The 57,671-nt window shown below is 35.3% G+C and carries 34 protein-coding genes and 2 pseudogenes (1 of these 36 running past the window's edge); 18 read left to right on the top strand and 18 right to left on the bottom strand.

The features are described from left to right. The 8 genes from hemF to ACODSB_RS15675 all read left to right on the top strand — a co-directional run. Positions 1-251 carry the final stretch of an oxygen-dependent coproporphyrinogen oxidase gene (gene hemF, locus ACODSB_RS15710; protein ID WP_488937736.1) on the top strand. It extends 652 nt beyond the left edge of the window, so only the last 251 of its 903 coding nucleotides appear in the window; the start codon falls outside the window, past its left edge; its stop codon occupies positions 249-251. Positions 252-253: 2 nt separating this feature from the next. Then, entirely contained in the window at positions 254-1,180 is a 927-nt protein-coding gene (locus ACODSB_RS15705; protein ID WP_488937735.1) for a DUF4421 family protein, read from the top strand. A 23-nt stretch (positions 1,181-1,203) separates the two neighbouring features. Further along, the gene (locus ACODSB_RS15700; protein ID WP_488937734.1) at positions 1,204-2,100 is read left to right on the top strand and encodes a fructose bisphosphate aldolase; all 897 of its coding nucleotides are present in this window, start codon (positions 1,204-1,206) and stop codon (positions 2,098-2,100) included. A gap of 119 nt (positions 2,101-2,219) precedes the next feature. After that, positions 2,220-3,212, top strand: a complete 993-nt coding sequence (hemB, locus tag ACODSB_RS15695) for a porphobilinogen synthase (RefSeq protein ID WP_053473151.1) — start codon at positions 2,220-2,222, stop codon at positions 3,210-3,212. A 1-nt stretch (position 3,213) separates the two neighbouring features. After that, entirely contained in the window at positions 3,214-3,612 is a 399-nt protein-coding gene (locus ACODSB_RS15690) for a c-type cytochrome (RefSeq protein WP_488937733.1), read from the top strand. Positions 3,613-3,850: 238 nt separating this feature from the next. Further along, positions 3,851-5,350, top strand: a complete 1,500-nt coding sequence (locus tag ACODSB_RS15685) for a hypothetical protein (RefSeq protein WP_488937732.1) — start codon at positions 3,851-3,853, stop codon at positions 5,348-5,350. A gap of 4 nt (positions 5,351-5,354) precedes the next feature. After that, the gene (locus tag ACODSB_RS15680) at positions 5,355-5,996 is read left to right on the top strand and encodes a hypothetical protein (protein WP_488937731.1); all 642 of its coding nucleotides are present in this window, start codon (positions 5,355-5,357) and stop codon (positions 5,994-5,996) included. A 70-nt stretch (positions 5,997-6,066) separates the two neighbouring features. Further along, entirely contained in the window at positions 6,067-6,516 is a 450-nt protein-coding gene (locus ACODSB_RS15675) for a GyrI-like domain-containing protein (protein ID WP_488937730.1), read from the top strand. 52 nt (positions 6,517-6,568) lie between these two features. Here the strand turns inward: ACODSB_RS15675 and ACODSB_RS15670 are convergent, their stop codons facing one another. Further along, positions 6,569-8,629, bottom strand: a complete 2,061-nt coding sequence (locus ACODSB_RS15670; RefSeq protein WP_488937729.1) for a M13 family metallopeptidase — start codon at positions 8,627-8,629, stop codon at positions 6,569-6,571. Positions 8,630-8,831: 202 nt separating this feature from the next. Between ACODSB_RS15670 and ACODSB_RS15665 the strand changes: the two are divergent. The 6 genes and pseudogenes from ACODSB_RS15665 to ACODSB_RS15640 all read left to right on the top strand — a co-directional run. Further along, a pseudogene (locus tag ACODSB_RS15665) lies at positions 8,832-9,266 on the top strand (DMT family transporter); the annotation flags it as partial. Continuing rightward, positions 9,243-9,755 carry a DMT family transporter gene (locus ACODSB_RS15660; protein WP_488937758.1) on the top strand — a complete coding sequence of 171 codons (513 nt, stop codon included), beginning with the start codon at positions 9,243-9,245 and terminating at the stop codon, positions 9,753-9,755. The pseudogene ACODSB_RS15665 and the gene ACODSB_RS15660, both read left to right, overlap by 24 nt. Before the next feature lie 204 nt (positions 9,756-9,959). Further along, a complete protein-coding gene (locus tag ACODSB_RS15655; RefSeq protein ID WP_488937728.1) occupies positions 9,960-10,625 on the top strand; it encodes an SCO family protein in 666 nt (221 codons plus the stop codon). Between the two features lie 104 nt (positions 10,626-10,729). Further along, complete coding sequence (locus ACODSB_RS15650) at positions 10,730-10,969, top strand: FeoA family protein (protein ID WP_053473157.1); 240 nt, start codon at positions 10,730-10,732, stop codon at positions 10,967-10,969. Then, complete coding sequence (gene feoB, locus ACODSB_RS15645; protein WP_488937727.1) at positions 10,969-13,068, top strand: ferrous iron transport protein B; 2,100 nt, start codon at positions 10,969-10,971, stop codon at positions 13,066-13,068. Before ACODSB_RS15650 ends, feoB begins: the two co-directional genes overlap by 1 nt. 6 nt (positions 13,069-13,074) lie before the next feature. After that, on the top strand, positions 13,075-13,197 hold the full coding sequence (locus ACODSB_RS15640) for a FeoB-associated Cys-rich membrane protein (protein ID WP_073486019.1): 123 nt from the start codon (positions 13,075-13,077) through the stop codon (positions 13,195-13,197). Positions 13,198-13,624: 427 nt separating this feature from the next. Here the strand turns inward: ACODSB_RS15640 and ACODSB_RS15635 are convergent, their stop codons facing one another. The 3 genes from ACODSB_RS15635 to ACODSB_RS15625 form a co-directional block, all read right to left on the bottom strand. Next, positions 13,625-14,278 carry an HD domain-containing protein gene (locus ACODSB_RS15635; protein WP_488937726.1) on the bottom strand — a complete coding sequence of 218 codons (654 nt, stop codon included), beginning with the start codon at positions 14,276-14,278 and terminating at the stop codon, positions 13,625-13,627. Positions 14,279-14,485: 207 nt separating this feature from the next. Next, a complete protein-coding gene (locus tag ACODSB_RS15630) occupies positions 14,486-15,478 on the bottom strand; it encodes an acyl-ACP desaturase (protein ID WP_180856214.1) in 993 nt (330 codons plus the stop codon). 45 nt (positions 15,479-15,523) lie between these two features. Continuing rightward, complete coding sequence (locus ACODSB_RS15625) at positions 15,524-16,270, bottom strand: lysophospholipid acyltransferase family protein (RefSeq protein ID WP_053473161.1); 747 nt, start codon at positions 16,268-16,270, stop codon at positions 15,524-15,526. 126 nt (positions 16,271-16,396) lie between these two features. Between ACODSB_RS15625 and rnpA the strand changes: the two genes are divergently transcribed. The 4 genes from rnpA to ACODSB_RS15605 all read left to right on the top strand — a co-directional run bounded on the left by rnpA (position 16,397) and on the right by ACODSB_RS15605 (position 20,154). After that, complete coding sequence (gene rnpA / locus ACODSB_RS15620) at positions 16,397-16,801, top strand: ribonuclease P protein component (RefSeq protein ID WP_053473162.1); 405 nt, start codon at positions 16,397-16,399, stop codon at positions 16,799-16,801. Between the two features lie 80 nt (positions 16,802-16,881). Further along, on the top strand, positions 16,882-17,706 hold the full coding sequence (locus ACODSB_RS15615; protein WP_488937725.1) for a DUF4349 domain-containing protein: 825 nt from the start codon (positions 16,882-16,884) through the stop codon (positions 17,704-17,706). Positions 17,707-17,708: 2 nt separating this feature from the next. Next, positions 17,709-19,346 (top strand): S41 family peptidase, encoded by a 1,638-nt coding sequence (locus ACODSB_RS15610; RefSeq protein WP_488937724.1) that lies wholly within the window; start codon positions 17,709-17,711, stop codon positions 19,344-19,346. A 4-nt stretch (positions 19,347-19,350) separates the two neighbouring features. Further along, positions 19,351-20,154, top strand: coding sequence for an OmpA family protein (locus ACODSB_RS15605; protein WP_488937723.1), 804 nt, complete (start codon positions 19,351-19,353; stop codon positions 20,152-20,154). 152 nt (positions 20,155-20,306) lie between these two features. Here ACODSB_RS15605 and ACODSB_RS15600 read toward each other — a convergent pair whose 3' ends face one another. The 14 genes and pseudogenes from ACODSB_RS15600 to ACODSB_RS15535 form a co-directional block, all read right to left on the bottom strand. Then, a complete protein-coding gene (locus ACODSB_RS15600) occupies positions 20,307-20,753 on the bottom strand; it encodes a GNAT family N-acetyltransferase (RefSeq protein WP_488937722.1) in 447 nt (148 codons plus the stop codon). A 225-nt stretch (positions 20,754-20,978) separates the two neighbouring features. Further along, entirely contained in the window at positions 20,979-21,620 is a 642-nt protein-coding gene (locus ACODSB_RS15595; RefSeq protein WP_488937721.1) for a DUF1579 domain-containing protein, read from the bottom strand. Positions 21,621-21,859: 239 nt separating this feature from the next. Next, on the bottom strand, positions 21,860-22,828 hold the full coding sequence (locus ACODSB_RS15590) for a DUF4837 family protein (protein WP_180856232.1): 969 nt from the start codon (positions 22,826-22,828) through the stop codon (positions 21,860-21,862). A 46-nt stretch (positions 22,829-22,874) separates the two neighbouring features. Next, positions 22,875-24,728 carry a LysM peptidoglycan-binding domain-containing protein gene (locus ACODSB_RS15585; protein WP_488937720.1) on the bottom strand — a complete coding sequence of 618 codons (1,854 nt, stop codon included), beginning with the start codon at positions 24,726-24,728 and terminating at the stop codon, positions 22,875-22,877. Positions 24,729-24,838: 110 nt separating this feature from the next. Then, positions 24,839-26,026, bottom strand: coding sequence for a phosphoglycerate kinase (locus ACODSB_RS15580; protein WP_488937719.1), 1,188 nt, complete (start codon positions 26,024-26,026; stop codon positions 24,839-24,841). A gap of 276 nt (positions 26,027-26,302) precedes the next feature. Then, positions 26,303-26,704 (bottom strand): XRE family transcriptional regulator, encoded by a 402-nt coding sequence (locus ACODSB_RS15575; protein ID WP_488937718.1) that lies wholly within the window; start codon positions 26,702-26,704, stop codon positions 26,303-26,305. Positions 26,705-26,879: 175 nt separating this feature from the next. Beyond that, a complete protein-coding gene (locus ACODSB_RS15570; RefSeq protein WP_488937717.1) occupies positions 26,880-27,386 on the bottom strand; it encodes a hypothetical protein in 507 nt (168 codons plus the stop codon). Then, positions 27,387-28,085 (bottom strand): pirin family protein, encoded by a 699-nt coding sequence (locus ACODSB_RS15565; RefSeq protein ID WP_488937716.1) that lies wholly within the window; start codon positions 28,083-28,085, stop codon positions 27,387-27,389. An 18-nt stretch (positions 28,086-28,103) separates the two neighbouring features. Continuing rightward, positions 28,104-28,856, bottom strand: a complete 753-nt coding sequence (locus tag ACODSB_RS15560; RefSeq protein WP_488937715.1) for a dioxygenase family protein — start codon at positions 28,854-28,856, stop codon at positions 28,104-28,106. A gap of 168 nt (positions 28,857-29,024) precedes the next feature. Further along, positions 29,025-29,714, bottom strand: coding sequence for a LytR/AlgR family response regulator transcription factor (locus ACODSB_RS15555; protein ID WP_488937714.1), 690 nt, complete (start codon positions 29,712-29,714; stop codon positions 29,025-29,027). Next, positions 29,711-30,799: a sensor histidine kinase gene (locus ACODSB_RS15550; RefSeq protein ID WP_488937713.1), complete on the bottom strand. Its 1,089-nt coding sequence runs from the start codon at positions 30,797-30,799 to the stop codon at positions 29,711-29,713. Before ACODSB_RS15550 ends, ACODSB_RS15555 begins: the two co-directional genes overlap by 4 nt. A gap of 164 nt (positions 30,800-30,963) precedes the next feature. Continuing rightward, a complete protein-coding gene (locus ACODSB_RS15545) occupies positions 30,964-31,938 on the bottom strand; it encodes a PorP/SprF family type IX secretion system membrane protein (RefSeq protein WP_053474376.1) in 975 nt (324 codons plus the stop codon). Positions 31,939-31,981: 43 nt separating this feature from the next. Then, positions 31,982-56,407, bottom strand: coding sequence for a T9SS type B sorting domain-containing protein (locus ACODSB_RS15540; protein WP_488937712.1), 24,426 nt, complete (start codon positions 56,405-56,407; stop codon positions 31,982-31,984). Positions 56,408-56,535: 128 nt separating this feature from the next. Then, a pseudogene (locus ACODSB_RS15535) lies at positions 56,536-57,671 on the bottom strand (PorP/SprF family type IX secretion system membrane protein); the annotation flags it as partial.

Genomic DNA, 57,671 nt, shown 5'->3' with positions numbered 1-57,671 from the left:
AAAGAAGAAAAAACTTAGCATATACTCCAGAAAACAAAACCTGGCAGGAAATACGCCGAGGCCGTTATGTCGAGTTCAATTTGGTTCATGATAAAGGAACCTTATTCGGTTTAAAAACAAACGGACGAATTGAGAGTATTTTGATGAGTCTTCCTCCGCATGTACAATGGGTTTATGATCATCATGCAGAAGCCGGAAGCGAAGAAGAAAAACTAGTAAATGTTTTAGAAAATCAGCGAGAATGGATCTAAAAATGATTTATATAACGTTTTTTGTCAGCGTTTTTGGGTGTTTTGCCCAGAATGATTCGCTGCGAAATCCGTATTTTAAATCATATAATGACAAAATTACCACCAGTATTTATTATTTAGATACTTCTAATAGTTTTCAAATTGCTTCAGATGCTCAGGAGCCTAAAACCTATCTTAATCTTATTCCGAATCGGAGAGAGCAGATTGGTTTTAATTTAAATTACAAGATCATTGATATTTCGGTTGGTTTTGCGCCCAAATTTCTAGAAGGCAATAAAGGCGATTCTCATTCCAAGCATTTTAATTTTAATACCCGTTTTTACTATAAAAAATGGATGCAGTCGTTTACTTTCATCAATCAAAAAGGATTTTATGTTAGTGATGACAATGTAACGGCACAACTGCCAAGAATGCGTACCACGAAAATTGGCGGAACAACGTCATATGTTTTTAATGATAAATTCTCTTTTAAAACATTGATAAGCCAAAATGAATGGCAGACTAAAAGTTCTGGAAGTTTTATCCCCACTTTCTCCTTTTATTACACTAACATAGACTTAAATGCTCCCGACACAACGCCGGGCGACATATATGTATTTACAGTGGCACCGTCCTACTTTTATAATTTTGTAATTAGTGACCGTATTTTGATTGGTGCAGGAGTCGCTTTGGGGGCGGGAATTAATGATGTTGACGGAGATACCTCAGCTTTATATCAGGCAGATTTAAATTTAAAACTGGCTTATAATAATGACCGTTTCTTTGGTTATGCAACCCTTAATTCGGTAAGTTTTTCTCAGGATGATAAAGTTGATCCGCGACTAAACGATAATATTGCCACTTTAAAACTTTCTTTGGGTTATCGATTTGATCCTCCAAAAGAAGTGAAAAAGGTTTATGATAAAGTAAATGATAAAATAGGTTTGTAATGTTTAATCTAAAATAAGAAATTATGGAAAAGGTAAACGTAGAACAGTTAAACCGCATGAATTCCGGAAAGGGATTTATTGCAGCACTAGATCAAAGCGGCGGCAGCACACCAAAGGCATTATCGCAATATGGTGTTGAAGAAAGCAGTTATACAAATGATGAAGAAATGTACACGCTTGTACATGAAATGAGAACCAGAATTATTAAAAGTCCGGCTTTTGACAGCCAATATATTCTAGGTGCTATTTTGTTTGAAAACACAATGGACCGCAAAATAGACGGAGAATGGACTGCTGATTATTTGTGGAAGAGAAAAAACATAGTTCCTTTTTTAAAAGTCGACAAAGGACTTGCTGATCTTGCAAACGGAGTTCAGTTAATGAAACCAATTTCAAATCTGGATGAATTGTTGGATCGAGCTGTAGAACGAAATGTTTTTGGTACTAAAATGCGTTCTGTTATTAAAGAAGCAAATCCATCAGGAATTAGTGAAGTTGTAAAACAGCAATTTGAAGTTGGGAAACAAATCTTTGCAAAAGGACTTATCCCAATTATAGAACCTGAAGTTGATATTTACAGCGCAGACAAAGAAAAGTCAGAACAGATTCTTAAAGAAGAAATTAAAAAACAACTTAATGCATTAGATGAAGATGTAAAAGTGATGCTGAAATTATCTATTCCAACGGTAAATGACTTTTACAGCGAATTAATATCTGATCCACATGTTGTGAGAGTTGTCGCTCTTTCTGGCGGATATGGTCAGGAAGAAGCCAATGAAAAGCTTTCGCAAAACCACGGATTGATTGCCAGTTTCTCCCGCGCATTGTCTGAAGGACTTTTTGCCAATCAGTCTGATGCTATTTTTAATACCAAATTAGAGAAGACCATTAAAGGAATTTATGACGCTTCGATAACATAAATTATGTCAAAAGTTTAAAGTCGTAAAGTCAAAAGTATTGACATCAATTAATAAAAATCTAAAAATAAGATTGCAGAAAAATCTAAAATCTGCATTCTAAAATCTAAAATTCAAAAACAATGTTCCCATTACAAAGAAACCGCCGTTTAAGAACCAACGAATCAATTCGTTCTTTAGTTCGTGAAACTAGCTTAAGTCCACAAGATTTTATGCTTCCAATGTTTGTTGCCGAAGGAAAAGACATAAAATCTGCTATTCCGTCAATGCCTGGAATTTATCGCCATTCATTAGACAACACAATTAAAGAAGTAAAAGAAGCCTGGGATTTAGGAATTAAAGCGGTAAACATCTACGTAAAAGTAAGCGATAACTTAAAAGACAACAAAGGTACAGAAGCCTGGAATAAAGACGGTTTAATGCAGCAAACTATCCGAGCGATAAAAGATGCTGTTCCAGAAATGATTGTAATGCCAGATGTGGCTTTAGATCCCTATTCTATTTATGGTCATGACGGAATTATCGAAAACGGTCAATTAATCAACGATGCGACGGTTGATGCTTTAACTCGTATGAGTTTAAGTCATGCAGAAGCTGGAGCTGATTTCGTTGCGCCAAGCGACATGATGGATGGACGCGTTTTGGCGATAAGAAAAGCATTGGAAGAAAACGGACATCACAATGTTGGAATCATGAGTTATAGTGCAAAATATGCTTCGGCATTTTATGGACCATTTCGTGATGCGTTAGATTCTGCTCCTGTTGATTCGCAAAATATTCCAAAAGATAAAAAGACGTATCAAATGGATTATGCTAACCGAATTGAAGGAATTCGTGAAGCTTTATTAGATGTTGAAGAAGGTGCAGATATTGTTATGGTAAAACCGGGAATTGCGTATTTGGATATTGTTCGTGAGGTAAAAAATGCCGTTCATGTGCCAGTTGCAGTTTACCAAGTATCTGGTGAGTACGCTATGGTAAAGGCCGCAGCAGAAAGAGGATGGTTAGATCACGACAAAATCATGATAGAGCAACTTTATTGCATTAAGCGTGCGGGTGCGAGTATTATCTCGACTTATTTTGCAAAAGAAGCTTCAATACTTTTAAATAAATAAAATGAAAAAAGTATTATTCTTATCTGCCGTTTTAGCATTTGCTTCATGCAAAAAAGAAGTTTCAGAAAGTACAGACCAAACCACAGAAGCATATTCTGAAGGAGAATCGGCGAAAGCTAAAACACCTGAAGCTTTAGGAAAAGAAATTTTTGAAGGAAGAGGAAATTGTACTTCATGTCATCAGCCGGATCAAAAAGTTATTGGACCGAGCATTAAGGAAATTGCCAAAATCTACAAAGATAAAAAAGGTGATATTCCTACATTCTTAAAAGGAAATGCAGATCCAATTGTTGATCCGAGTCAGTTTTCGGTAATGCAGACAAATTTTGGAGTAACCAAAGCAATGTCTGACGAAGAATTAAAAGCAATTGAGACTTATATTTATAGTCATTTGCAATAATTTAGTTAATTCTAAAATAGACAAAAACCGCCTCAATATAAAGTTTGAGGCGGTTTTTGTCTTTATAAAATCATTTATATCAATCTTCTTTTTCTAAAGATTTTTTAAGATTTGACTCGCTTTCAAATTAACCTTATTTTAATACAAATAGAACTTATTGTGGTTTGTTGATTGTTTTTTAGACCTCTACTTTATGTAAACATAAAAAGCCGAATTAACCCATCAAACCAGGATAAAAATGAAGAAAAATAAATTTGTTACCACAATTTGTTCTTTAACTGTACTGTTAGCCGGAACTTTTATATTTTCAAATTGCGAAAATAATCCTGAAAAACAAATTCAAGATTCACCTTTTACTATAACTATGGCAAAGGATTGGTATCATTATAAATTCAAAGAATCTGCTGAATGGAAAGAAAATAATGAAAGTGAAAATATGATTCCAGACTGGAATAATCCAATATTTCGTAAATTAGACGGATTAGAAGTTATAGAAGTCCCTTTACTTCAAAAAGATTCTAAAATTAACACTTCTAGTAAGACCGAATTAAATACTTCTCTTTTAAAAATTGGATTTATGAAGATAAACAACGACAGTATAATAGCTCGTAAATTATATTATATTCCTGAATTGAATTACCTCAATAAAAGTCCTTATGACGAAACCAAAATAGATCTGAGTAAATACAATAACAATTTCATCGGTTTATTAATTACAAAGAAATGGAATAATGAAACCTTGTCTTATAAAAAAATAGGCAAAAACACTATAAACGAATTGGCTATACCAGATGATCTTGGCAAAAGCAACAAAAACAATAAATTGACAAGTGGAACACCAACAACAGAAAATCCTTCTTGGTTTATAGAGCTGAATAGTGTCACTATAATGGGCGGACAAAGACGATACTATTATTATATTAATCCATTTTCAACTAAAACAGATCTTTATAAAGAATCTTATTTCAATAATAACACCTATCAATATAACGGATATTATTATCCTTTAACAAGTGGCAGCAGAGTTGCTTTGGCAGTAACTACAGCTCAATCTATCGAGAATACCACAATTTACTCAACATTTAGTAATTGCAAGAAAGCTATATTGGAAAAACTAAAAAATTCCACGGACATTGATATAGCAAATCTATTTACGGCATTAGGCGCAGATAATAAAATTAAAGTGACATTAATTGACGACTATCCTGTTAATGACAAAGGCACTCCAACAGGAGCTGTTGCATCAACAACTAGAACAAACATTAAAATTCCTTTTGATTATACTATCAGAATAAATCCAGATTACACTCATAACAATCTATCTTTAGCTGTTACAATGTTACACGAATTAGTACATGCTTATTTTATGAGCCTCACCGATAATATGTCTAAAGATAATGGTTTAGTTTCAAACAATTATCCCCTTTTATTTCAAGCATACTGTGATAAGTTCTATCCTGGTAGGTCAGACATTCATCATGAAGAAATGGCAAACAAATATGTAATAGCGATGGCAAGGGCTTTACAGGAATTTCAAACGGGTGTACCGGCTGTTAATGGTGTTCCAGATAAATTATATCTTGACTTAGCTTGGGGAGGATTACACGATACTCCGGTTTATGAAAAAAACTTCCCTTTAGGTAGTGTAGAAAGAAATAGAATTGATAGTGAGTTTCAGGCAGAGCTTAGAAATGGTTATGTAGGAGGATATTACCCAATTGGTGCAAAATGTAATTAGAAATATGAAAAAAGAGCTAATCATAATATTAATTAATATGTGTTTGTTTTCGAGCTGTGCTCCTACTAAAACGGACAAATACAACGCGCTAAATGATTATTTAGACTCAGTTGTTAATGACACCGAAGAAATAATCATTATAAAAGAAAAAGAATCACCAGATCTTGCTATAATAATGTTTTACGGAAATGACTTTTATTCTCAGTTTCCCGACACTACAGTAGTAATAAGAGAGAATGGTATACAAGGTCTTGTATATAATAATGACAAGCATTCTAATTTATTTACCCAAAAAGACTGGTTAAAAATGAAAAAAAAGTATGGCGGTACAAAAAGTAATACTTTAGCAAATAGCGGATATTGGGATATTAATGATTTTAGACATAGGAACATAGTATTTAAGAACCAAGATGCGTTTTTAAAAGATACTATCTCTTTTAAAAATTTTGATATATCCAATTCGCAAAAAAAAGTGTTTAATTTATCGTATCCAATATCATACAAGAAAAAGTACTTGGTTTTTAGTGTCGTGGTAAAAACAACGAGATCGATAGGTCGTGCCATTATTGACAATACGGTAGTCATGGAAAAAATTAATAACAAATGGATTGTTATAGACCGAGCCTATGCACAATGCTGTGATTAATGTTTACTGCTGACATACTGTTGTCACTACTTGATTATAGATTTGAACTTCAAATCAAAATTTAAGTAAAATGGATATTCAGAAGTTTAACATTATTGGAATTTCAGTTAGAACCACTAACGAAAATGGGCAGTCAAGGCAAGATATTCCGGCGCTTTGGAACCAATTTTTTTCAGAAGGAATTCCTGAAAAAATTGCGAATAAGTCAAGTAACGATATTATTTGTGTTTACACAGATTACGAAAAGGATCATACAAAACCTTATACAACCCTTTTAGGTTTTGCAGTAGAAAATTTAGATTCAATTCCCGAAGGCTTGACTGGCAAAACAATTGAAGGTCAACATTATGAAAAATTTACTGCCAAAGGAAATCTTGCAAATGGTGTTGTTTATGATGAATGGCTGAAAATTTGGAATTCGGGTTTAAACCGAATCTTTACTTCTGATTTTGAAGTTTATGGAGAAAAAAGCCTAGATCGTGAAAATGCAGAAGTAGACATTTTCATTGCTATTCAATAATAGAAATAAAAAAACGGCGCTGATTTCAGCGCCGTTTTCTATTTATGAGTTTTTACCAGATTTTTACTCGTTTCTCTGGACTTACAAACATTTTGTCTCCATTTTTAATACCGAAAGCTTCATAAAAAGCATCAACATTTTGAATTGGAACATAAGCTCTGTACATTCCCGGCGAATGCGGATCTGTTTTTACTTGGTTTTTAATCGCTTCATCTCTAGACTTGGTTCTCCAAACAGTTGCCCAAGAAATAAAGAAACGCTGCTCTGGAGTAAATCCGTCAATTAATCCCGGATTTCCATGTGCTTTCAAATATAATTGCAAACCATCGTAAGCCGCATTGATTCCGCCTAAGTCTCCAATATTTTCACCTAAAGTAAATTTACCATCTACATGAATTCCCGGTAACGGCTCTAAAGCACTGTATTGATCTGCCAATTCAGAACCTAATTTGGTAAATTGCTCTAAATCCTGCGGCGTCCACCAGTCAACAAGATTTCCTTCTGCGTTATAACGCGCACCAGAATCATCAAAACCATGAGAGATTTCATGACCAATTACCGCTCCAATTCCACCGTAATTTACAGCTTCATCAGCTTGGTAATTGTAAAATGGCGGCTGTAAGATCGCAGCTGGAAATACAATTTCATTATAAGATGGATTGTAATAAGCATTTACCGTTTGCGGAGACATTCCCCACTCTGTTTTATCAACCGGTTTGCTCAATTTTGCAATACCTTTTTTAAAATTCCATATTGACAAACTTTTCGAATTCTCAAAATAACTTCCGCCATCAGCAACGTTTTTAATTTGAAGTGCCGAATAATCTTTCCATTTATCAGGATAACCAACTTTTATGGTTATTTTATTTAGTTTTTCAATCGCTTTTGCCTTTGTGTCTTTAGACATCCAGCTTAAGTTGTTAATACGGTTTTGGTAAGCCGTAATAACATTATGAATCATATCAACAGCTTTGGCTTTTGCTTCAGCAGGAAATACTTTTTCTACATACAACTTACCAAGTGCTTCACCAATTCCGCGGTTTACAACTTGCAGGGCTTTCTCTTCTCTTGGCAATTGTTTTACAGCTCCTCTTAACGTTTTACTGTAAAAATCAAAGTTAGCCGTTTCAATATCCGTTGATAATTTTGTAGAAGAAGAATTTAATAAATCCCATTTCAGGTACTCTTTCCACTGTGCTACTTTATTCTCAGTAAATACAGTTTGTAAAGCTTTCATGTATTTTGGCTCAATAACAACAACAGTATCTAATTTCGCCAAACCAATTCCTGCAAAATAAGCATCCCATTTTATAGCCGGAGTTAATTTTTGAAGTTCAGCAACCGTCATTGGGTTATACTGCAAACGACTGTCTCTGCTTTCAACACGATTTAATCTTGGTTTTGACAATTCAGTTTCAAAAGCCAGAATTTCTTTAGCGCTTTGTTTTGCTTTCTCTGGAGTTTCTCCAATAAACTGAAGCATTCTCGCTACGTGAAGTTCATATTTCTCACGTTTTTCTTTAGAATCTTTATCTTCTGAAGTGTAATAATCTTTATCAGGAAGTCCTAATTGGCTTACTGCAAGACTTACTGAATTTTTAGAACTGTTTTTTTCATCGGCTCCAATATAAATTCCGAAGAATCCAGAACCGCCTTCTGGTTCCATTTCAACCAAAAATTTTTGAAGATCTGCCACATTTTTAATGGCATCAATCTTTTTCAAATACGGTTTCAAAGGATTAATTCCTGCTTTGTTTCTTCCAACAGTATCTAAAACAGTCAGGAATAAGTTAACAGCTTTTCCCTGATCAGTGTCTGATTTATACTTTGGATTTTTTGATGCATCTTTTAAAATAGACATTACATCTTTGTCTGTCTTTTTAATCAATTCATTAAAACTTCCCCAAGTGGTACGATCGCTTGGAATTTCTGTCTGGCTTAACCAGGTTCCGTTTACATATTGGAAAAAATCCTGGCTCGGACTAATTTTGGTATTCATGTATGATACATTGATACCAGGTTCTTTTGCTGCAGTGGTTTGCGCTTCGATTGCTGTAAAAGAAAGCATTGCAGAAAAAGCACAAAACAAAGGTTTAGTAAGTTGTTTTTTCATTTATAAATGTGTTTCGAGTGTATACACAAACATATCGTTAAAATTTGTAACTCTATGTTAAAATTTATGCAATAATAATGTGTAAGTATTCTTCCATAACATTTTAATGGAAACCATCGATTATTTTCATGAATTAAAACCTTGTTTTTCACGGATTATTGAAATTGTTTTTGGAATATTTGTTTAAAGATTTAAAGTCAAAATGAGAGCAAAAATTCAGAATGCCGTTTCAGGAAAAATTGAAGCTATTGGTTTACCCATTATGGCTTTATGCTGGGTAAGTTTTTTTTGGGGAACAACATGGTTAGCTTCAAAAGAGGGTGTTAAGCATATGCCGGCATTGCAATTGGCAACAATTCGTCAGTTTTTGGGCGGACTAATTTATGTGGGTTATTTTTTGCTGAAAAAACAGCCTTGACCAAAAGGAAAACAATGGCGGACGATTCTTGTTTTGAGTTTTTTAAATTTTGTTTGCAGCAACGGTTTGAGTACTTGGGGCGTGAAATATATGACAAGCGGATTGGGTGCCATCATCAGTGCTCTTTTCCCAATCTGGATTATTATCATTAATTTTTTTAATGGGGAACGTATTGCAAAAATGGCTTTGTTTGGAATTCTAATCAGCTTTGGGGGAATTTGTATTATTTTCATCGATTATATTGCCGACTTCTTAAGGCCGGATTTTCAATTTGGAATTATTTTAATGACGGCTTCAACGATTACGTGGGCATTTGGAATTTTACAAACCAAGAAAAAAGCAGCCAGTTTTAATCCGTATTTTAGTTTGGGACTGCAAATGCTTATTTCAAGTGTGTTTCTTTTTGGAATTACAGAAACGACCGGAGTTAATATTCCATTAAGCGAAATTCCTTCAGAGTCGTGGTGGGCAATTGGTTACTTGGTAATTATTGGTTCTGTTTTAACTTTCATTGCTTTTATTTATACGCTGCAACATCTTCCAACAGAAATCAGCAGTATTTATGTTTACATTAATCCAATTGTTGCGATGATTTTGGGTTCGATTATTTTTGGCGAAACGCTTACACAGGCTATTGCCATTGGTTCGGCTGTAACTTTAACCGGATTATATATGGTCAATAAATCTATTCGAAAGCCTAAAAATTAATCTCGCAAAGCCGCAGAGGCGCAAAGTTTTTATTTAAGTTTAAAGATCGTTGATCTTTAATACGCTTGGCAAACTTAAAACGTAAAGCTTAAAAAATTTAACTCTGCGCCTCTGCGGCTTTGCGAGATTAAAAAAACCTGTTAAAAAGCGTCATAATTATCCCTTTTAAAATGCTCTTTCGTATTTTTGCGCCAAATTATTTTTATGAAATCGCTTCTTTATAAATACCGCAAATTCTTCATTGTATTAATTGTATTTTCTGTAGTCACTATATCTTTATTTTATTCGGCTTTAAAGCCACAAAAAACACTTCCAATTTATAATCCTGCCGATGTAAATCCGGAATTGGTTGACAGTACGATTCAATACAAAAGTAAATACCACACCATTGCTGATTTTTCATTTATCAACCAAAACGGGGATACCATTACTCAGAAAAATTACGAAGGAAAAATTTATGTTGCCGATTTCTTCTTTACCACCTGCGGATCAATCTGCCCAAAAATGTCAACCAATCTTGTTGAAGTTCAAAAGGCGGTTCTGAACAATTCGAAAGTAATGCTGCTTTCTCATACTGTTTTTCCAGAAGTTGACAGTGTTTCAGTTTTAAAAGCTTATGCGGTAAAATACGGAGTTGTAGACAGCAAGTGGAATCTGGTAACCGGAGATAAAAAAGAGATTTACACTATGGCCAGAAAATCTTACCTGGCTGTAAAACTGGGTCGCCCAGATCAGTTGTATGATATGGTTCATACCGAGAATTTTGTTTTGGTAGATCAAAAAAGACGTGTTCGCGGATTTTATGACGGAACAAAAAAGGAAGATATCACACGATTATTAGAAGACATAGATTTCTTATCAAAAGAGTAAAATACCTTATTTTTAGAAAGATTTAGCATTTTCAAACCTTATTATTACCATGGGGTAAAGATTTATTGCCTATTTTTGCAATCTAAATTCAATCTAAATAAGCTTTGCAAAATACTATCCATACCTTGAAAAAAGGCGATAAAGCCATTATCAAAGATTTTGATATCGATTTGATTCCTTTAAAATTACTTGAGATGGGTTGTTTGCCGGGCAGCATGGTCGAATTACTTCAAATTGCTCCTTTTGGAGATCCTTTATATTTAGATATTAATGGTTCGCATGTTGCTATTCGTGTTGAAACTGCTCGTGAAATTGAAGTTGAACTTTTACAAAACAATTTATAATGAGCGTTCAGAATATCAATGTTGCCCTTATTGGAAATCCTAACGTAGGTAAAACTTCTGTTTTTAATCAGCTTACGGGTTTAAATCAACAAGTTGGGAATTATCCCGGAATCACGGTTGAGAAAAAAATCGGGTTTTGTAAATTGCCTCATAACGTAAAAGCCAATATCCTGGATTTACCCGGAACGTATAGTTTGAACGCAAGTTCGATGGACGAAAGCGTGGTAATTGAACTTTTGCTAAATAAAAACGACAAATTATATCCTGACGTTGCTGTTGTGGTAACCGATGTTGAAAATCTAAAGAGAAACTTACTGATTTTTACACAGATAAAAGATCTTGAAATTCCAACGATCTTGGTTATCAATATGTCTGACCGCATGGCGAGCAAAGGAATTTCTTTGGATATTCCGCTTTTAGAAGAAAAACTAAAAACTAAAATTGCTTTAGTAAGTTCCCGTAAAGGTTTAGGAATTGAAGAATTAAAGGAGTTAATTGTTTCTTATAAAACGGTTCCGCACGAACCTTGTTTAAATGCATCAGTAATTGATCCTGACTATTTTCAAAAACTGCAGCATGCATTTCCGAATCAGTTAATGTACAAATTGTGGCTTGTAATTACGCAGGATGTCAATTTCTCGAATTTAGACCGAAATGAAATCCGAAATACTTTTACCAAATCGCATTCAGAATTAAAACGCTTGCAGCAAAAGGAAACCATCAAAAGATATCAGTTTATAAATGATGTTTTAAAAGAAGGTTTAAAAATTGATACTGAAGCTGCGACAGATTTCAGAGCCAGACTGGATCGTGTTTTAACGCACAAGTTTTGGGGTTATGCTATTTTCCTTGGCATTTTATTTATCATTTTTCAGTCTATTTTCAGCTGGTCAACCATTCCGATGGATTTTATTGACGCGACTTTTGCTTCGTTTAGCAGCTGGACTGCAAAAGAATTACCAAGCGGTATTTTAACCGATTTACTTTCGCAGGGAATTATTCCGGGAATTGGCGGCGTTATTATTTTTATTCCGCAAATTGCTTTCTTGTTTTTATTTATTTCTATTCTTGAAGAAAGCGGTTATATGAGCCGTGTTGTTTTCCTGATGGATAAAATCATGCGCAAATTTGGGCTTTCGGGAAAAAGCGTTGTGCCTTTAATTTCAGGAACTGCGTGTGCGATTCCGGCTATTATGGCGACACGAAATATCGAAAACTGGAAAGAACGCCTTATTACGATCTTAGTAACGCCATTCACGACTTGTTCTGCAAGATTACCGGTTTATGCGATTATGATTTCATTAGTGATTCCGAATAAACGAGTTCTGGGATTTTTAAATCTGCAAGGCCTTTCGTTGATGTTATTGTATTTATTGGGATTTGTAACGGCAATAATCTCGGCTTATATTTTAAATAAAGTTTTAAAACTGGATTCAAAAACGTATTTCGTTGTTGAAATGCCAAGTTATAAATTACCGCTTTTCAAGAATGTTGGAATCAACGTTGTCGAAAAAACCAAAGCTTTTGTTTTGGGCGCGGGTAAAATCATCTTAGCGATATCGGTTATTTTATGGTTTTTGGCTTCTTTCGGACCTGGAAAAGAATTTAACGATGCAGAAAACATCGTAAAAGAAAGATTTGCCAATACAACTTTAAATCAAGTTCAGTTTGAAAATGAAGTGGCTTCTCAAAAAATAGAGAATTCTTATATCGGGATTATGGGTAAAACTATTGAGCCTGTAATTTCTCCACTTGGTTACGATTGGAAAATCGGTATTGCGATTATCAGCTCGTTTGCTGCCCGTGAAGTTTTAGTGGGAACACTGGCTACTATTTACAGTGTTGGAGACAGCGATAACGAATCGACAATTAAGAGTAAAATGCAGAAAGAGGTAAATCCTGAAACGGGGGAAAAAATCTTTAATTTTGCTTCTGGAATTTCATTGTTATTATTTTATGCTTTTGCAATGCAGTGTGCCAGTACATTAGCGATTACAAAAAAAGAAACCAATTCATGGAAGTGGCCCGTAATGCAGCTTTTCTTTATGACTGGTCTTGCTTATATTACCGCGCTTTTAGCGTATCAATTTTTAAAGTAAAACGTTATGATCCAAGAAATTATAGCTTTTGTTATATTATTTATCGCCGTTGGCTTTTTGATTAGAAAATTCTTTTGGAAATCTAAAAAGAAAAAAGACTGTGGTGATGGCAATTGTGGATGTTCTTAGTTTAAGTTACTAAGTTGCTGAGATTCTAAGATGCTAAGTTTTCTTATTTCACAGAGTTTCACTCAAATAAACAGAAAGCTTCACAGAGATTTTAAAATCTTTGTGAAGCTTTTTTATGCTCTACAAGTCTTCTGACAAGGAAAATACCCTTTTTTGATGTTTAAAAAACTTTTATGGCTTAGCTAACGATACAGCACAAATTAATTTTGCAAAATAAAATTCAAATAAAATGACAAAGTTCGAAAAAAATGAAATCGTGAGAGATAATAGAGTTACCAGATTATTATGGTTTTCTTTTGGATTTTTGTGTGCTTTCGGAATAATGTGCCTTTTAAAATCTAAAATCTAAAACAGTATAAAAAGTTTTCAGTATTCAGTCACAGTTTTCAGTTTATATGAATGTAAACTGCGACTGAGAACTGTAAACTCACTTAATCCCCTCCCATTCTGCATAAAACTGCGACAGGAATAATTCCATAAAATGATGTCTTTCGGCGGCGATTTGTTTTCCTTTTTCGGTATTCATTTTATCTTTTAGGAGCAAAAGCTTTTCGTAAAAGTGATTTATCGTTGGCGCATTGTTCTTTTTATATTCCTCTTTTGTCATATTCGTTACCGGAGCAATTTCAGGATTATATAAGGCTCTGTTTTTAAATCCACCATAATTGAATGCTCTTGCAACTCCAATTGCGCCAATTGCATCTAAACGATCGGCATCCTGAACAATATCTAATTCTACAGAAGAAAACTTCTTTTCGAAATTTCCGCCTTTATAAGATATGTTTTCGATAATGTTTACCACATGTTGAATAATCTCTTCTGAAACGTTATGTGATTCTAAAAACAAACGGGCAGTTTTGGGTCCAATTGTTTCGTCTCCATCATGAAATTTGCTATCGGCAATATCATGAAGCAGCGCTCCTAATTCTACAACAGTTTTATCACAGTCGGTATCTTTTGCAATTAAAAGGGCATTTTTATAAACTCGTTCGATATGAAACCAGTCGTGGCCGCCTTCTGCATCGTTAAGTTTCTCTTTTACAAAAGCAATGGTTTTATTTATAAGTTCAGGATTACTCATATTGTATTTTGGTTTGTGATGAAATGGCGCGCTGATTTTACTTATTCAACGGATTTGCGCTGGTGTTTTTTATAGTTTAAATAAAAAATGTTGATTGCTAAAGGTTTTAAACTTCAACAATCAACAATATATTTTAAATGTCAATGTCAAAAATCAATTGCAATTACAATATCAATCTAAAATCTACATTCTTAAATCTAAAATTTTTTACAATCTAGCCGGTTCAACCCACTTAAAGATGTGTGATTCTTGTGGAATTACAATTCTTTCAGAGATTCTCGCCATACGGGCTGGTAATTTCATTAAGTAATCACGTGCTTTTTCAGCTTCATCTGTTAAGTTCGTGATTTTATCGATTTCCCATTTGTTGATTAACTTCTGCATAATATCAACGTAGTCATTTGCTGTGTAAACTCCAATACGTTGTGCAGAGTCAGAAAACTGTTCGAAAGCAGTGCTAATCTTTTGCCCTGATTCTCTTAAGAAATGAGCCGGCATAACGATTTTTTGTTTCATCATGTATTGAAACGCCAACATCATTTCACTTGGATCAACCTGAAAAATTCTGGTAACAAATTCGCTGTATGCATGGTGATGACGCATTTCGTCACCTGCAATCATTTTACACATTTTAGACAATTTATTATCACCAAATTTTTTCGCAATCTGTGCTACTCTATTGTGTGAAACATAAGTTGCTAATTCCTGAAAACTAGTGTATACAAAGTTTTTGTACGGATCAGTTCCAGTTCCAATATCAAAACCGTCGTTAATTAAATGCTGTGTTGTCATTTCGATTTCACGCATATTAACACGACCAGACAAATACAAGTATTTATTTAAAAGATCTCCGTGACGGTTTTCTTCACCAGTCCATTGTCTGATCCATTTCGACCAGCCATTACCGCCGTTCTCCACCTGATCTACTCCTTCTACATCCATTAACCAGGACTCATATGTTGGAAGCGCTTCTTCGGTAATTGTATCACCTACAAGCGTTACCCAGAAATCGTATGGCAATTCTTTAGCAATTTCACGTAGTTCCTTTACCTCCTCAAAGAAATTTTCTCCTTCAGAATTAGGCAGGAAATCTGACGGCTGCCAAATTTTTTCCACTGGAATTAAATACTGTTCAACGAAGCTGTCAACGTTTTTTTCCAAAAACTGCATCACTTCTAATCTAATGTTTTTTATAGACATTACTTATTTTAAATTTGGGATTTATATTTTAGCTCGGACTAAAACTTAATCCTGTTTATACTCGTTTACTCCTTCAACTACCGCTTTTTCTGTTAATGCCATTAATTCGGCAAAATCATAATCTTTTACTGCCATCGCTTTGTGTGCCGTAAAAGTTAAGTGGTTTCCTAAACCAACCGGAAACATACCGTAACGAACCATCTTCCATGAATTATTAATACTTACCGGAACAACGTATGCAGATGGTGCATATTTACATAGAATTTTTAAACCGCTTTGGGCAAATTCTTTAGGTTTTCCCGTTTTACTGCGGGTTCCTTCCGGGAAGATTACAGCAGATCTAGTGTTTTTTTCTATATATTCAGACAAGCCTTTGATTACTGGAATCGCTTGTTTAGGGTCTTTACGGTCAATTAAAACAGAACCTCCGTGGCGTAAATTAAAAGACACACTCGGAATTCCGCTTCCTAACTCCTTCTTACTTACAAATTTACAATGAAAACGTCTAAAGTACCAAATCATTGTCACGATATCGTACATACTTTGGTGATTGGCCACAAAAATGATTGGAACTCCTTTCGGAATTGTATCTACGCCTGTAACTTTATAAGTTGTACCCACTAAACGCGTACAGCTTAAAAGGCAGAAATTTAAATAATCAACACTTTTTTTGTGAGCCTGATAACCAAAAAGATTAAGGCAAATCCATTGTATTGGGTGAAAAACAGCCAAACACAATCCAAAACATAAATAAAAAATTACGGAGATTGGATATGAGATTATCTTTTGCATGCTTGAAAAAATTTGAGGTCAAAAGTAGTAAATATATTTTTAGCGTTAGAAAATTTGAAAACAATAACCGTTTTTATGGTTTAATTGTACCTTTGCCCATAAAATTGCAAATTTTTTCTGAATTAAATGAACTTTACCTACCCTAAAAATGAACGCTTAAAGAGCAAAACCACGATTGGATTACTTTTTTCTGAAGGAAAATCAGTTTCAAAATATCCCCTTCGTTTGGTCTACCGTCAAGCGGAAGCTGCATATCAGGGTAATACAAAAGTGGGCGTTTCGGTTTCTAAGAAATACTTTAAAAAAGCAGTCGACAGAAATTATTTCAAAAGAGTGCTCAGAGAAACCTATAGACTCAACAAACATTTGCTGCTGGATCATTTAAATCAGCCGTATTCTTTCATGCTTTTTTACCAGACAAAAGACAGATTATCTTACGAAGAAATCAATACCAAAACAATTCAGTTGTTTGAGAAATTTGTACAGCAGTTAAACAAAACTCCCGATTCTGAAATCAAAAAGGATTTATAAAGCTTCAAAGTCAACTTTGTACTCTAAATCAGATAAAAAATTATAAAAAAATTGTAGTTTTAGCACTAAATTGAAATTTTATGCGATACATTTTCTTTTTATCTGTAATTTTTTGTGTTCTTTCTAGATGCAGCAAAAGTGAAGTTGCTAATGAAGAACAAGTAGCTTCGATTAGTGCTATAAAATTAGCTCCAAAAAAATATGAATCAGGCGGTGCAGATAAAAATCTAGATGGTTCTTCAACTCAAATTGAACAAAAAATCATTAAACAAGCATCGCTTCGATTTGAAACCAATGATTTAGAAGAAACGTACAAACAGATTCAAACTGCGGTTAAACAAAGCCAGGGAAAAGTTCAAAGTGATTCTGAAGGAAAAGACTATGGCACGCTTTATCGAAATATAACGATTAGAGTTCCAAGCCAGAATTTTGACAATTTTATTAATACAATTTCAAAAGGCGTTGCTTATTTTGAGAGAAAAGAGATTACTGCCGAAGATGTTACCGAACAATATATCGACTTAACAACAAGATTAAAAAATAAAAGAAAACTCGAAGAACGTTATCTTGAAATATTACAGAAAGCCACAAAAATTAGTGAAATTTTAGAAATCGAAAAACAGATTTCGATTATCCGCGAAGAAATTGAAGCGAAAGAAGGCCAGTTAAAATATTTAGAAAGCAGAGTCTCTGAAAGTACGGTTACAATTGAGTTTTTTAAAAACCTGCCGGAACAAGAAGCTGTGCAATTATCTTACGGATCAAAAGTCTGGACCGCTATCAAATCAGGATTTTTTAGTTTGTCAAGTTTCTTTATATCAATTATCAGCATTTGGCCGTTTATAATTATAATTTGTGTATTAGCCTATTTTATTAGAAAGAGAATTAAAAGAAAAAAACCATAGTCATGTATCCTTATTTCAAGAAGAGATTTATTATACCAACTGTTGCGGCAGGATTATTATTTATTGGAACCAGTTTCAAAGAGGACTTTTTTGAAATTGCCAAACAAATTGAAATCTTCACAACGTTGTTTAAAGCCGTAAACACAAATTATGTAGACGAAACAAATCCGGGTGATTTAATGGATAAGGCCATTAAAAGCATGTTGGGAAGTTTAGATCCTTATACGGTTTACTTTAACGAACAAGATGTAGTTAATTTCAAAATCAACAATACGGGAGAATATACCGGAATTGGCGCTATGATTGCACGCAAAAAAGACCGTTTGATTGTTCGCGAACCGTATAAAAATTATCCTGCAGATAAAGCCGGACTAAAAGCAGGTGACGAAATTATTCAGATTGGTGATGTTTTGATTGCTGATTTTAAAGATGATGCTTCGCAATTATTGAAAGGAACTAAAAACACTAAAATTGCTATAAAATATCTTCGTCAGGGAAAAACTTTTACAACTGAATTGGTTTTGGATGAAGTGGATATTAAATCGGTTCCGTTTTACGGAAAGATCGATGAGAAAACCGGATATATCGTTTTGGCACATTTTAGCAGAAAGGCTTCCGCCGAAGTTAAAGATGCTTTGGAAAAATTGAAAGCAGACGGCGCAAAACAGATTGTTTTAGATTTAAGAGGAAATCCCGGCGGACTTTTGAATGAAGCGATTGATATCTGTAATTTATTTGTTCCAAAGAATGAAGTTATTGTAACGACGAAATCAAGAATCGAAAAACATAACAATACGTATAAAACCACTAAAGAACCAATCGATACAGAAATTCCGCTTGCTATTTTGGTTAACGGAAGAAGTGCTTCGGCATCTGAAATTGTTTCCGGAGCTTTGCAGGATTTAGATCGCGCTGTGATTTTAGGAAGCCGTAGTTTTGGAAAAGGTTTGGTGCAACGTTCTGTTGACCTGACTTACGGAACGCAGTTAAAGGTTACAATTTCGCGTTATTACACTCCATCTGGACGTTGTATACAAGCGCTTGATTATGCACATAAAGATAAAAACGGTGTTGCCCAAAAAACAGATTCTAAAAACTTTAATGCTTTTAAAACCCGAAAAGGAAGAACGGTTTATGACGGCGGAGGAGTTTTACCGGACATTGAGTTAGAAGAAGCCAAAATGAGCCCTATTACAAGCTCTCTTTTGAAAAATGACGGAATATTTGATTACGCTACTACTTACTATTATAAAAATCCAAATTTGGGCGATAAAATCCCTGTAGTTTCAGATACTGATTATACTGCTTTCAAACAATACCTAAAAACAAACAAAATTAGTTTTGATACGGAAACAGAGGTTGCCCTGAAAAATACTTTGGCTGCAGCCAAAACTGAAAAAATTGACGAAACGATTGCTCCGGAATATCAACAATTATTAGCCGCATTAGAGAGAAGTGAAAATACTTTGCTGGATAAAAACCAAAAAGAAATTCGTGGTTTAATTCAGGAAGAGCTTATCAAGAGATACCAATATCAAGAAGGTTTGTATCAGTTTTATATTAAGAACAATTCAGAGATTAAAAGAGCAGTAAACGTATTGAATAATCAAACTGAATATAAAACGATTTTAAAAATGTAGAAAAATGAAACTTTCCCGGGTCCTGTTTTTGTTTATTATTTACAATCTATCGGCACAGCAAAGACCAATCGAAACAGTTTATTTTGATTTCGACAAGTATGATCTTACTGAACCGCAAAGCAGAGTTGTAAATAATTTTATCAAATCAATAGACACCGCGAAAGTTGAATCGATACAAATCTACGGTTACTGCGATGACCGCGGCACTGACGATTATAATTTTAAATTGTCTCACGACAGGGTTAATACCATTCAAAACTTACTACTTTCCTTTGGTTTTAAAGAAAGTAAAATTGTAATTCTTGAAGGCAAAGGCCGTGTTGTAGTTCGGCCGGATACTGTCGAAAATTTATACGAAACACGTTTACGCAATCGGCGGGTTGATTTGATTGTGGTAAAACGAAATAGTTTTAATAAAGAAGGTTATTCTTCTTTTAAAGATAAATTAAAGGTTGGCGATAAAATATATCTTGAAAACATATTGTTTGATATGGGAAGTGCCAGACTAACTAATAATTCTAAAAAGGAATTGGATAAGATTTCTGTTATACTTCAAAAACAAAAAAACATACAGTTCGAAATTAGAGGTCACGTTTGCTGTACACCACAAATTTACAATGACGCAATTGACAAAGACACTAAAGAAAGAAAACTTTCCTGGAACCGGGCCAAAACAGTTTTTTACTATTTAAGTTCTAAGAAAGTTTCTAAAAACAGAATGCGTTATCAAGGCTGCGGAAACAAATTTCCTTTAAAAAGAGGTGATATTTATGATCGCCGCGTAGAATTTTTAATTACGAAAATTTAAGTTTTTTTGCCACGAAGGCGCTAAGCCGCAAAGTATTTTACTTAAAGTTTTACTCTAAACTATGTTGTTAATTATTTCTTTTAAAGGTAATTATAAATTCATAAAAACACTAAAAACCAATATTGCAACATTGTAGCGTTATTCTTTTATGCTTATCCGCGAATCATTTCGATGTGTTCGATATCGTCTTCAAGATACATTTCACTTGATTGGACAAAACCATGACTTTCGTAAAATTTCTTTAAATATAATTGTGCTCCAATTGTAATTTGGTCCTTTCCAAAATTAGATTTTATTGCCGCAATTGCTTCACGCATTAAATCGTGTCCCCATTTTTTATCACGATAATTGGCATCTACAATTACTCTTCCTATTGAGGCATTGTCGAAACTAATTCCGGCATCGAATAAACGAGAATAGGCAACAACTTTACCGTCATATTCTCCAATTAAGTGTAAAGCTTTCTTGTCTTTGCCGTCAATGTCTAAATAAACGCAGTTTTGTTCTACTACAAAGATTTCACTTCTTAATTTAAGCAAACCATATAGTTCATTTACAGTTAATGCCTCAAATGGCTTAATTTTCCATTTTAATTCCATTTTGTATTTCTCTTTTAATTTTAATAATCCTAAAAACAAAATTACGTCAAATATTATCAAATAGAAATCCCGATTATAAAACTATAATCGGGATTTACTAAAAAGATACTTGCTATTCCTGCAAGGTTTCCAAAACCTTGTAGGTATCTTATCTAATTATTTACTTTGTCAATTACACCTACAAGGTTTTGGAAACCTTGCAGGAGTGCAAACTGCTTTACTTTATCATTTTTTCTTCATGACAATTTCCATGCTTTTGTATTCAGCACCGTCTTTGACATCGAACATTTCCATTTTACGGGTTGTGGCATCTACAATAGTATAAATTTCTCTGTAAGGTGCTTTCTTTCCCGTTACCGGATTTACTACTTCACCTTTAAATTCCATACTTTTTTTTCCTTCATCATATTTTCCCGTGGCAACCATCATTCCGGTTCCCATATTGTCGATAAAAGTTGTGGTGTATTCTTTGCTCGCGTTGTTATAGGCTAATGTACTTTTTCCTTCAAATGGTGCTCCCATAATTTTTCCGACATAATTACTTTCCTGATAACGTCCGCCAAGAATCATTTTGATAGTCGCAACTGATGTTGATTTTTCTGGTTTTCCGTTTGGTTCGTGCCAAAAAGTCATTTCACAATTCCAAGTTCCAACTTCGTCTGTCATTAATTTGTGCGGTGCGCCCGGAGTTGCATACGCTTGCCAGGCTTTCATTTGTGACACAGAATCTACTGGTGCTTCGGCTGCTGGTTCTTCAGTTTTAATACTGTCCAAATCTTTTGGTGTATCAACTTCGGTTTTTACTTCTTTTTTACAAGAGATAAAACATAATGCAATAATTACTAATGTTGTGGTTACCTTTTTCATAAGTATTTGTTTTTATGTTTGTTATAAAACAAAAGTAAGAAAAATAATAACTAGAGTTGTTTCAGGTTTAAAGTTTCAAGTTTCAGGTTATGCTATGTGGTTTTTACCGCAAAGTTCGCTAAGGTTACACAAAGAAACGCAAAGTTGTTTTTTAAGAACCTGACTTAAATTATCTTATATAACTTATATGGTTTAATATTCGGTTAGAAAACCTGAAACCTGAAACTTGAAACAAACATTTATCGTTTATCTATTTTCACAGATTTAATTATGGCTTCGAGATCGAACATTAAGTCGCGTTCTTGATTTGAGGGTGAATAGCAAAATCCTTCAATAACTAAGATTCGGTTATAGACTGGATCTACGATTGCGTAGTTAATGAAAGGTCCGGCCATGAAGTCATTTTTTAGTTCCCATGTTCCTTTGGTTTCAAAAGCTTCTTTTCCGTCTAATGATGTATTCGAAAAATAGGGCGCGTAAGCTTCTCCGGTAATCATTCGAGTTTTTGGTTCTCTTCCTTTGATGTAGTAACCAATTGAGTCGCGCATTTTTATGATATTGCCAACTACATTTCCACGGCTTTTGAAGTTGTGCAGCGGAATTTGATATATCAATAAACTGGTATTTCCGCTTATAATATCTTTTTTAAGCCAGATGAAATTCTTTTTGTGAAGCATATATTCATATCCGGTTGGAATCTGGATATCTATATGGAATTTGTTTTTTATAACAGCCGGATTTAAAAGTGAAGCGCTGTTGTCTTCCTGAATTTTCTCGATTTCGGCATCGCGAATCATTTTGATGATTTGTGCCGAATTTAATTCGATACTGCAAATAATGTCATCAACAGATTTTCCGTAAATACGAAAAGTGTTGTGCGGCAGTGATTTATTGTGGGTTATTTCAAACTTATCTACAGCTGATTTTTTAACAACGATAATGCTTCGACTGTCGGTAACAAATCCTTCCAGAAGTTTGGCAGGATATTGATTGATTGTAAACAGAGGTTCTTCCTGAGTTAAGCCCAGAACTGGCGATGCAAATTTATTTCGGATACTGTCGCCAACTTCTCCATACCACAACTGATCGTCGATGATGATGGAAATTGTATTTGTTTTTCCGGAAACAGGTTCTTCTTGTTTATCTGTTTTTAAACAAGAAATCAATAGAAACGGAAGTATTATAAATAAAAAATGGGTTTTATTCATTTTCTTAATTTATGAAATAAAACCCAAATTTAAATAAGATTTTTTATTATCCGTTTATTTTAAGTTTCATTCCGGGTTTTATATCTTCATCTTTAATACCATTCCATTTTTTAATATCTGAAATTGTTACTCCAGGATATTTTTTAGAAATACTGTATAAAGAATCACCTTTTTTAACGTAATAATCTTCGGCTGCAGTTTTTGCTGAAGGCGCTTTCTTTTTGAAAGAATCAACAGAAGTAGATGCAATAGCAGTAGAACCCGGTTCGTGGATCTCTGTAACTATTTTAGAAACTACTAATGTTTTTCCTAAACCAATATTATTAGAGCTAAGATCATTTAACTCTTTTAAGTCCGCAATAGTCGTACCGAATTTTTTAGCAATGCTTCCTAAATTGTCTCCGGCCAATACAACGTACTCTACAGTTTGTATTGAAACTTTATCATTATCTTCTGCAGAAGCAACTGCTTCTTCTGTATTTTTCTCTACTGCAGGTAATACTTTCGGCTCTTTAATAACTTTGGCAGAAGTATCAATATCTGATTTAATTTTTAAAGATTTACCTAACGCAATTGCATTTGATTTAAGGTTATTCCATTTTTTTAGATCTGAAATATTCACATTATACTTATCTGCAATACTGCCTAAGTTATCTCCTTTTTGAACTTTATAGAACTGAATATCTTTAATCTCTTTATCTTTAGATACTTCCAGAGATTTAGTATCTCTAACCGGTTTTCCTTTTGGAGCAATTTTCATTGCTAAACGAGTTGGAATAGTTCTGTTTTCTGATTCGTGTTTTACGTAAGCGTAAATCTTGTCTTCATTTGAAACAAAGGTTGCGATTTTATCTTTTGGTAAACGAAGGAAATTTTGTTCTCCTTGGTAAGCCGGCACCACATTTAATTTATAAGATGGATTTAAAAGCTGTAACTGTGATTGCGGCATGTCTAACAAATCAGCAATTTGTTTAAAAGACATTTGATTTTTAACCGCTACAGTATCTGTTTCAAAGTTTTTAATAACCGCTCTTTCAGGGTTGATTCCGTGTTCTTTGTGATATTCAAAAAGATACATTGTAGCATAAAATGCCGGAACATAACCTTGAGTTTCTTTTGGAAGGTAATTACGAATATCCCAGTAACCAGTTTTTCCGCCAGAACGACGAATTGCTTTTGTTACATTTCCAGGACCTGAATTATAAGAAGCTAAAACAAGTTCCCAGTCATTAAAGACATTGAACATTTTTGTCATGTAATTTGAACAAGCAGCAGTAGCTTTAAGAGGATCACTTCTTTCATCAATATAAGAATCGATTTTTAAAGCGTATTGTTTTCCGGTTCCGTACATAAACTGCCAAAGTCCGGTAGCGCCCATTTGAGAAACTGCTTTAGGGTTTAAAGCAGATTCTACAACGGCCAAATATTTTATTTCCAACGGGATTTTTTCTTTAGCGAAAGTTTCCTCGAATATTGGAAAGTAGTATTCTGATAAAGCCATTAATCGAGAAAACGATTTTTTACGATTCTTAAGAAATGACTTTATTATATTTTCTAATCCTTGATTGTATTCAATTTCAAAAGGCGATTTAGCATTCATTGCCGCCAAACGCTGCTTAAGCAGTTCTGTTGGCAATTCTTCATCAACCGTAACGTCCTTGTTAATGGTTTGAATATCTTTTGTCAAATCATCGTAGATGTCTAAACTTACTAACTCATTCATCCAAAGGCTGTCAACTTTTGTTGCCAGATCATCTTTCTTGAATGTGCTTTTGATAGAATCTAAATAAGACAGCTTTACTTCGGGCTTAATTTCTCTTGATACTTCTGCAGTTTCCTGCGAGAACATCGATAGAGAAAACAATACGGTTACCGCTAATGATATTTTCTTTACAATCATATAACATTTTTTTAAAATTCTATAAATCAACTCATTATAGAATCATTATTTTTGCAAACTTAAAAAGTTTAAGGCTTAAATATACGCAAAAAAATGTTAATTGTGATTTTTTAGTCTAAAATTGCAGCAATTCCAGGTAAAACTTTGCCTTCTAACATTTCAAGCATTGCGCCTCCACCAGTAGAAACATAACTCATTTTGTCTTCAAAACCGAATTGTTTTACTGCTGCAACAGAATCCCCTCCTCCAACTAGAGAAAATGCTCCTTTTTCAGTTGCTTCTGCAATATAATCTCCTAATGCAATTGTTCCTTTAGAGAATGTTTCCATTTCAAAAACTCCTAATGGACCGTTCCAAAGAATAGTTTTTGATTCTAAAATTACTTTTTTGAAGTTCTCTAATGATTTTGGACCTGCGTCAAGACCTTGCCATCCGTCAGGAATTGCAGTTACGTCTACAACTTGTGTATTTGCTGAATTTGAGAAATCATCTGCAGCAATTACATCAACAGGAATATGAATTTGAACATTTTTTTCTTTTGCTAATCTTAAGATTTCAAGTGCTAAATCTAATTTATCATCTTCACAGATTGAATCTCCTACTTTTCCGCCTTGAGCTTTAACAAATGTAAAAGTCATACCGCCGCCAATAATCATGTGGTCAACTTTATCCAAGATATTTTCGATAACGGTAATTTTAGAAGAAACTTTAGAACCTCCTAAAACTGCTGTTACTGGCTTTTCGCTATTTTTAAGTACTTTGTTTAAACTGTCAATTTCTTTTGCCAATAAAGTTCCAAATGTTTTATCGTTTGGAAAAAACTGTGCAATAATTGTTGTTGAAGCGTGCGCTCTGTGTGCAGTTCCAAAAGCGTCGTTTACATAAATATCACCAAGTGAAGCTAATTCTTTTGCGAAAGCAACGTCTCCTGCTTCTTCTTCTGCGTGAAAACGTAAATTTTCAAGTAATAAAACTTCTCCAGGCTGTAGGTTTTTAGCAGCTGTTTGAGCTGGTTCCCCAACGCAGTTTTCAGCAAACTTAACTTGTACTCCTAAAATTTCTGAAGCAGTTTTTAAAATATGTTTTAAAGAGTATTTTTCTTCAGCTCCTTTTGGTCTTCCTAAATGCGACATTAAGATTACACTTCCGCCTTGAGCTAAAATAGTATCGATAGTTGGTTTTGCAGCTTCAATACGTGTAGTATCAGTTACATTAAAATTCTCATCCAAAGGCACATTAAAGTCTACACGGATAATTGCTTTTTTATTTTTAAAGTCGAAATCGTTTAAAGTTTTCATTTGATATTTTTTTTAGTTTTTTTAGAAAGAAAAACAAATATAGGACTTTTAAAGTACTAATAAATTCGGATAAACTAAAAAAGAGACAACAAAAAGAACGAAAACGTTATAAATTCACAAATAAATTGGTTTATTAAGGATTAAAAACAATTATCGATAGTAATTTGATACCTGAGGAAATGAAAAAACCTTTTCTGTTAACAGAAAAGGTAAATCTATTTGGATTAAAAAGTCGTTTATTTCTAAATCGTTTTTAAACTCGGAGAGAATAAGAGTTTATTTAATTAATTTTTCAAGCCTCAACATCATTTCATCTTTCTCTTTCAACATACGCTCGTATAATGCAATTTTTTCTTCGTGAAGTTGAATCAATTTGTCGATTGGTTCATTATTAAAAGTTGGGCTATAATTTATCAAACCTTGAGTATCGTGAAAAGTATTAGAAATAATATTTATCGCTTGCTCTTCATCGAAATTTTTAAAAGCTTCAACTGGAATTTTAAGAACTGTAGAGATCTGTTTAAGCAAGTTGTCTTCAATTACATCTTTTTGTTCTAACAAAGAAATCTTCTTTTGATTCCAGTCTTCTCCCAGATCATAAGCTAATCCTTCCTGTTTTATGTTAAGCATTTCTCTGAAACGTTTTACATTTCTTCCCTGATGAATTTTCTGTTCCATAATGAGTGTCATTTTTCTGAAGGCTCAAAGATAAAGCCATTTGGATTAAAAGCCCGAATTTCAAAGATAAAAAATATCCTGCAAAAATCCATTTTATAAAAAAACCTTTCCTGTTAACAGAAAAACAGAAAAGGTAAAAAATGAATTAGATTATTTTTTGTTTTTGGATCTTGAATTAATCTTCTGTTTGAATATAGCAAATAGACAAATTATGCTGAACGGGAAACATTATCGTTTCATATTCATTTGCGTTTTCGGTATTTTTTGAAATGAGATAATTGCCTTCAATGATTCCGAAGTAATTTAATAAAGGCGAATAAAATGTGATTCCGATTTTGTGTTTTGATGCATCAGTTATGTCTGTATTGATAATGTCTAACTGATAATTGATAAATGGAAAATAGTTGTTTCCTAAAATATCTGTTACACGATGGAAATTCCCTTTTAACTGCTCTACATAACCGCTGGCAGCGATTCCGGTTAGAAAATGTAGTTGATTTGCTTTTTCGTTTTCACTTAATAATTCTCTAAATGTGTTTTTTGGATTCGATTCTGAATTAAATTGCTGAGACTGCATTTGGTATTCTTTGAAAGTATCTTCAAAAACATATTTATCCCAAAGTAAAGCCGATGAGCTGTCTATTACGATACGATAAGCGAGTTTTATCTTTGTTATTTTCATTTAATTTGAATTTAGAGGAACTTCAATTACAAGCAGCATCGCATTTTGCGACAACGATTCCCATTCTATAGTTTCTGTTTTGGAGATTGCTAAACCATCTTTTGCTTCCAGAAGTCGGTTTTCGATTTCAAAAGCGCCGTTAATTACGAAGACGAAAAAGCCGTTATCAGTGTTCTTTAAAGTAACGGTTCCTTCTTTTCTTCCGTCATAAATACCAATGAATCCAAAAGCATTTTCAATTTCAAATAATGAATTCAATTTGTTGTGTGAACTTAAATCGAATTTATATTGCTGAAAATCGTTTTTAAAATGTTGTTTTTCTATTTGAAATTCGAATTCTAAATAACTCACATTTTCCTTTTCGTACGGATTATGGATTTCAATAGTTAATTCCTCAAATGCTGTCAGAATCTTAATTTGCTCTACGTGCAAAAATTCCTCATTACCAATATTATCTTTATATTCAATTCCGCCAAATAAAGGCAGGATGATCACATTTGTGTTTGGGTTTATAAATCGAGTAATACTTTGTTGGGGAGCTAATATTACTTCATTTAAAACTTTTAAGGTTCCAAATGCTTTTCGGGATAAATCTTGGTAATGTTCAAAATTAAAAGTCGAGAAACAGTTGTGTTTTTCTGAATTGAAAAATCCTCTGGAATCTGACTTGTAAATTTGTGCTGGAATTTGAGCTATCATATAAATTATTATTTGAAGTTAACCAGCAACGTTTATGGTATGAGCTAAAACAAAACCTTCACTAACGCTTCCTGTTATTGTTCCTAATTCGTTTGTAACAGAATCTGAAAAGACATTATCTGAAGCATTATAGGTGTAGCCAGACATTCCTTTTGTATAACCGTTGGCACTTGAAGCGTTAACTAATGCAACGGCACTATTTGTTCCTTCGGGAAAAGCAATTTGTGTTACGAGTAATGAAGTTCCGCTGGCGTTATAAATATGAACGTGAATATGAGTTGCTCTTCCTGAATACCAGCCCGGAAAAATTGAGGTAAAGGTTACCAAACCGTCTGCGTCTGTAGTTTGTCTTCCTCTTAAAAAGTGAACGGTTGTATAGTTTACAGACTGCATTGAAGTTCCTCCGTATTCTGAATAATAACCGTCTTTGTCGCAGTGCCAAATGTCTACAATTGCATCTTTTAATACGGCACAGCTTGCATTTGTATTTTTTATGGTGATTTTTATGGTGAAAGCTACACCTGTTCTGTCCATTGTAATGTCTGATTTTACTAAAGAAGATGGTGTAATGGTTGGAAATGGCCCGGCAGTTTCTGAAGCTGTAACGGAACAATCGCCAGAAGATGAACCTGAACCCGAAGATGAACCTGTATTAGTTGAAGAATTTGATGAACCGTCATCATTATCCTGACTGCATGAGTTTATGATGGGAATTGCTAATGAACCAATTCCTATTAAACCCAAACCTCTTAAAAACTCTTTTCTTTTCATTGCTTTTATGTTTAAATATTATTTTAATTGAATGAATAACAGTTGTTTTCAAGTAAAATTATTCGAAATTAAAGCGTTGTAAAAAGTTTGAGGTAAAGGTTATAATTTATGAGGTGAACGAATGAATATTAATTTTTTGTAGTAAAAATCTTTAACCAAAAAAGTATGTTACTTTTGGTCAAAAAGTTTAGAAAAAGCTTCTTCGTAACTGACACTGATTGGAATTTCGGCTTGACCGATGAAAATTATCTTATTTCTTATTTTAGAGATTTTAGAAATAGGAATAATAAAGGAACGATGAACTCTTATGAATTCGGTTTCAGGCAATTTTTGGAGAATTGCTTTTAAGGTCATTCGCGCAACAACTGTTTTCTGGTTTTGGATGTGGATTTTTAAATAATCGTCTAAACCTTCGATATATAAAATATCCGAAAACAGAATTTTAATCAAACTATAATCGGCACGAATAAAAAGATACTGCTGTTCGATGTTTTGGTTTTGCTGTTTCCATTGTGAAAAGGCTTTTTCTGCGGCTTGCTGAAATCGGGAAAGGGAAATTGGTTTTAGCAGATAATCGGTTGCGCTGAGCGTAAAGCCTTCAACGGCAAATTCAGAATAAGCTGTTGTAAAAATTACCATTGTTTTGTGTGGCAGTTTTTTGTAGAAGTCTAAACCGGAGATCGACGGCATATTGATATCGAGAAACAATAAATCGACTGGATACTTTTTAAGATATTTAAATGCTTCATCAGATTTCGTGAAAGTCTTGTTCAGTTCTATGTAATCAATTGTATCACATAAACTCTGAAGAATTTCTAATGCCAATGGCTCGTCATCTAATGCTATTGCTCTTATCATCGTATTTTAACGCTCAAGTTTACAATGTATTTTTCTGCTGAATCTTCGATTTTTAATTGGTGTTTATTAGGATATACTAACTTCAATCTTTCGATTGTATTGTGAAGTCCAATTCCTGAATCTGATTGTATCGAAAATGTCTTTTTATTAGAAACGTATAAAGTCAGCGTTTCATCATCGATATCGATTTTGATACAAATCTCGGAAGTCTGATCTGGATTTACTCCATATTTGAAGGCATTTTCAATAAATGAAATCAAGATGAGCGGTGTTATTACTTTTCCAAAAGTGTTTCCGGTTACATTATAATCTACGTTTACTGTGTTTCCTAAACGTGTTTTTTGAAGGGAAATGAAATTATTGATGTAATTGATTTCCTTGTTTAATTCAATAACCTCATCGTTTGAATTGGTCATGATATATCGCATTAACTCCGATAGTTGGACTACAGCGTCTGCCGTTTTATCGTCTTTTTTTAAAGCCAAAGCGTAAATGCTGTTTAGTGTATTGAATAAAAAATGCGGGTTTATCTGGGCTTTCAAAAATGCCAACTCTGATTTTACTTTTTCTTTTTCAACACTTTGCAATCTTCCTGAAATTGCAAAAAGCAAACTTGAAACTACGCCAATTAAATAAACAAGTGTTGTGTGTCCGTATTGTGTTGGCGGACCTCCAGTGAATCCAAAAGACATTGGTTCGTTTCTATGCGGCGGCGGGAATCTCCCTTCAAATGGTTTGGGGTGAATTGGTAATTTTCCCGAATGGTATTCAAAATCTAAAAAGTTTCGGCTTGGATGGTCTAAAACGGTAGATATCCAAAGAAAAAACAAAAGGAAAATGGCTATTATGAAATAATACAGAAGCTTTTTTTCTGAAAAGTATAATCTGGGAATTAGATAATAATAATTAAAGTAAAAGAAACAAAGAAGTGTAAAATAAATAAACAGGTAAATGCGGTCGTGCGGGTTTGTGTACAAATGCGGTAATGAGAAAACGGTATTTGTAGACGTGAACGCATAAGGGATAAATAAAAAAGCGAGGCACAGAACTATATGTTTCGCATAAAGTGAAAATTTTGCTTTCATGAATCAAATTTGATTTATACCGTTTTGAAAACCAAAATGATATACTCAAATTTAATGTTATTGCATCTTTATTTCAAATTATTGCGGTAAAAACACATAATGTTGCGACTCGCTTTATAATTTTTGGCTTTTCAGCCTATTTTAAAATAATCGTCTTTTGGCGATTAATCGTGTACCGGACTTTGTGTACAAGGACAGTTACTGATAGCTTGTAAGAAATCGAATCCTATTGTTACTACGTGTGTTCCTGTATTGTAATTTCCTAAATCGTTGAACATAACCTGGTATGAATATCCGAAGTAAAACTTAGATTTCATGAAACCTGCCATTGGCCCAACTGATAATGGTTTTGGAAACTGGTCGTTTAGGAAACGGTATGAAACTCCAATCCAATAGTAATCTTCGTAACGATTGTATCTTCTGTACTTGAAGTTAATATCGGTTGTTGAACGTTTATCACTTGCAAAGTACTGATAGAAAACAGATGGTTCGTATTCAATACGGCTGTTTTCTGCATCACGAAAAACATAACCAGTATAAACCTGATAGTTTGAAAGCAGGTTTGGTTCTACTCCACGATATTTATCGGTATTTTTCTTTAAAACGTTGTTGGCATTAAAACTTATGTAAAAATCTTTATTACGGTACAAAGCACTAATGTCAAAGTTGTTGTTTGCATTGTAACGATTGTCTGTAACTGTTGGATCAATAACAGGATGTTCAATTGTGGTATTGAATTCATCCGTATCAATTCTAAACGTATTGAAGTTGTATGAAATACCAAAAGACAAATACTGCTTAGAGTAATAGTCTAAGATAAGGTGGTGCGCAAAGGAAACTTTAGCACCGGTTTGTCTTGTATATCCGTTTTTATCGTTATAAAGCGATATTCCCACACCAGAACGATCTAAGATTCTAAAATCGGCATAAAGCGACTGGTTTTGCGGTGCATCTTTAATTCCAACCCATTGTGTTAAACCATTGGCTCTAATTCTAAGGTTGTCACCAATACCTGCATAAGCAGGAGAAAGCACAAACGGATTATCAGCCAGATACTGAGTAAAAACTGGTAGGTTTAACTCTTGGCTGTAACTTGTTGTTACAGCCATGAGTACTAAGGATAAAATAAACTTTTTCATTGTAATAATTTTTTTAGATAACATCATAAGGGGCTATATTTTGTTATCTGTATAAAGTGAAATGTCCAACAAACTCTCTTGCATCATTCACGTCATTAAGTTTAAGAACATACCAGTAATCACCTGTTGGTAATTCCTCGCCATTGTATCTACCATCCCATTTTTGACCATAATGATATTTAGCAATCTGACGTCCGTATCTATCGAAGATCGCAAACTCTAGATTAGTATAAATATTTGTACATCCAGGTCCCCAACCACTGTGAGTTCCGTTTGGTGTAAAGTAATTATCAAGACAAACATCAATGTAAGTCAACGGTATTGTAATCGTATCAATACATCCGTTTTGATCTTTTACCTTAATTACATAATCTCTAGACTCATAATATTTAAATTTAGTCTCAGATGTAAATGGACCTCCGTCAAAACTGTATTCATAAGCAGGTCTTCCGCCAATTGCAGTTAAAGAAACTACGTTCATTTCTTGTTGTCCTCCAGCTAATTGAATATGTAATTTATCAAATGCCTGGATTGTGAAACTTGCTGTTGGCTGGATACATCCGTTTGTATGTCTTGCGTAAATTACGTGATCACCAGGTAATACATCTTTAAATTCATTTGATAATTGGTATGGACCAGCTATAACATCTAAAGAGTAATCAACATCAGCAGGATCTACAGAAGGATCTATAGTTACTGTCACTGTATTAGTTTCACAACCGTAAACAACTTCTGCTGTTGGATTGATGTCAACTGCCAATGGCACAAGAACCTCAATTTCAAAATTACAACCATTTGCATCTTTAACATAAGCGGTATGATTACCTCCTGCAAGACCATCAAATGTATGCTGAGTTCCAGCAATTGGATCAAAAGGACCATTTGGTAAATCAAGACTTACTGTGTAAGGAGCAGTTCCACCAGTGATATCAATTGTAAATTCTCCATTTAAGTCGCCTTTACATTGTTCTCCTAATATTGAGCCTGCTGTAACTATAAGCGGTGCAGCTGGCTGCGTGATTGTGATATCTGTCATTACATAACATCCGTTCTCATCTTGCGCAATTACAGTATACAATCCTGGAGCAAGTTTATCAAACACACTGATTGTATCAAACTGATTTAAATCTGGTGAGATTGCGTATTTAATAACTCCTGTTCCACCTGTTGCAGTTACTACAATTTTACCATTGTTTTCACCGAAACATGTAACATTAGTTGGTGTAAACACAGCTTGTAAAGCAACTGGCGGTTCGTTGATTGTAATTACATCAGATGCATCATCACAATCTCCACTTTCTACTTTCACAATATAATCTCCAATTACTAAATCTTCGAAGATACCAGTAGCCTGAGGACCTTGGATAATAGTTCCAGCAGTATTTTCTAATGTATAGATATAGTTTCCTAAACCTCCTTTAGCTTCTGCTACTATAACTCCCGTAGCTTCACCTGTACATTTTACAACTGCATTTGTTGCATCAACATCAATGTTAAGCGGTTCAAGAGGATCAATTGTGATCTCATTAGAAACATAACCTACACATCCTGCAACATCTTTTACATAGTAGCTGTATTTACCAACAGCAACCGGGAACGTAACTGATGCATTGAATGAACCAATAGTTGTTGCAAAATTAGCATCAGTACTATAAGTGTAAGGAGCTGTTCCACCCACTGCGCTTAATGTAAGTGTTGCCTGAGTTAAACATGTTTGTGAGCTAGCTTCAACTAAAGTTGGAATAACCTCTGTTGGCTCATTGATCACAATGTTTACTGAAGTTGCAGAACAACTAAATCCGTCAGTAACTGTAATACTATAAGTTCCAGCACCTAAACCTGTGAATATTGGGCTAAGTTGTGGTCCAGAACTAATAACTGGATTTGCTGAAAGAATATTTAAAGTATACTGATAGTTACTTCCTTGTCCACCTGTTGGAGGGTCTACTGTAATTATTGCAGTTTTATCTCCAAAACATGTTAGTGTTGTAGTACTTGCTGATGCAGTAACCACGATTGGTGCCGGAACAACTAATACTTCTGTTGCTGTAGCGATACAACCTACATTATCTCTAACGTTAATTGTATAGTTACCTGCTGATAATCCTGACCACACGAATTGAGCTGAGTAGTCAACTAATGTTGTACCATTCAATACCAATTGGTATTCGTATTTATTATCCCATCCACCTGCTGCTGAAGCAGTGATTTCTCCGTCGTTATTTCCTGTTACACAAGTAATATCAGATTTCGCTGTTGTTACTGTAAGAGCTGCTGTTGGCTGCTCAATTGTGAACAATGTAGAAACTGTACAGAATGGGTTGTTTACTAGTGTTGCAACAACTGTGTATTGACCAGCAGTTAAGTTAGAAATACTAACCGGACCTGCATTTGTTGTTGTTCCGTTACTTGGAACTGGTCCTGTAATTACATAGTTGAATGCACCTGCATCATTTGTTGGGTTTAACTGATTATCTACAAAAGTTAAATCAACACTTCCGTTTGCAGTACCGTAACAGATTTGTCCGTTAACTGGTGTTACATTAATATCAAAAGTATTAGGATCATTAACATAATGTGCTTGTACAATTGAACATCCTGTAGCAAGGTTTGTAACGGTAATTAAATAATTTCCGATAGTTAATCCTGTGAATACTCCAGTTGTATTTGACTGATTGTATGTATTTCCATCAGTTCCGGCAACATTGTAATTCAATATTGCTGGTGTTCCTCCAATAGATGTTACCGTTACAGTAATATCTTCATTAGAAATACAAGTTACAGCAGTATTTACAGCAACATTTATTTGATCTAAACGAATGAAAGGATTTACTCTAATTATTCCTGTACTAGATCCCATACATCCTTTATCATCGTAAACATTTACAGTATAGTCACCACCTATGAAGTCTGACTCGCTGTAAGCATTTGATGGACCTCTTTGAACTACAACTCCACCTTTAATGAACTCATAGATTGTATAAACTCCAGAACCACCAACAACGTTATTTACTGTAATAACTGCATAGTTTGAAACGTTTGTTCCAGCTGTACAATTGTATTGTGTGATAACTGGTGCGTTAACTGTAATCACGTTTGGTTCGCTGATTCTAATATCTTCAGAATCCACACAACCTCTTCCAGAAGTTACTGTTACCGTATAATCTCCAGCCTGAAGGTTATCAAAAATGTTTTGAGTCTGAGCTGGTCTGTTAACCGCTACTCCTAAAGCTGTAGTTCCTGTTAATGTATATGTATAAACTGGGTTATCGTTTACACCTGGCGCACTTGGATCTAAATTAGCCGTGATTGAACCATCTGAATTACCTCTACAAGAAACATTTGTTCCGTTTAAAGTAAATCCTGTAATAACTGTTGCCGGAGCAATTTCAATTGTAACGTTAAAGTCACAAGTTGTTAATACGTCTCTTACTCTGATAACGTGTGTACCCGGAGCAACGTTGTTAAATACAGCCGGTGTAGTATTTATGCTTACACCTCCGTCTAAAGTATATCTATAATTCGCTGTTCCTGAACCTCCTGTTGCAGTAGCAGTAATTACACCATTATTAAATGTACAACTTGGTAATGTTGTAACTATAGTCTCTAACTGTAATCCCGGAGTGATCGTTACCGCAGCAGTTGCTGTAGCTGTACATCCGTTTGCATCTCTTACTGTTACATCGTATGTTCCTGCAGCGTTTACAGTAAATGTTGGGCTTGTTTGGAAACCTGCTCCAATACTGTATTCGTAAGGTGCAACACCAGAACCAACAGTAACTGTAAATGTATATTCACCTGCTGCCGTAGGACATTGGCTAGTAACATTAGCTGTTATTGCAGTTGGTAATGGATCTACCGCAATTGTTATTGGGATAAATGTTTCACAACCTTTAGAATCTAATACGTATGCTCTCCAGTTTAAGCTTACAGCCGGATCTAAAACAGCATTATTACTGTTTGTATAATCTGCTGCTGGTGGAGTTCCTGCTCCTGCGATGAAAGCATATTTATAATCTGGTGTTCCTCCTGCAGCTGTTACACTAACCTGAGCACCTGAATTACAATTAGCATTTATATTTGAAGCGACAGTCAATGTTAATACTGAAGGCTGACCAACAGTTACTGAAGCCGAAGCTGTACATCCTGTTGTTGTGTCAGTAACTTCTACTGTATACGTACCGATTGGTAAGTTTGTCAGCGTTACTACTTTTCCAACTTGTGTTAGAGTTCCTGTAGTTGGTCCTCCAATTAAAGCTGCTGTGTAAGCCCCGTCAAAATTGTCAACATCAAATTTCACTGATCCGTTTGAACCTCCGTTACAGCTTACGTCATTTACTAACTGACCTGCTGCTGTAATGTTTACTAGCGGATCAACTGTGTAATATACATCATCTTTACATCCGTTTGCATCAGTTACCTGGAATAAGTAAGTATCTGCTGTTAGACCTGTAAAGATTCCGTTTGCTGCACCAGAAACATTTGTAACGGCGCTAGCTGGAGAAAGAATCTCGTAGTGTAATGCACCAACACCATGTGAAACAGTTACAGTAACTGTACTTGTTGTGTTAGCAGCTGGTGTACACCAAATATCTGTTCCTGTTACAGAATCGATTACTGGAGCATCTAGTGCCGGAATTGTAACACTTACCGGTACTGCAATTGTACAATTATTAGCATCTTTTACCGAAGCTGTAACTGTTCCTGCATTATAAGTAGTGAATGTATTCGTTGCACTATAATTTATTCCGTTGAAACTATATTGGTAAGGTGCTGTTCCTGTTCCTGCAGTTACATTGATTGTAACAATTGCCGGTTGAGTAGCATTACCTGTTCCACAAGTTAAACTTTGAGTTAATACCGCAGTTGCAGCAAGAGCAGCTGGCTCCGTAATTGTAGCTTGTACGCTTACTGAAGAACATTGCTTAGCATCACGAACAACGATGTTGTAAGTTCCCGCAATTAATGCTGTGAAAACATTTGAAGCTTGGAAAGCTCCTCCATTGATACTGTACTCATATGGAACAACTCCATTAGCAGCAGTAACAATGATGCTTCCGTTATTTCCTCCTACACAGCTTACGTTTGTTTGTGCTAATGTTGCTGATGGAGTTGTTGTTGGTGTTACTATTACCGGAATAGAAACTGCCTGACATCCTTGACTGTCTGTTACTCTGAAAGTATAAGTTCCAGCAGCTGTAGCCGTATAAGGTGATGTTGCAGGGAAGTATCCTCCTGCATTAAAGTCAACTTCGAATCCTGTGTAAGTAAGTGTACCCTGAGTTGCCAATAATGTAATAACAGCTGATCCTGCACAAGTTAAATCTTGTGTTAAAGAAGCTTGTAATAATAATTCCTGATTTAATTTGTAAGGGCTTGAAACGATACAGCCATTTCCATCTTTAATATAGAATGTGTAGTTTCCTGGCGCATTCAATACAAAGTTAGGGCTAGATTGGTATCCGTTACCTATACTGTATGTTGGCGTTCCAACATAAGTTCCCGTGATTGTAATTGGCACCGGACCTCCTGTGTAACAATACAATCCAGCTGATGAATTGATTGTTGGCAATGCATCTGTAGCAATTGTTACATCAATTTTAGTTGTACATCCGTTTGCATCCATTGCATAAACATCCCATTGTGTATTTACAGTTGGGTCTAATACAGCGTTTGCAACAGTATCGTAATCTAAAACATTTGGAGTAACTCCGTCTTCAACGAATACATATTTATAAACCGGAGTACCGCCAGAAGCAAGAACTTCAACTTTAGCACCGAAATTACAATTTGCATTTATGTTACTTACTACGCTAAGACCTATAGATGTTGGCTGAGCCACAACTACTGAAGCAGTAGCTGTACATCCAGTAATTCCATCAGTAATAAGAACTGTGTAAGTTCCCGGAACTAATCCTGTCACGTTTACAGTATTTCCTGTTATAGCTAATGTACCAGTACCTGCAGTTAATACTGCTGTGTAAGTTCCTGTGTAATTTGCAACTGTAAATTTAACAGCACCATTTGATTGTCCGTTACAAACCACATTACTTACTAATTGACCTGCAACTGTAATATTTGTTACCGGATTAATAGTATATGATTCTTGGTAAGTACAACCATTAGCATCTGTCACTTGGAATAAGTAAGTGTCTGGAGTTAATCCTGCAAATACCGCTGAAGTTTGTTTCGCTACAGCGATTGGAGAAAGAATCTCATATTGAAGTGTTCCTACACCATTAACTACGTTACTAATCGTAACTGTACTTGTTGTACTTGCGGCTGGAGCACAATAAATTGGTGTTCCATTAATATCCATATTTGTTGGCGCATTTAACGCTGGGATAGTAATAGTAACCGGCACTGCAATCATACAGTTATTAGCATCTTTTACATAAGCCGTAACTAATCCTGCATTATAAGTAGTCAACGCATTTGTTGTACTATAATTTGTTCCGTTGAAACTATATTGGTAAGGTGCTGTTCCTGTTCCTGCAGTTACATTTATTGTAACAATCGCAGGTTGAGTTGAATTACCTGTACCACAAGTTAATCCTTGCGTTAACACAGCTGTTGCTGCTAAAGCTGTCGGCTCAGTAATTGTAGCTTGTACGCTTACTGAAGAACATTGTTTAGCATCACGAACAACAATGTTGTAAGTTCCTGCAACTAATCCTGTGAATATATTTGAAGCCTGGAAAGCTCCTCCGTTGATACTGTACTCATATGGTACAATACCATTTGCAGCAGTAACAATAATACTTCCGTTATTTCCTCCTATACAGCTTACGTTTGTCTGTGTAAATGTAGACGTTGGAGTTGTTGTTGGAGTTACTACTACCGGAATAGAAACTGCCTGACATCCCTGACTGTCTGTTACTCTGAAAGTATAAGTTCCAGCAGCTGTAGCCGTGTAAGGTGATGTTACAGCAGTATATGCACCCGCGTTAAACGATACTTCGAATGTTGTGTAAGTAAGAGTACCCTGAGTTGCCAATAATGTGATACTCGCTGATCCTGCACAAGTTAAATCTTGTGTTAAAGTAGCTTTTAACAACAATTCCTGACGTAATGTATAAGGGCTTGAAACAATACAGCCGTTAGCATCTTTAATATAGAATACATAGTTTCCTGGCGCATTCAATACAAAGTTAGGGCTAGATTGGTATCCGTTACCAATGCTGTATGTTAAAGGTGCAACACCTGTTCCTGTTATAGTAATTGGTACTGGACCTCCTGTGTAGCAATATAATCCAACTGATGAATTGATTGTTGGCAATGCATCTGTACCAATTGTTACATCAAGTTTTACTGTACATCCGTTTGCATCCTTAGCATAAACATCCCATAGAGTATTTACTGTTGGTGCTAATACTGCATTTGCACTATTTGTATAATCTGCAGCAACTGGTGTAACACCATCTTGAACAAATGCGTATGTATAATTTGGTGTTCCTCCGTTTGCTAAAACAGTCACTTTTGCACCGAAATTACAATTTGCATTTACGTTGCTTACTAAGTTAAGACCTAGAACTGTTGGCTGAGCCACAACTACTGAAGCAGTTGCAATACATCCTGTTGTTCCATCAACAACCTGAACTGTATATGTTCCAGGAACTAATCCTGTAACGTTTACAGTATTTCCTGTCTGAACTAATGTACCTGTACCTGCTGTTAATGTTGCAGTATAAGAAGTTCCATAATTAGCAACAGTAAATCTAACTGCACCATTTGTATTTCCGTTACAAGTAACGTTACTTATTAATTGACCTGCAACTGTAATGTTAGTTACCGGTAAAACAGTATAAGATTCTTGGTAAGTACAACCATTAGCATCAGTCACCTGGAATAAGTAAGTATCTGGAGTTAATCCTGCAAATACCGCTGAAGTTTGTTTCGCTGCAACAATTGGAGAAAGAATCTCATATTGAAGCGTTCCAACACCGTTGATTACGTTACTAATTGTAACTGTACTTGTTGTGTTTGCCGCTGGAGCACAATAAATAGGTGTTCCGTTAATATCCATATTAGTCGGCGCATTCAACGCTGGAATAGTGATAGTAACTGGCACTGCAATGATACAATTGTTAGCATCTTTTACATAAGCTGTAACTAATCCTGCATTATAAGTAGTCAACGTATTTGTTGTACTATAATTTGTTCCTCCGTTGAAACTGTATTGGTAAGGCGCTGTTCCTGTTCCTGCAGTTACATTGATTGTAACAATTGCTGGCTGCGTAGCATTACCTGTTCCACAAGTTAATCCTTGCGTTAACACAGCTGTTGCAGCTAAAGCTGTCGGTTGAGTAATTGTAGCTGGTACGCTTACTGAAGAACATTGCTTAGCGTCACGAACAACAATGTTGTAAGTTCCTGCAATTAATCCTGTGAATATATTTGACGTTTGGAAAGCTCCTCCGTTAATGCTGTACTGATATGGAGTAATTCCATTTGCAGCAGTAACAGTAATACTTCCGTCATTTCCTCCAATACAGCTTACGTTTGTTTGTGCTAATGTTGCTGTTGGAGTTGTTGTTGGAGTTACTACTACCGGAATAGAAAGTGCCTGACATCCTTGGCTGTCTGTTACTCTGAAAGTGTAAGTTCCAGCAGCAGTAGCCGTGTAAGGTGATGTTGCAGCAACATATCCACCTCCGTTAAAGTCAACTTCAAATCCTGTGTAAGTTGTAGTTCCCTGAGTTGCCAATAATGTAATACTAGCTGATCCTGCACAAGTTAAATCTTGCGTTAAAGTAGCATTTAATAATAATTGTTGGTTTAATGTATAAGGAACTGAAACAATACAGCCATTAACATCTTTAATAGAGAATGTATAAGTTCCTGGTGCATTCAATACAAAGTTAGGACTAGACTGGAATCCGTTACCAATGCTGTATTCAGCTGTAGCACCTACAAAAGTTCCAGTGATTGTAATTGGTACTGGACCTCCTGTATAACAGTATACTGAAGCAGTTAAGTCAATTGTTGGTAATGCGTCTGTACCAATTGTTACGTCTAATTTAACTGTACATCCATTTGCATCTTTTGCATAAACATCCCATAATGTGTTTGTAGCCGGAGCTAATACAGCTCTTGCACTATTTGTGTAATCTGCAGCTACCGGAGTAACACCATCCTGAACGAATGCGTAAGTATAGTTAGGTGTTGCACCTGAAGCAATAACTTCAACTTTTGCACCAGAATTACAATTTGCATTTACGTTGCTAACCAAGTTGATGCTTAGAGCTGTTGGCTGAGTAACTACAACTGAAGCAGTTGCAATACATCCTGTAATATCATCAGTAACCTGAAGAGTGTATGTTGCCGGAACTAATCCTGTAACGTCAACAGTATTTCCTGTTTGTGTTACCGTACCTGTTCCTGCTGTTAATGTTGCAGTATATGTTGCTCCAAAGTTTGCAACTGTGAATTTAACGGCACCATTTGCTTGTCCGTTACAAATTACATTACTTACTAATTGACCTGCAACTGTAATATTAGTTACCGGAGCAACTGTGTATGATTTTTGATCTTTACATCCGTTAGCATCAGTTACTTCAAATAAGTAAGTATCCGGAGCTAATAATGTGAATATTCCGCTAGCAGCACCTGAAACATTTGAAGTTGCACTAGCTGGTGATAAAATTGCGTAAGCTAAAGTACCAACACCATTTGTTGTAGTGATAGTAACTGTACTTGTAGTACTAGCCGCCGGAGCACAATAAATTGGTGTTCCAATAATGTTTGTAATTGTTGGCGGATTTAACGCTGGAATATTAACTCCATTTGTTAAAGTGAATATACATCCTTTAGCATCTTTAACTAAAACATTGAATGTTGTTCCAGCAAAAGCTTCGTATGTATTTGTACTTGTATAAGTTACACCGTTATCAAAACTATATAAGTAAGGAGCAGTACCATCTGCAGCTGTTACAGTAACTACTGCTTTTGTTGGTACATTTCCTGCAGCACATGTCAATGCTGTTGTTAAAGCAGACGTTGCTGTTAATGCTGCCGGCTGCGTTATTGTGATTGGCGTACCTGGATAAAGACAAGATTTAGCATCTCTTACCGTAATAGTATATGCAGTACCTGCCGCTAATCCTGTAAATACATTTGATGTTTGGAAAGCTCCACCATCTAATTGATATTGATAAGGACCAACTCCTGAAGTAACATTTACCGTAATTGTTCCATCTGTACCTCCATTACAACTTACATGTGTTTCAACAGTAGTAAATAATGTAGGCTGGATAGGATCTAATGTTAAAGTAGTAGTTGCCTCACATGCTGTTGGCAATTTAGCATCATTTACTTTGAACATATAGTTAGCTAAAACACTAGTTGTTAGAACATTTGATGGCATCAAGGTATAGTTAAGACCTCCATCAGTAGAATAATAATAAGTGTATGCTGTGTTGTAACCTCCTGTAGCTGTTAATGTAATTTGAGCGTCTGGAGTTATAGTACAATCTAGTTCTTTTGTTAATGCTGCACTTAAGTGTAGCTGTGGTTTAACTTCATAAGTTGTAGTTGCTGTACAACCATTTCCATCTTTAATTACTAAAGTATAAGTACCTGAAGCATTAAACGTAAAGCTTGGACTTGTTTGGAAAGTACTTCCGTTTACGCTGTAAGTAGCTCCTCCAACTGCTGGATCAACTGTTCCAGAAATTGCAAATGTGAATGGATTACCGTCATAACAAATTCCAGCTGGTGCTGTAATTGTTGGATCGACATCTTTATTTAATGTAATAGCTGCGAATTTGATACAGCCATAAGCATCTTTTGCGTAAGCAATGTAGTTTCCTGCATTTCTGTTAAATGTATTTACAGAAGCCCAACCTGTAGAAGCTGCTGTTGGTGCAGGATCTGTAGACAATAATAATTGATATGTATATGGACCTGTTCCGTCTTTTGCAACAGCTGTAATTACACCAGAGTTTGGATTACAATTTGCATTTTTAGTAACTGAAGCCGTAACTGATAAATCAATAGCAGATTCAGTAATGTTAAATGTATTACTAGCAACACTACAACCTGCATTAGTTCCACCTGCAGTTTCTTTAATTACAACAACATAATTTCCAAAACCTAAAGCCCCAATGTTGTTAATTGGAAGTGAACCATTAGCAGGTACTGTACCTGTTCCGGTAACACCTGTAGTAACCATTGTGAAAGAATTAAATATCTCATAACTAATAGGTGTTGGTGTTGGATATGTACTATTTACTGTCAATGAAACATTTCCATTATTGCTTCCTTTACAAGTAACATTGTTAGCTGTTAATCCAGTTACAGTTAAAGTAGAGTTAGTTGGAATAGGGAATTGAGCTGTTTCATAGTAGTAACAACCTGTTCCTGCATCATGAACGATGAAAGTATATTTAACTCCTGGTAATAAGTTTGGTATGCTTGTTTTTTTACTTCCTGGGTTTACTCCTGCAGGAACTCCTAAAACGTCTTCATCATACCACGGTAAAGTAGTTGGAGAAGTATAAGTCATTCCAGGACCTGTGTAAACAGCGAAGTGGAATGGCCCATTACCTGTAATATTAGTAGATGCAGCACCAATAGCTACAACTGCTGAACCTAAAGAAGAACAATCAGCTGGCGGTGGTGTTACTGTAATATCAAGATCATTTGGCGGTGAAGCAACAAATATATTTTGCTCTATATTAGTACAACCATTTGCATCTGTAATGATAATTTGGTATAAACCAAAGTCAACTACTTCGAAAACAACTGAAGCTCCAGTTTGACCTGTAATTTGTTTGTTATATCCATTTACTCCGGTTACATGATAAGTATAATTAGGAGTTCCTCCCGTAACAGAAGTAATTGTAATAGCTCCTAATGAAACACCTAATGCACCACAAGTAATAGGCGTAATTGTTCTATTTACTACGATTGGTGTTGGCTGTGCAATATTAATATTATCTGTATCTGTACATCCTTTTGCATCAGTTACAGTAATTACATAATTACCAGCAGCTAGGCCAGAAGTTTGTGAACCGTAATTAACTCCTGTAGTTGTATTTAAAACAGTATATACAAATGGTGCTTGTCCTTGTGTATTATCGATTGTAATAGCGATTGCTGCAGTAGCATCACCATTACAGTTTATACTTTGAGTTTGTGTAACTCCTGTAATGTCTGGATTAACTGGAGTTGTAACGACAACCGCAGTAGATGTAGCTGTACAACCTCTAGAATCAGTTACTGTGAAAGTGTATGATCCTGCTGTGTTAGTTGTAAATACATTTCCAGCAATTGTTCCTGTATTAGGAGAAGCTGTATAAGTAAATGGTCCGCTTCCTCCTGCTGGTGTCAAAGTAATTTGAGCATCAGTTGGAACTGAACATGTAATGTCCTTGTCTAATGTCGCATTTAGTGTTAATGCGTTATTTACTAAAACAACATTACTATCTGCTGTACATCCGTTACCATCTTTAATTCTGATAGTATAACTTCCAGGTGTAGTAACAACAAACGTGTTACCTGCCTGATATGAAGCTCCTCCATTAATACTGTAGCTCAATGGTGCTACTAGTCCAACTCCCGGAGTTGCTGTAATAGTATAGCTTCCTACACCAAAACACTGACCCGCTGCAGAAGCTGTAACAGTTGGAACAACATCTTTAGCTATAGTAATATCTAATTTAAATGTACATCCGTTTGCATCTATAACGTGAACGTCCCAGTTTAAGTTAACAGCTGGGTCTAAGTTTGCTTTGTTATTGTTTGAATAAGCTCCTACCGCAGCACCATCCTGAACGAATGAATATCTGTATATAGGCGTTCCACCAGTTGCAGTAACTGTAACTGCTGAAGTACTAACGAAACAGTTAGCATTTACCGCAGCATAAGTTGCAGATAAAGCAGCAGCCGGTTGATTAATAGTAATCGAAGCATTAGCTGTACAACCTGTTACTTCATCTGTAATAACAATTGCATAAGTATTTGCAGTTAAATTTGGTAAAGTTACAGTTCCACTATTAACTCCTGTTACTGCTGTACCTCCATTAACTGTATAAGAATATGTAGAACCGAAACCTGAAACAGTTAATCTTATAGATCCTGTATTTCCTCCGTTACATAATACATCACTTAATTTACTAGCTAAAACAGTAATTGGAGTTACCGGATTAACTGTATATGATTCTGTATAATAACATCCGTTAGCATCGGTAACTTTAAACATATAAGTACCTGGTGCAAGATTTGCAAAAGCATTAGATGTTTGTTTAGGAATGATAACCGGAGATGGAGCAATTGTTTCGTATTGTAAAGTTCCAACACCATTTGTCGCTGTTAAAGTAACAGTAGTTGTTGTAGCCGTACAAGTAACTGCCGGAGCAGCAAATGTTAAATCTGTTGGAGAGTTTAATCTCAATAAAGTTCCATTACCTGTTACCGGACATCCTTTTGCATCTCTTACTGAGTAAGTATAAGCTTGGTTAGTTCCGTTATCATTTAATGTTAAAACATTATTTGAGCTGTACCCGCTTCCGTTGAAGCTGTATTCGTAAGGAGCAGTTCCTGTTCCTGCTGTAACATTAATTGTAACTGTTCCTGCTACTTTAGCATTTGAAGTGTTACATGAGAACGGAACTTCAACTACTGTAGCAGCTAATGTTAAAGGCTGCGTAATTGTAACTGCTACTGATCCTGTACAGTTTTTACTGTCTTTTACGTAGAAAGTATAAGAACCTGCAGCTAATCCTGTAAATACCGGATTTGCAGCAAATGGTCCTGCAACATTGTTGCTATATGTAAATCCGCCTGATCCTCCAGCACCTGTTAAAGTAACTGAACCATTTGAACTTCCATTACAGCTTGCATTTACCTGAACAGCTGTAACTGTTGGGTTTGTAATAGGAGCAACTGTAACAACTGCAGTTCTTGTACAGCTGTTAGAATCTGTAATTACAAATGTATAAGTATCTGCATTTGCAGGTGTTACTGTGTATGTAAATGTTGGTCCCGAAATAGGTGCACTTGCTGCACTTGGAGCACCAGCACCTTTTTGTACTGTATAAGTATATGTAGATCTACCTCCGCCTATTGTAACTGTAATTGTTGCATTTGGAGTAGCTGTACAATCTAATGTTTTTGTAACTGTACCAGCAGCTGTTAATTGCGGGTAAACCACTGTTGCAGCCGGAGCCGCAGCAATACATCCGTTTTTATCTTTTACATAAACGGTATAAGTTCCTGCAGCTACTGAGAAAGTATTACTTGTTTGGAACGCTCCAGTTGGACCATTAATTCCGTAAGTTAATGGTGCTAAACCTGTAGCAGTCGCAGTAATAGTGAATCCGCTTCCAGAAGCTGTACATTGATTATTAACCGTTACGTTAGTAATCGCTGGCATTGCATCCAAAATAACTGTAGCTGTTGATTTAGCAATACAGCCATTTGCATCTTTCACGTAAACATCCCAAACTAAATCAGCTCCAGAATTAGTATCTACTGTTAAAACAGCACTATTTCCGTAAGTAGATGTTGGAACTGTTGATGGGCTTTTTGCGAAAGCGTAAGTATAATTTGGTGTACCGCCTGCAGCTGTAACTGTAATTTGTGAATTATCGTTATTACAATTAACATTAGTTCCTACAGCTGTAGTAATTGTTAATGCAGCCGCTGGCTGACCAATAACAATACTTGTAGAATTCGTACATCCTGTTGCAGTATCTGTTACCTGAACAGTATAAGTACCAGCCGTAGCATTTGATAATGTTAATGTGTTTCCTGATTGTGCAACCGATGCCCCAACTGGTGTTACAGTAAATGTATAAGCACCAACTACAGCATTACCAGAAACTGTATAAGTTCCAGATCCTGTTGAACCTCCTCTACATAAAACATCACTTGTTTTATTTCCTGTAATTGCAATTGGTGTAACCGGATTAACAATGTAAGGTTCTGTATAATAACATCCGTTTGCATCTGTAACTCTGAAAGTATAAGATCCAGGTGCAAGATTTGCGAATGAACTTGATGTTTGTTTAGCAATGATTACTGTCGATGGAGCAATCGTTTCATATTGTAAAGTTCCAACTCCGTTTACAGCCGTTAAAGTAACAGTAGTAGTTGTAGCTGTACAAGTAACTGCTGGTGAAGCAAAAGTTAAATCTGTTGGTGGGTTTAGTCTCAATAAAGTTCCATTACCTGTAACCGGACAGCCTTTTGCATCTCTTACTGAGTAAGTATAAGCTTGATTCGCTCCGTTGTCATTTAATGTTAATACATTATTTGAGCTGTATCCGCTTCCGTTGAAGCTGTATTCGTAAGGAGAAGTTCCTGTTCCTGCAGTAACATTGATTGTAACTGTTCCTGCTACTTTAGCATTTGAAGTGTTACATGTAAATGGAACTACTGCAACTGTTGCTGCTAATGTTATAGGCTGCGTAATTGTAACTGCTACAGATCCTGTACAGTTTTTACTGTCTTTTACATAGAAAGTATAAGAACCAGCAGCCAATCCTGTAAATACTGGATTAGTTGTAAATCCTGTTGTTGGATTATTACTGTATGTGAAACTACCTGATCCTCCAGCACCTGTTAAAGTAACTGAACCATCTGCAGCGCCATTACAGCTTGCATTTACCTGAACAGCCGTAACCGTTGGATTTGCAATTGGGGCAACAGTAACAACTGCTGTTCTCGTACAGCTGTTAGAATCTGTAATTACAAATGTATAAGTATCTGCATTTGCAGGTGTTACTGTGTATGTAAATGTTGGTCCTGTAATTGGTGCGCTTGCTGCACTTGGTGCACCAGCACCTTTTTGTACTGTGTAAGTATATGTAGATCTACCGCCGCCAATTGTAACTGTAATAGTTGCGTTTGGAGTAGCTGTACAATCTAATTCTTTTGTAACTGTACCAGCTGCTGTTAATTGTGGGTAAACTACTGTTGCAGCCGGAGCTGAAACAGTACAGCCGTTTTTATCTTTTACACTTACTGTGTAAGTTCCCGCAGCAACTGTAAATGTATTTGAAGTTTGGAAAGAAGTTCCATCAATACTATATGTCAATGGAGCTAAACCTGTAGCAGTTGCAGTAATCGTGAATCCGCTTCCAGAAGCTGTACATTGATTGTTAACCGTTACGTTAGTTACAGCTGGCATTCCATCCAAAATAACTGTAGCTGTTGATTTAGCAATACAACCATTTGCGTCTTTAACATAAACATCCCAAACTAAATCAGCTCCAGAATTAGTGTCTACTGTTAAAACATTACTAGCGCCATAAGTCGATGATGGTACTGTTGATGGGCTTTTCGCGAAAGCGTAAGTATAATTTGGAGTACCTCCTGTTGCTGTAACTGTAATATTTGAATTATCATTATTACAATTTACGTTTGTAGCAACTGCTGTCGTAATTGCCAATGCAGCCGCTGGCTGACCAATAACAATACTTGCAGAATTAGTACATCCTGTTGCAGTATCTGTTACCTGAACAGTATAAGTTCCTGCAGCAACATTTGATAATGTTAATGTATCTCCTGATTTTGTTAATGTTCCTGATCCTAAAGTTCCTGCTGTTAAAGTAAATGTATAAGCACCTACTACAGCATTACCAGAAACTGTATAAGTACCAGATCCTGTTGAACCTCCTCTACATAAAACATCACTTGTTTTATTTCCAGTAATTGCAATTGGAGTAACTGGATTTACAATGTAAGGTTCTGTATAATAACATCCGTTTGTATCTGTAACTCTGAAAGTATAAGATCCAGGTGCAAGGTTTGTGAATGCATTTGATGTTTGTTTTGCTCTAATTACTGTCGATGGAGCAATTGTTTCGTATTGTAAAGTTCCTACTCCATTTACTGCTGTTAAAGTAACAGTTGTACTTGTAGCTGTACAAGTAACCGCTGGAGAAGCAAAAGTTAAATCTGTTGGAGGGTTTAGTCTCAATAAAGTTCCTGAACCTGTAACCGGACATCCTTTTGCATCTCTTACTGAGTAAGTATATGGCTGATCTGCACCGTTGTCATTTAATGTTAATACATTATTTGAGCTGTATCCGCTTCCATTGAAGCTGTATTCGTAAGGAGCTGTTCCTGTTCCTGCTGTAACATTAATAGTAACTGTTCCTGCTACTTTAGCATTTGAAGTGTTACATGTAAATCCTACAACGGCAACTGTAGCTGCTAAAGTACTTGGCTGCGTAATTGTAACTGCTACCGATCCTGTACAACCTTTACTGTCTTTTACATAGAAAGTATAAGAACCTGCCGCTAATCCGTTAAATACTGGGTTAGTAGTAAATCCTGTTGTTGCATTATTACTGTATGTGAAACTACCTGATCCTCCAGCACCTGTTAAAGTAACTGAACCATCTGCAGCTCCATTACAGCTTGAATTTGTCTGAGCAGCTGTAACCGTTGGGTTTGAAATTGGGTCTACTGTAGTTACTGCTGTAGCCTGACATCCATTAGCATCTGTAATTACAAATGTATAAGTGTCTGCATTTCCAGGAGTAACTGAGAAAGTAAATGTTGGTCCTGCAATAGAAGCGCTTGGTGCGCTTGGAGTACCTGAACCTTTTCTAGATGTATATGTAAATGGAGTTCTTCCCCCGCCAATTGTAACTGTAATTGTTGCGTTTGGAGTAACTGTACAATCTAATTCTTTTGTGACAGCACCTACAGCTGTTAACTGTGGATAAACTACTGTTGCAGCCGGAGCTGAAGCAATACAGCCGTTTTTATCTTTTACACTTACAGTATAAGTTCCCGCAGCAACGTTAAAAATATTTGAAGTTTGGAAAGAAGTTCCATCTATACTATATGTCAACGGAGCTAAACCTGTTCCTGTTGCAGTAATAGTAAACGAATTACCTGAACCTGTACATTGGTTATTGATTGCTGCAGTTACGCTTGGTAAATTATCTGTAGCAATAGTAACTGTATTTTTTGTTGTACAGCCATTTGCGTCTTTTACATAAACATCCCAAACTAAATCAGCTCCAGAATTAGTATCTACTGTTAAAACAGCACTATTGCCATAAGTCGATGATGGTACTGTTGATGGGCTTTTCGCGAAAGCGTAAGTATAATTTGGCGTACCGCCTGCAGCCGTAACTGTAATTTGTGAATTATCGTTATTACAATTTACATTAGTAGATGCTGCTGTAAATGTTAATACATTTGCAGGCTCTGCAATAATAATACTTGCTGTATTTGTACAACCTGTTGCATTGTCTCTTACTTGTACAGAATATGTTCCTGCAACAACGTTTGCTAATGTTAATGTATTTCCTGATTTTGTTATTGAGGCAGCCGCCGCAGGAGGTGTTACTGTATAAGTATAAGTACCAACTGTTGCATTACCAGAAACTGTAAAAGTTCCAGATCCTGTTGCTCCTCCTTTACAAAGAGCATCACTTGTTTTATTACCAGCAACTGAAATTGGACTTACAGCATTGATAATATATGGTTCTTCATAATAACATCCGTTAGCATCAGTAACTTTAAAGTTATAAGTTCCCGCTGCTAATCCAGCAAATACTCCTGTAGTATTTGTTGCTACAGATGCTGCTGGTGATGTAATTGCATACGTTAAAGTCCCTACTCCATTTGTGGCAGTAGCAGTAACTGTAGTTGTAGTTGCTGTACAAGTAACCGCAGCATTACTAAATGCTAAATCTGTTGGAGGGTTTAATCTGTTAATTGTAACTGTTTGAACTGGAGTTTTACAACCTTGTGCATCACTAACTACATAAGAAATAGTTTGGTTTGTTCCATTATCTGTTACAGATAATGTACGCGTGCTTGTAAAAGTTGTTCCTCCGTCAAAACTATATTGATAAGGAGCTGTACCTGTTGTTGGAACAGCAATTGTTACAGTAGCCGCTTGTTTAACATTTGAAGCATTACATGAAAATGCAGTTGCACTTGCAGTAGCTGTTAATGTTGTTGGCTGCGTAATAGTAATATTTCCAACTGCAGATTTACAACCTTTACTATCCATTACCTGGAATGTATAAGTTCCTGCAGCTAATCCTGTGTAATCTGATTGAGCAATAAATGTTGCACTTCCGTTGAAACTGTAAGTATATCCTCCAGATCCACCTGCTCCGACTAATTGAATAGAACCTGTTGAAGCTCCATTACATGTTGCATTTACTTTTGTAGCTGTAACTGTTGGATTTGAAATTGGATTTACAACTGCGCTAGTTGTAGTAATACAACCTTTTGAATCTGTAATTTCAAAAGTATAAGTATTTGCAGTTGTTGCAGTATATACAAATGAATTACCTGTTACATTGTTACTACCACTGTAAGTTCCTGAACCTATTTTAACTTTATATTTAAATGCACTTGTACCTCCCGTAATAGAAACTGTGATAGTAGCATTTGGAGAAGTAGTACAATCTAACGTTTTAGAGATTGTTGCGCTTCCTTCTAATTCAGGTGCAATTACAATGTTGCTAACTGTAGCTGTACAGTTATTACTGTCTGTTACAACAACATTATGTGTACCAGGACCTACATTCGTAAATGTATTTGAAGTTTGTGCAGCTCCGCCGTCTAAACTATAAGTTAAAGTTCCTGTTCCTGTAGCTGTTACTACAAGTGTTGCCTGATTAGTAGAATCATAACATAAATCTGAACTCGCAGCTAATGAAGCTGTTGGAGCTGTTGGATTATTAATATTTACAGTAGCTGAAGCTGGAGAAGTACAAGCGTTTGCATCTCTAACCACTATTCTATATGTTCCTGAAGCAACGTTTGTAAATATATTCGAAGTTTGGAATGGTACTACAACTGTAGTTCCATTAGATTGTCTTAACTCATATTGGTAAGCCGGTGTCCCTCCTGTTACTGTTGCGGTAATAGAAGCGCCAGTTGTACAAGTAGGCTGAGCCGTAACCTGAGCTGTAACTGCTAATGCTGCTGGTGCAGTAATAGGTTGAGAGAATGGGAAACTACAAGTCGATGCACTATTGTTGAAACGAACTTGAATTGAATAGGTTTGGCTTGTTAAACCTGTTACAGTTACAGGAGATACTTTAGAATTTACCCAGGTAGTTCCATTATTCATAGAATAATCGAATCCGTATGGAAGATTAAAATTTTCTGCTGCTAATGTAATTTCTCCGTTATTTCCTCCATTACAAGTAACATTTTTAACTCCTGTTATAGAAGCTGTAAATGCTTTATTACTGTCGATAACAATAGGAAAATCTTTTTGAGTAATACATGATTTTGGAATCTGACCTACCCAGATATCATCGATAACTAAGTCATTACCTCCATATTCAGTACTTCCTGAACGAATTCTGAAAGTAAGGTTTGTATTATTTCCTGGATTTAACGAGATGTTTATTGGAACCCATTTTGTTCTGTTAGCATCATTTGCTGCTTCAGCAATTTTACCTGTATCTTCAGTAGCAACAACATTACCAGAACCATCAACCAATTCGAATCTTACAATTGGAGCTGCTCCGGTTACACCTGTATTTAATAAGTTACCTACATATAAGGAAACCATTACAGGCTGATTTGGGATAACATCAATAATTGGTTTGCTATATAAAACTCCATAAGGTCCTGCTGCACCACCAATATTTACTAATAAATATCTTCCGTTTGCATCTGTTCCATTTGTTGTATGGTCTTTAAAGTGGTACCAAGCTGTATCACCTCTCCAGAAGAAACTTGTAACTGAGTATTGGTTATCTTCAACAGAACGAGTTGGAGTTCCGTTTAAAGAACAAGTATATGGAGGGTTAACTCTTTGGTCGTTGAAACAGTAAGCCGATGCAATACCAGGAGTTGTTGTAGTTCCTCCAGAACCAAAATCTTCTTGTAATAAATTACTATAAGTTGGTACTGAAACTAAATTGTATTTTACACTTACTGTGTGAGATCCTGATGGAACATTTACAAAAACGTTCGAAGGAGTATTTGTGTTTAAAACATTATCTAAATAATATTCATAGCTGTAATTTGCCCCACCACCATTTGTTACCGTTACAGTACTTGTTGCAGTTCCATTACAATTAAATACTGGTGCTCCAACTGCAATTGTAGGGTCTGCAGGTTTTGGATCTAATATAACTCCAGGCATTGCGAACGTACAGCCTTTTGAATCTCTAACATAAAGTGTATAAGTTCCCGGTGCTACGTAAGCTTCATTTGATGTTCCGTAAGTTGTACCTCCGTTAAAGCTGTATGTGTAAGGAGGAGTTCCGCCTTGAGGGTTTGTAATACGTACTTTACCAAAACCATTACCTGATGGATCACAACCTGCTAATTCAGAAACACCCGCAGAAGCACTTAATGCATTTGCAGGAGCTGTAATTGTAATAGTAGTTGCAGGATCAGTACATGTAGTTCCTGATAAAGTATATTTAACTACAACATTGTAAGTTCCGCCTGTTAAATTAGAGAAAACAGGAGTAGTGCTAAATGTCGCACCATTGTCAATACTGTATTGTAAAGTATATCCGTTTGCGTTTGTAACGTTAATATTAATTTGAGCTGTACCGCCGTTACAATTAATTTCTGTATTTGTTATATTGTAAACAGGCTTAGGATTTCCTGTAACTGTAATTGATGTTGTTGCCTCACAGTTATTAGAATCAACTAAACGAATATTATATGTTCCAGCTGTTGTAAAAGTAATTTCGTTTGAAGTAAGGAAAGTAGTCGATCCATTTACAAAGAAGAAATATGGTGCTGTACCTCCAGAACCTGATAATGTAATTTTACCATCGCTACATGCTGTAAGAGGTGTTGTCAAGGCTGCAGTTGCTACTAGAGGAGCTGCAATGTTATTTATAGAAATAACACTTGACACATTACAAGTTGGAGCTGGTGTACCGCCAATTGGTGCATTTGTAACTCTTACCCTGTAAGTGGTTCCAGGATTTAAATTAGCAAAAGTATAATCTGAAGCTGCAATAGGCCCAACACTATTTACAAGTGCATTTGTAGCATTATTATATAAGTAATAATAATATTGCGGGTCTATATTTAAAGCACCTACTTTTATACTTCCTTTATCTCCGTAACAAGTTGGTTGAGTTACTGCTGTAGTAATCTGTAAGTCTCTGCTTCTAATAAGAATACCCGGAACAGAAAAAATACATGGATTAGTAGCAACACCAATTTGTCTGATATAAACAGTATAAGAGTTAGGAGTTGTAATATTGAAAGTATTACTTGTTTGATATGCTCCTACTGCACCACTAGGATCTGTTCTGATAGCATATTCATAACCTGCAGGCACGCCGCCAATTGTAATACTTCCAGGAACACCACAAATAATATCTTTATGTGTTTCTGTTGGAGTTAACAAATTCGTATAAACATTAAAGTAGAAACGGTTGAAACATCCTCCCGCATAATTTAATGTTACTCGAAATTGTCCTGCCTGGTTTGCCGTATAATTTGGCCCTGAACCAACACTAGCCCATGTACAGGCAGCATTTTCATTGGCACAATTTTGATTTGTAACAGCAGTACAACTTCCTTCATTTAATTTCTCCCAAACAATACTTGTTGCGTCAGAAATACTTGTAGTAATTTGTCTGACAGCATTTGAACCACACAAGAAAATATTTGGTAATTTTTTTCCATCATTAGAACAAGTTACTACCTGATCTGCGAAAGGAATTACCGGATTTTCTACTGTTGCTCCAAATCTTGTTACAACAAATGACTGATAGATTGATCTACAAGGTGCAGCAGCGAGATTATAAACATAATAAGTTCCAGGATCTTTTACATTAAATACTTGTCCTTTTCCTATTTCAATAGTTCTTGCTTCATCACTATACCAAGTATAATCTGAATAACCATTAGCAGCTGTTAAGTTAATATTTGCTCCACAAAGTGTAACGTTCGTGGTGTATTTACAACCATCTACTCCAACTAAAAAGTTTGTCGCTTTTGGAACTAAAATACATCCTGTATTGGTATTAACACTCGGGTCATCAGAAATTGTAAAACTTGTATTTTGCTGTCCTTTGTACGTTGCATAAGCAGAGTTGTCAATACTATTAGAACAAGCCTCACTTAAACTTTGACAATCAGGAACAACCTTAACCTTAAAGCTTATAATTTTTTCAGGGTCACCAACTTTAACAATGTTGTTGTTTATTGCAAAAACAATATTTCTTGTCGTTGCATTATAACTTTGAACCGTTACCCCAGTTGGTAACGAAACAATATCAGCCGGATAATTGAAAATAATATTAATAGGCAGCTGATCTCGAATTGTAAATGAGGTAGCATTATCATTACCTGTATTTTTAAAACCAATTTCGTAGTTTAACTGCTGTCCTAAAGTAACATTTTGCCCGCCAATATTTGCTCCTAAATTATTTTTTACAATTTTAGTTAAAACAATTTTCGGTTCAATAATCTCAACGTTAAAAGCATTGAAAAAGAGTCCATAACCGTCTCCTCCCGTACTAAGCTTTAATTGTGCCGAGGTATCGTTGTTTTTAATAATTGCATTTGCGGCATTATTAAGATTTATAATCCCCGCTTCAAACCCCAGGGTATTACCACTACTTGGTGTTCGGTCTGTATAAGGACCATTAACATCATTAAACGTACTATTAAAGAAGTTATTTACCGAACGCTCAGTAGTAAAAATATCAGTATTATTAATAGAATATTTATCGCCAGTAAGGTTAACGTCTCCCTCTAAAGCGGCAAAAGCTAATTTTGCTTTTACAACTCCTGTTGGAATTGTTTTAAAACCTGTTAAGTCATAAGTTACAGGTCCACTAGATGCTTGTATCCAACGAAGACCGTCGAAAGAAGTAATATACTTTGCAGATGATTTTGGATCTTCATAAACAACAAATAAATTCCACCCTGCAGAAAAACCTCCATTGATTCCACCTCTTCCAGAAATAATATTAGCAACTGTATAAGTTCCTTCAGGATTTGCTAATCCTTGTACCATCGTTGTTAGATCATAATAGTATGCATAAGGCATCTGATCACCATTTGACGTCGTTGGATAGTAATCATAAATTAATGATCCTGAAATATTAGTATAAGCTGTTTGATTTGGAAGTTTAATCTTAATTGAACCTAGATTGGCACGCGTAACTGTACCATTGTCAACAGTACCTTTACTGTAAATACCAGCCCAATAAAGACCTGCATATACGATTTTATAACATTCTCTACTAGATTGCGGAACAGTTAAATTAGCCGAACTAGAACTAAACGTAGTATTGTCACTATCAATATCGATATATTGCATAGTAAGGTCGTTGTTGTTCTGGCTAGTTGAGTTGAACGCATTATTTGGCCGCTCACCATTCTTGTTGTTATCTCTATTCAAAATATTATTACCTATCAAGAGCATATCACCTTTTAAACTTTGGTCAAAGCGAGGGGTGAAATCCTTTTGAGAGAACATAATAAAACTCTGTATAAAAAATAATACAGTTAAAACTAATTTTAAAGTAGTAGGTTTCTTCATGTTACTATGGTTTCAGTTTAACTGTTGTTCTTTGAAGGGGCATTCAAAGAACAACATTCAATCTTAATTTAAATTTATGTTTTTACTTTCCTTCTCCTTTCGAAGAAGCCGCCGTCTATATCCTATTATTAATTTTCGACTTTTACGATAGCCATTTTCCCGTTGTATGGTGATTTACCTTTAGCTTCTAATGCCTTAGTTGCTTCTTGCAGACCATCGAATTTCTCGTAATAGATATAATATTTACTTGTTGTTATATTGTAAAAGAAATTAATATTTGAAAGCCCTGATGCTACAGCTTTAGTTAAGAACTCATCTCGTTTTTCAACACTGCTGTGTACTGCAAGAATCATATAATAACCACTTTCAGAATTTTTAATATTCTTAATAATCTGCATGTTTGACTGATCTTCACCAAAATCAAAATCAGCTGCCGTGAGCGGTGTACTGCTTACTTTCGTTGTTTCTTTAATACGTTTAAGAGCAGCTACATCCTGAGCATATCTTCCCTGATCATTTTCGTATGCCGCACGCTTAATTCTACGTTTTTTCTCAATTTCAGTTTCAGCTTTAATACGCTCTAAGTCGGCAAGTAATGCTGCACCTTCAAGTTCCATTTTTAACTGTGCTGCTTTCAATTCGTTTATCTTCTCAAGATAAGCTTTGTTTAAAGCATCATTTTTATTAGGAACTTTTTTAAGTCTTTCGTTATATAAATTTGTCAGCTTAGCAATCTCATCTTTCTGTGCTTTACTAGCATCTGCAAGTTGTGATTTTAAAGCTTCTATCTGACTGTTTTCTGCAGCTACACTTTTGAAAGGTTTTGGTTCTTTGTAAATACCTTTTTCACTTAAATCATTCTCTTCTTTTAAATCATTCAAGTCTTTTTGTTTATTAGCTACTGTTGATTTAAACTGATCTAATAGATCATTTTGTGTTTTACCTGAACTTTCAATTGACTGAGTTAAACTTTCAATCGCTTTTGCTGTTTCATCTTTTGCTGCCGCTGCTGCTCTGGCTGCTGCTGCTTCTGCATCAGCTTTTGCTTTCTCTGCTGCTAATCTTGCCTGACGTTCTTCTTCTTCTTTTAGTTTTCTTGTTTCTTCGTCAGCTTTTTGTTTTTCTGAAGCTTCAGCATCCGCTTTTGCTTTTGCATCTGCAGCAAGTTTAGCTTGTAATGCTTCTGCATCTGCCTTAGCTTTTGCATCCGCTGCCAACTTAGCTTGTAATGCTTCTGCGTCTGCTTTCGCTTTTGCATCAGCAG

Source organism: Flavobacterium sp. FG68 (genome assembly GCF_057808895.1).
Note: the sequence above shows the minus strand (reverse complement) of the source record. Positions and strands in the feature narration are given on the sequence as shown.

What these genes read in the sequence shown, in the direction of transcription:
- ACODSB_RS15630 (WP_180856214.1), bottom strand. Translation starts at nt 15,478, where the DNA reads ATGTCTATAAAAAACATTAGATTAGAAGTGATGCAGTTTTTGGAAAAA.
- feoB (WP_488937727.1), top strand. Translation starts at nt 10,969, where the DNA reads ATGAGCGTTCAGAATATCAATGTTGCCCTTATTGGAAATCCTAACGTA.
- ACODSB_RS15580 (WP_488937719.1), bottom strand. Translation starts at nt 26,026, where the DNA reads ATGAAAACTTTAAACGATTTCGACTTTAAAAATAAAAAAGCAATTATC.
- rnpA (WP_053473162.1), top strand. Translation starts at nt 16,397, where the DNA reads ATGAACTTTACCTACCCTAAAAATGAACGCTTAAAGAGCAAAACCACG.
- ACODSB_RS15625 (WP_053473161.1), bottom strand. Translation starts at nt 16,270, where the DNA reads ATGCAAAAGATAATCTCATATCCAATCTCCGTAATTTTTTATTTATGT.
- ACODSB_RS15640 (WP_073486019.1), top strand. Translation starts at nt 13,075, where the DNA reads ATGATCCAAGAAATTATAGCTTTTGTTATATTATTTATCGCCGTTGGC.
- ACODSB_RS15575 (WP_488937718.1), bottom strand. Translation starts at nt 26,704, where the DNA reads ATGGAACAGAAAATTCATCAGGGAAGAAATGTAAAACGTTTCAGAGAA.
- ACODSB_RS15685 (WP_488937732.1), top strand. Translation starts at nt 3,851, where the DNA reads ATGAAGAAAAATAAATTTGTTACCACAATTTGTTCTTTAACTGTACTG.
- ACODSB_RS15690 (WP_488937733.1), top strand. Translation starts at nt 3,214, where the DNA reads ATGAAAAAAGTATTATTCTTATCTGCCGTTTTAGCATTTGCTTCATGC.
- ACODSB_RS15680 (WP_488937731.1), top strand. Translation starts at nt 5,355, where the DNA reads ATGAAAAAAGAGCTAATCATAATATTAATTAATATGTGTTTGTTTTCG.
- ACODSB_RS15675 (WP_488937730.1), top strand. Translation starts at nt 6,067, where the DNA reads ATGGATATTCAGAAGTTTAACATTATTGGAATTTCAGTTAGAACCACT.
- ACODSB_RS15670 (WP_488937729.1), bottom strand. Translation starts at nt 8,629, where the DNA reads ATGAAAAAACAACTTACTAAACCTTTGTTTTGTGCTTTTTCTGCAATG.
- ACODSB_RS15610 (WP_488937724.1), top strand. Translation starts at nt 17,709, where the DNA reads ATGTATCCTTATTTCAAGAAGAGATTTATTATACCAACTGTTGCGGCA.
- ACODSB_RS15595 (WP_488937721.1), bottom strand. Translation starts at nt 21,620, where the DNA reads ATGAAAAAGGTAACCACAACATTAGTAATTATTGCATTATGTTTTATC.
- ACODSB_RS15565 (WP_488937716.1), bottom strand. Translation starts at nt 28,085, where the DNA reads ATGATAGCTCAAATTCCAGCACAAATTTACAAGTCAGATTCCAGAGGA.
- ACODSB_RS15540 (WP_488937712.1), bottom strand. Translation starts at nt 56,407, where the DNA reads ATGAAGAAACCTACTACTTTAAAATTAGTTTTAACTGTATTATTTTTT.
- hemB (WP_053473151.1), top strand. Translation starts at nt 2,220, where the DNA reads ATGTTCCCATTACAAAGAAACCGCCGTTTAAGAACCAACGAATCAATT.
- ACODSB_RS15700 (WP_488937734.1), top strand. Translation starts at nt 1,204, where the DNA reads ATGGAAAAGGTAAACGTAGAACAGTTAAACCGCATGAATTCCGGAAAG.
- ACODSB_RS15635 (WP_488937726.1), bottom strand. Translation starts at nt 14,278, where the DNA reads ATGAGTAATCCTGAACTTATAAATAAAACCATTGCTTTTGTAAAAGAG.
- ACODSB_RS15550 (WP_488937713.1), bottom strand. Translation starts at nt 30,799, where the DNA reads ATGAAAGCAAAATTTTCACTTTATGCGAAACATATAGTTCTGTGCCTC.
- ACODSB_RS15590 (WP_180856232.1), bottom strand. Translation starts at nt 22,828, where the DNA reads ATGAATAAAACCCATTTTTTATTTATAATACTTCCGTTTCTATTGATT.
- ACODSB_RS15560 (WP_488937715.1), bottom strand. Translation starts at nt 28,856, where the DNA reads ATGAAAAGAAAAGAGTTTTTAAGAGGTTTGGGTTTAATAGGAATTGGT.
- ACODSB_RS15600 (WP_488937722.1), bottom strand. Translation starts at nt 20,753, where the DNA reads ATGGAATTAAAATGGAAAATTAAGCCATTTGAGGCATTAACTGTAAAT.
- ACODSB_RS15555 (WP_488937714.1), bottom strand. Translation starts at nt 29,714, where the DNA reads ATGATAAGAGCAATAGCATTAGATGACGAGCCATTGGCATTAGAAATT.
- ACODSB_RS15655 (WP_488937728.1), top strand. Translation starts at nt 9,960, where the DNA reads ATGAAATCGCTTCTTTATAAATACCGCAAATTCTTCATTGTATTAATT.
- ACODSB_RS15615 (WP_488937725.1), top strand. Translation starts at nt 16,882, where the DNA reads ATGCGATACATTTTCTTTTTATCTGTAATTTTTTGTGTTCTTTCTAGA.
- ACODSB_RS15605 (WP_488937723.1), top strand. Translation starts at nt 19,351, where the DNA reads ATGAAACTTTCCCGGGTCCTGTTTTTGTTTATTATTTACAATCTATCG.
- ACODSB_RS15570 (WP_488937717.1), bottom strand. Translation starts at nt 27,386, where the DNA reads ATGAAAATAACAAAGATAAAACTCGCTTATCGTATCGTAATAGACAGC.
- ACODSB_RS15705 (WP_488937735.1), top strand. Translation starts at nt 254, where the DNA reads ATGATTTATATAACGTTTTTTGTCAGCGTTTTTGGGTGTTTTGCCCAG.
- ACODSB_RS15585 (WP_488937720.1), bottom strand. Translation starts at nt 24,728, where the DNA reads ATGATTGTAAAGAAAATATCATTAGCGGTAACCGTATTGTTTTCTCTA.
- ACODSB_RS15545 (WP_053474376.1), bottom strand. Translation starts at nt 31,938, where the DNA reads ATGAAAAAGTTTATTTTATCCTTAGTACTCATGGCTGTAACAACAAGT.